The organism is Cytobacillus oceanisediminis, from assembly GCF_004366035.1.
Classification (GTDB): domain Bacteria; phylum Bacillota; class Bacilli; order Bacillales; family Cytobacillaceae; genus Cytobacillus; species Cytobacillus oceanisediminis_C.
Genome location: NZ_SOEE01000019.1, coordinates 1 through 43943, shown reverse-complemented (window position 1 = coordinate 43943; position 43943 = coordinate 1). Strand labels below are relative to the sequence as shown.

The window sequence follows — 43943 nt, the reverse complement described above, 5'->3', positions numbered from 1 at the left end:
TAAGATCCCTGAAAGATGATCAGGTTGATAGGTCAGAGGTGGAAGCGTGGCGACATGTGGAGCTGACTGATACTAATCGATCGAGGACTTAACCAAAACGAAAAGCGGAGGCGACTGTTCAACTTCGAGAGACGTTGGAGAGCCGGCCATTCAAATCCTGGTTTTGGGATTTGGAGGGACGGATCGAAACGGCCGAGAAGTTAGGAGCCGAAGCTAGACAAGTCATTGGTGAATACTCGGCAAATGCTTCTTCATACATTATCTAGTTTTGAGGGAATGAAAAATATGAAATTTCCTCTTGAAAAATCTTAAAAAGACGGTATAATAAAACTTGTCTTTGAAAAATAGTCTGGTGGCGATAGCGAGAAGGTCACACCCGTTCCCATACCGAACACGGAAGTTAAGCTTCTCAGCGCCAATGGTAGTTAGGGGCTGTCCCCTTGTGAGAGTAGGACGCTGCCGGGCGTTAATAATGGAGGATTAGCTCAGCTGGGAGAGCATCTGCCTTACAAGCAGAGGGTCGGCGGTTCGATCCCGTCATCCTCCACCATTAATTTAAATGTACAAGCTGCCGGTGTAGCTCAATTGGTAGAGCAACTGACTTGTAATCAGTAGGTTGGGGGTTCAAGTCCTCTCGCCGGCACCACTTCAATTCTTTTAGAAAATAAAGCCATTCAAGCTTTAGGAAGTCTCATAAAAGTATGAGCCATTAGCTCAGTCGGTAGAGCATCTGACTTTTAATCAGAGGGTCGAAGGTTCGAGTCCTTCATGGCTCACCATTTTAATTTCATATTGCGGGTGTGGCGGAATTGGCAGACGCACCAGACTTAGGATCTGGCGCCGCAAGGCGTGGGGGTTCGACTCCCTTCACCCGCACCATTCTTTATGCGGAAGTAGTTCAGTGGTAGAACATCACCTTGCCAAGGTGGGGGTCGCGGGTTCGAATCCCGTCTTCCGCTCCATTTATTGCCGGGGTGGCGGAACTGGCAGACGCACAGGACTTAAAATCCTGCGGTAGGTGACTACCGTACCGGTTCGATTCCGGTCCTCGGCACCAGTAGAATTTAATAATGCGCCCGTAGCTCAATTGGATAGAGCGTTTGACTACGGATCAAAAGGTTAGGGGTTCGACTCCTCTCGGGCGCGCCATTATATACGGGGAGTAGCTCAGCTTGGTAGAGCACTTGGTTTGGGACCAAGGGGTCGCAGGTTCGAATCCTGTCTTCCCGACCATTTAATACTGGGGCCTTAGCTCAGCTGGGAGAGCGCCTGCTTTGCACGCAGGAGGTCAGCGGTTCGATCCCGCTAGGCTCCACCATGAATATTTTAACATTTCGGCGGTGTAGCTCAGCTGGCTAGAGCGTACGGTTCATACCCGTGAGGTCGGGGGTTCGATCCCCTCCGCCGCTACCATTTCATTCATCGATGCTGGACCTTTAGCTCAGCTGGTTAGAGCAGACGGCTCATAACCGTCCGGTCGTAGGTTCGAGTCCTACAAGGTCCACCATTTTCATTTATACGGAGGAATACCCAAGTCCGGCTGAAGGGATCGGTCTTGAAAACCGACAGGCGGGTCAAACCGCGCAGGGGTTCGAATCCCCTTTCCTCCTCCATAATATTATTGTCGCGGGGTGGAGCAGTCCGGTAGCTCGTCGGGCTCATAACCCGAAGGTCGCAGGTTCAAATCCTGCCCCCGCAATCTGGTCCGGTAGTTCAGTTGGTTAGAATGCCTGCCTGTCACGCAGGAGGTCGCGGGTTCGAGTCCCGTCCGGACCGCCATTTCTACAAAAAAATTAATAATATGGCTCAGTAGCTCAGTCGGTAGAGCAAAGGACTGAAAATCCTTGTGTCGGCGGTTCGATTCCGTCCTGAGCCACCATTTTAGAACCCTATGCGGGTGTAGTTTAGTGGTAAAACCTCAGCCTTCCAAGCTGATGATGAGGGTTCGATTCCCTTCACCCGCTCCAAAATGGGCCTATAGCTCAGCTGGTTAGAGCGCACGCCTGATAAGCGTGAGGTCGATGGTTCGAGTCCATTTAGGCCCACCATTTTATATTATTGTTCCGCAGTAGCTCAGTGGTAGAGCATTCGGCTGTTAACCGAACGGTCGTAGGTTCGAATCCTACCTGCGGAGCCATATATGGGGAAGTACTCAAGTGGCTGAAGAGGCGCCCCTGCTAAGGGTGTAGGTCGGGTAACCGGCGCGAGGGTTCAAATCCCTCCTTCTCCGCCATATTATTGGCCCCTTGGTCAAGCGGTTAAGACACCGCCCTTTCACGGCGGTAACACGGGTTCGAATCCCGTAGGGGTCATACAAAAAAGCTGTCAACAATTTGTTGGCAGCTTTTTTGTTGTCTTTTCTGTTCCAGCTTACCCTCGGTTAGTTGCTTCTCTGTTTTTTAATCAAACATCTCTTCTTCCTTACTTAATTTATTGCCCGGGTTATTCAAATCAATTTCAGAAGATATCCCCGTATAAGGGCCTCTAAACATATCCCCTATGGCCATAATCTTGCCATCCGGTGCTTCAAATAATGGAATTCTTATTTCATTTTTTGATGCCTCGTTTAATAAAAACTCCTCTTCTTTATTGCTCAAAATATTATTCTCCTTTCATTTTTTGCTTGCATACTTTGTTTTATCTTGTCTAAGTTTACCGGAGATTATGTCGAAGGCTGTTAAATTGGGCAGAATGCTATCAGTTTTTAGCGGGATTTGAATGTTGTTGTCACAAAATTAAAAAAACTTTTACAAGGATTTTTCTCACCTTCCACGAATATAACAGGAAAGTCAAAAGAAACGACACTGGGTGGGGAGAAGGATGGTAGTGGATACTTTGGTTCCAACCGATTATCAGCTGCATTTGTTCCATGAAGGGACATATTATGAGAGTCACCAGTTATTTGGTGCACATGTAGTTTCAAATGGCGGAGAAGTGATTACCCGTTTTTGCGTGTGGGCACCGAACGCCGAAATTATCAGATTAGTCGGTGATTTTAATGATTGGAATGGAGAAGGCTATACCTTACATAGAGTGAATAATGAAGGTGTCTGGTTTATTCAGCTGGATGGAAACATGGAAGGTGCCTTGTATAAGTATGAAATTGAAACAAAGAAAGGGGATGTGATACTAAAGGCTGATCCTTATAGCTTTTTTTCAGAAGTAAGGCCCAATACAGCATCTAAAGTATATTCGCTGGACGGATATCAGTGGAATGACAGCAAATGGATGCAAAAAAAAGAAACGAAGCCTATTTATACTGAGCCTGCAGTCATTTATGAAGTCCATCTGGGTTCGTGGAAGCAAAAAGAGTCTGGAAGTCTGTATACATACAGGGAGCTTGCAGATGAACTCATTCCTTATGTGGTGGAGCATGGGTTTACGCACATAGAATTGCTTCCTCTAATTGAGCATCCGCTCGACGCTTCCTGGGGCTATCAGGGAACAGGTTATTACTCTGTTACAAGCCGTTATGGCAGCCCGCATGATTTTATGTATTTTGTTGATCAGTGCCATCAGCAGGGTGTTGGGGTCATTCTGGACTGGGTACCGGGGCACTTCTGCAAAGATGCCCACGGTCTTTACCAGTTTGATGGTTCGTATTTGTATGAGTATGAAACAGAAGACGACAGAGAGAACAGAGTATGGGGGACTGCTAATTTTGACCTCAGCAAAAATGAAGTGCAAAGCTTTCTTATTTCCAACGCTGTTTTTTGGATGGAAAAATATCATATTGATGGCTTCCGGGTTGATGCGGTGGCTAATATCATCTATTGGCCTAACCGGGATGGAAAGACAGAAAATCCATTCGGCACCCGTTTTCTGCAAAATTTAAATAAAGTTGTTTCTCAATACGACTCCTCCTTTCTTATGATGGCAGAGGATTCAACAGACTGGCCGCAAGTGACTGCACCAGTCCATTATGGGGGGCTGGGTTTTCATTACAAGTGGAATATGGGCTGGATGAATGACGTTCTTACATATATGGAAACAGCACCTGAGAGGCGATCTGATGTTCATGGAAAGATGACGTTTTCGCTTTTGTATGCTTTTACAGAAAACTTCGTACTGCCTTTTTCACATGATGAAGTTGTCCATGGGAAAAAATCACTGCTTGATAAAATGCCGGGAGATTACTGGCAAAAATTTGCGCAATTCAGGCTCCTGCTTGGCTACATGATTGCCCACCCCGGCAAAAAGCTTCTTTTCATGGGGAGCGAACTTGGGCAGTTTTCCGAATGGAAAGACAAAGAACAGCTTGATTGGCATCTGCTTGATTACGAGATGCATAAAAAAGCAAATGATTATGTGAAAGAATTAATAAAGATTTATAAACGTTCAAAGGCTCTTTTTGAGCTTGATCACCTTCAGGATGGCTTTGAATGGATTGATTGTCATAATGCAGACCAATCCATCTTTTCTTTTATCAGAAAAGGCTCAAAAGTGGATGATTTTCATGTGATTGTCTGCAATTTCACACCTGCTTACTACCCTAATTATCGTATTGGGATTCCAAAGGCGGGGTCTTATAGGGAAATACTCAACAGTGATAAGGATAGCTTTGGAGGATCAAATTGCACCAATAAGAGGGTCCTCAAGACTGAGGAAAAAGAGTTTCATGGCAAGCCGTTCAGTTTGGAAATGTCTGTTCCGCCATTTGGCATTTCAATCTTACGCCCTGTAAAACATCGGAAGGAGAGGAAGGAAAATGGGAAAGAAAAAGTGCGTCGCAATGTTATTAGCAGGAGGGAAAGGGAGCAGGCTTAGTTCTCTGACAAAAAGTCTTGCGAAACCCGCAGTTCCGTTTGGAGGGAAATACCGGATTATTGATTTTACATTGAGCAATTGCACTAATTCCGGTATTGATACAGTAGGTGTTCTTACCCAATATCAGCCGCTGGTTCTGAATTCGTATATTGGCATAGGAAGCGCATGGGATCTTGATAGAAAGAACGGCGGTGTGACAGTGCTGCCCCCTTACAGCGAATCATCGGAAGTCAAGTGGTATACAGGAACAGCGAGTGCCATTTATCAGAACCTCAATTATCTAAAGCAATATGATCCAGAATATGTCCTGATTTTATCCGGTGATCATATTTATAAGATGAATTATGAGCTGATGCTGAATTATCATATTGAAAAAGGCGCCGATGCCACTATTTCTGTAATTGAAGTGCCTTGGCCGGAGGCAAGCAGGTTCGGAATCATGAACACGGATAAGGAGATGCGGGTCGCAGAATTTGAGGAAAAACCAGCATATCCCAAAAATAATTTGGCCTCTATGGGAATATATATTTTTAATTGGCCTGTTTTAAAGGAATATCTGGAAATGGATGACCGCAATCCGGAATCAAGTCATGATTTTGGCAAGGATATCATTCCATTAATGCTTGACGAAAATAAAAAGCTGTTCGCATACCCGTTCAATGGCTACTGGAAGGATGTCGGTACAGTCAAGAGCCTGTGGGAGGCAAATATGGATTTATTGGATGATGAATGCGAGCTGAATCTATTTGATCATGATTGGAGGATCTATTCAGTGAATCCGAATCATCCTCCACAGTATATTTCAACTCAAGCAGAGGTTGCGGAGTCTTTAATAAATGAAGGCTGCACAATTGAAGGGGAAGTTGAAAAGTCAGTGCTATTTCAAGGGGTTCTGGTTGGGAAGAATACTGTGATCCGTGAATCGGTCATCATGCCTGATGCTGTAATTGGTGAAAATGTCTATATTGAAAAGGCGATTGTGCCAAGCGGAATGAACATACCTGATGGCGTTGTGATTAGTGCTTCCGAAGAAGATGATGAAATTATTCTGATAACACAGGAAATGATACAGGGAATTTGTTCTTAATTCACAGCCTGGATGCCAAAACGGCGCCTGGCCAATAAAACGGGAGGTAATGTCATGAAGAAGAGAATGCTTGGTGTGATAGACGCAACAACCTACCATGAAGATTTAGAGGAATTGACAGTACACAGGTCGCTCGCAGCTGTTCCGTTTGCAGGCCGCTATAGGCTAATCGATTTTGTTCTCTCCAATATGGTCAACTCGGATATTGAAAGTGTTGCCATATTTCCGAAGTATCAATATCGCTCTTTAATGGATCATCTTGGTTCGGGGAAAAACTGGGACCTAAATAGAAAAAGGGATGGGCTATTCTTTTTCCCATCTCCTTTGCTGGATAGTCCAAGTAAAGGTATTGGATCTTTCAATCACTTTGCTGCTAATTTGGATTATTTTTATCGCAGTAAACAGGAGTATGCATTGATCTCAAACTGTTTTACCGTTTTTAATATGGATTTCAGGCCTGTTCTAGATAGACATATTATGACCGGTTGTGATATTACAGTTGTTCGGCAGGATGGGCGCTCCCTTGAAATGTACCTTGTAAAAACTTCGCTGCTCGTTAGCTTAATAGAGAATAGAAACGAAACTGGATACACATGCATGAGTGATGTCGTTACAGACATCCATCATTCCTATACGATATGCAATTATGAATATGACGGTTTGGCCGTCATGATTGATTCCATTGAAAATTACTTTGCTGCCAGCATGGGGCTATTGGAACCAGAAGCATGGAATAATATTTTTCTGCGCAGCCAGCCGATTTATACAAAAGTAAAAGATGAACCGCCAACCCGTTATATGAAAGGTGCAAGCGCAAAGAATTCGATGATTGCGAATGGATGTATGATTGAAGGGACAGTTGAGAACAGCATTATCTCCCGCGGGGTGAAAATTGGCAAAGGTTCAGTCGTGAAAAACTGCATGATTATGCAAAAAACCCAAATTGGAGAAAACTGTGTTTTAGACTCCGTTATTTTAGATAAAGATGTTAAGGTAGAATCCGGTGCCAGAATTGAGGGAAGACATGAAATGCCTCTGGTTATTCGCAAAGGTACCGTACAAGGAGCGCTGATGAACTCGTGAAAGTATTGTTTGCTGTTTCTGAATGTGTTCCATTCGTTAAATCCGGAGGTCTTGCCGACGTAGCCGGTTCTCTTCCAAAAGAACTTGCAAAGCAGGGGACTGACGTACGGGTTATTCTTCCTAAGTATGGTTCCATATCAGATGATTTAAAAAAGAAAATGTCTAAAAAGTGCGAGTTTACAGTTCAAGTAGGCTGGAGAAACCAGTTTTGCGGAATTGAAGAACTTGAGCATCAGGGAATCGTATTCTATTTTGTTGATAATGAATACTACTACAACCGTGAAAAATTATACGGGTATTATGATGATGGAGAGAGGTTTGCCTATTTTAACCGGGCCGTGCTGGATGCTCTTCAGTATATTGATTTCTACCCGGATGTCATTCACAGCCATGATTGGCATACTGGGATAATTCCTTTTCTGCTTAGGGTTGAGTATCGTTCGAAAAAGGGGTATGAGTTCATTCGGACAGTCTTCACCATTCATAATCTTCAGTTTCAGGGAATCATGCCGGGGAGTGCTTTAGGGGATCTATTAGGGCTTGACTATAGCCACTTTCATCCAGATAAGCTTGAATTCTTCGGAAATATCAATTTTATGAAGGGCGGACTTGTTGCTGCTGATAAAATTACAACAGTCAGCCCTACTTATAAAGATGAAATTCAAACGAAATATTACGGAGAGAAACTGCATGATTTGCTGAAGCGCAGAGCTTATGATTTGGAAGGAATCTTAAATGGGATTGATGATGAGTTTTATAATCCTGAGAAGGATCCATTTATAAAAGAGAACTATGCCGTTGAAAAGCTTCAGATTAAAAAAGAGAATAAGATGCCCCTTCAGAAAAAATTCAGCCTGCCGGTAAAGGAAGAGGTTCCTCTTATAGCCATGGTTACAAGGCTGACAAAACAAAAGGGCCTGGATCTAGTTAAATGTGTGCTCCATGAGCTTATGCAGGATGATATACAAGTTCTTGTTTTGGGAACTGGGGATCCTGAGTTTGAGCAATTTTTCAGGGAGATGGAAGCGGGGTACCCAGATAAGTGCAAAGCATTTATTGGGTTTGATGAGGGGCTTGCACATGAATTCTATGCAGGATCCGATTTATTCTTAATGCCTTCACAATTTGAGCCCTGCGGTTTAGGGCAGATGATCGCAATGAGGTATGGATCCATTCCCATCGTCAGGGAAACAGGCGGATTAAATGATACTGTTCATTCTTATAATGAATACACAGGAGAAGGCAACGGCTTTTCCTTCAGCCATTTTAATGCCCATGATATGCTGTACACTATTAGAAGAGCAATAAGCTTTTACGGTGACAGCAAAGTATGGGAGCAAATTATGAAAAATGCAATGGGAATGGATTATAGCTGGGCGCAATCTGCTTTCAAATACAATCAGCTATATGCAGGCCTTGTTTCAAGGAGTGAAAGCCATGTTTTCTGATCGTGATGAGTTCAAAGAGGAATTCCTGAAGAAACTGGAGATGTCCTGCGGTAAAAGCTTTGGTGAAAGCACAGAAAGAGATCATTACTTCACGCTCGGAAATATGATCAGGGAACATGTGAGCACAGAGTGGATTAATACAAATGAGCGGTACCGCATCGACCGTGAAAAGCAGGTGTATTACTTATCCATCGAGTTTTTATTAGGGCGCCTGCTTCATCATAATCTGATAAACCTGGGAATTGAGCAGGTTGTCAAGGAAGGTCTGGCAGATCTGGGAATTGACTTGAACCGCCTTGAAGAAATCGAGGCAGATGCAGGGCTTGGAAACGGCGGGCTGGGACGTCTGGCAGCTTGCTTTATGGATTCACTGGCATCCTTGAATCTTCCCGGCCATGGCTGCGGAATTCGTTATAAGCATGGACTATTTGAGCAGAAAATTGTGGATGGCTATCAGGTGGAGCTTCCGGAGCAGTGGCTGCGGAACGGTCATGTCTGGGAAGTAAGAAAAGCAGACCTGGCAATTGAAGTTCCTTTTTGGGGCAAAGTCGAAACGGCAGAGGACGACGGCAGGCTTGTTTTCCGCCATGTGAATGCTGAGACGATTTCGGCTGTTCCTTACGATATGCCTGTCGCTGGATATAAAACAGATACCATTAACACTCTTAGGCTTTGGAATGCTGAACCCTCTCCTTATCCTGTAAATCATGATATTTTAAAATATAAACGGGAAACCGAATCTGTTTCGGAGTTCCTATATCCTGATGATACCCATGATGAAGGGAAGATTCTAAGGCTGAAGCAGCAATACTTTCTGGTTTCGGCCAGTATCCGTTCCATTGTGCGTTCCTATCGAAAGCAGCATAATAGTTTAAGAGACTTCGATGAGTTTGTGAGCATTCATATTAATGATACACATCCGGTCCTTGCGATTCCTGAACTTATGAGAATCCTGCTGGATGAAGAAGGAATGGGCTGGGAGGAAGCCTGGGACATTACCGTCCGGACGATTGCCTATACGAATCATACAACTCTTTCGGAGGCGTTGGAGAAATGGCCTGTCCGCATTTTCCAGCCTTTGCTTCCGCGGATTTATATGATAGTTAATGAAATCAATGAGCGCTTTTGCCGCGAACTTTGGGACAGATATCCGGGTGACTGGAAGCGGATTGAGGATATGGCGATCATCGCACATGACCAGGTTAAGATGGCCCACCTTGCCCTTGTCGGCAGCTCCAGTGTAAATGGTGTTGCCGCACTTCATACAGAAATCTTAAAGAATCGGGAAATGAATCAGTTTTATGGAATCTTTCCTGAGAAGTTTAATAATAAAACTAATGGGATCACACATAGAAGATGGCTCCTGAAAGCCAATCCGCTTTTGTCCGATCTTATTAATGAGGGCATTGGGGCTAGCTGGATTCGGGAACCGGAAAAGCTTCACGAACTGGCAGTTTATAAGAATGATAGAGTTTTCCTTGATCAGCTGCATCAGGTTAAACAATTGAACAAGGAAAGATTGGCGAAGCGCATTCAGGAGCAGCAGGGCATTGTGGTTGATACGTCTTCCATTTTTGACATTCAGGTTAAGCGTCTGCATGCTTATAAACGCCAGCTGTTAAATATTCTTCATGTTATGCATTTATATAATAGGCTGAAGGAAGACTCCAATTTCCGCATGCACCCGCGGACATTTATTTTTGGGGCAAAAGCTTCGCCAGGCTATTACTATGCAAAGAAAATCATTAAATTAATTAATACCGTCGCTGCAAAGATAAACAATGACCCGCAGACAAGAGATATTCTTAAGGTTATCTTCCTGGAAAATTACCGGGTTTCACTGGCGGAGGAAATTTTTCCGGCTGCGGATATCAGTGAGCAAATTTCAACGGCAAGCAAGGAAGCTTCCGGTACAGGCAATATGAAATTCATGATGAATGGCGCTTTGACAGTGGGCACGCTGGATGGAGCCAATATTGAGATAAAAGAAAAAGCAGGAGATGACAATATTTTTATCTTTGGCCTAACGGCAGATGAGGTTCTCAGCTATTACCAAAATGGCGGATATAATTCCAGAGAGTATTATCATCATGATAAGCGAATCCGCCAGGTTGCCGACCAGCTCGTGAATGGATATTTCCCGGATGCCGATGATGAATTCGAGCCCATTTTTGACTCACTCCTGATGGAAAATGACCAATACTTTGTGTTGAGAGATTTTGCTTCCTATGTCAATATCCAGAAAGAAGCTGGGAAAGCATATGAGGATCGGGAACATTGGCTGAAAATGAGCTTAATGAACATTGCCGGTTCAGGATATTTTTCTAGCGACCGAACAATCAGCGAATATGCAAGGGAAATCTGGAAAATTAAGCCCGCTGGCGTTGAGATGATTAATAAGTAAAAAGGAGAACAGCCCTTCAATGAGAAGAGGCTGTTTTTTGTTAATTAGTGCAAATAACGCCCAAAATGAAGGTGCTTAAGAGAAAATGGGAGTTAATCAGGAGGAATACAGCCCAAAATGAAAGTGCACGAGAGAAAATAGGAGTAAACAATGGGAATAACGCCCAAAATGAAGGTGCTCAAGAGAAAATGGGAGTTAATCAGGGGGAATACCGCCCAAAATGAAAGTGCACAAGAGAAAATTGGGGTAAACAATGGGAATAGCGCCCAAAATGAAGGTGCTCAAGAAAATCAGGAGTTAGTCAGCGGGAATAACGTCTAAAATAAAGGTACTTAAGAGAAACTGGGAGTTAATCACGAGACTAACTCCCAAACAGCAGATGTCAAGAGAAAACAGTAGTTATTCACAAAAAGGCGGTTTCTAAGAGAGTTTATCAATTATTCCGTTTCATTGAGGCAGGAGATCTACCCTTTACTGCGCCTAACCGGCATCGTGCAGCAGCGGAAGGCACCTCCGGATTTAATGATTTCAGTAATGTCTACCTCAATGACTTCATAGCCCCTGGACCTGAGCTCTTTATTGACATTCTTATTAATCGGAAGACTGAAGATTTTTTTATTGCCGATAGAGAGGACGTTGGTTCCGAGCGTGAATTGCTCCTCTTCCGATACTTTTATTAAATCATAGCGTGATTCCAGCATTTTGATTTTTTCCCCGTGGATCTCTCCTGGAAAGATAAGAGCTTCCTCCGGTGAAATAATATTGAATACACAATCAAGATGCAGATATGTATCAGTGAAAGGAATGGATACGACATCATAATCGGTCATAAGGCTGCGAAGATGCTCGATCGCTTCTTCGTGGGTACGGCTGCTAACTCCAGCATATATGGTTTGGCCATCGATCAGGACGTCTCCTCCCTCTATGCGGTCTCCCGTAAGATTGTAAAAAGGGACCTGGTTTACTTCCAGCCATTGTTTCAGAACATTTTCTTCTCCTTGCCGAATATCTGCCGCCATTTCAGCAACATATACCTTTTCTCCAAGTGTAAATCCGATATCACGGGTAAAAACCTGCTCAGGATATTTTTCAAGCGAGGGCAGCAAAACCACATTGATTCCCTGATCCTTTAATGCACTGACAAAATGTCTGTGCTGTTTCATGGCTGCGTCTATATTAATTCCTTCTTTTTCATAATGCTTTTGTGTTTCATTAATGGTATCTACAATCGTCATGTACTTCGGTTCACATAACACTACTTGTTCAAGTTTGTCATATTCTGAAAAGCATGCAGCTTTTATTTGTCCAGACATTGTGATCCTCCCAGCGATATATTCTTAAGATAATATTGCCTATGAGAAGCGGTTTTACTCCGTAAAGTGCAAATATTAACAAAAATTCCCACTACAAAAAAGGTTTAAAAACCCTGATAATGAAATCATTAGATATAAAGGGGGTAGCTGTTAAATGTACCAAATCGAGAAAGGATCAATGGAAGAAGTTTTGCTGCATCTTCAAAATATTGGACTGCAACTAAATGTATTCGAGAAAACAAATGATTCTATTCCGGTGAAAAATTATAAAGAACTGCTGGAATTCAGCATCTCCATTGCCCGCCGCACAAACGATGTTTCTGATACGATTGATGAGATTATCCAGGATATCGAATCCAAACTATAAATATATACAAGGGTATCTTATTTTGCCATTTGACATAAAAAAGCGATGCAGCTGCATCGCTTTTACTTTAATCCTTATCTTCATCCACATAGCCGTCAGTCTCATGATAAGGCACATCACCATAAGGTGCTTCGATATCATTCTCATCCAGCATCGCTTCATACTCTTCCTGTTTCTTGGAAGGATAGACTTTTCTCTCCTTGCCTTCAAGGTCATTTCCGATAAACGTCTCATAATCTTCTGTAAACCCTTCGTCATCATGCCCTTCATTATAAAGGGAGTTATAATCTTCATAGTCGCCTCTTAGGTCAGAGGGTGTCTCAGAAGTGCCAAAACGGGCAACTTCCTGGAAGCTGTCTTCGTTATCCACGACTTCTCTGAATTGATGATGCTGAAAGGTATTCCCATGCGCAGGCTCAAGTACATCTTCTTCGACAGGACGGTCTCCGGGCACGTTTTGCTCTGGACTATGTTCCTTGCAGTAAAGGGTTGCTGGAATCACTTCAAGCCGCTCATATTGAATTTCGGAACCGCACTCTTTGCATTTGCCGTATGAACCATCTTCAATTGCCTGCAGAGCTGCATTTACTTTATTCAGTTCAGAGTCATGATGTTCTTCTAAAGCAAAATCCTTTTCACGCTCATAAAGTTCAGAACCCATATCGGCTGGGTGGTTGTCATAAAGAGATAGCTCTCCTACTGTGTCTCTGGCACTTGCACCTTCCAGGCTTCCTTCTTTATTGACCTGAAGCTGGGATTCCAGTGATTTTTTTTCATCATTCAATTCTTTTTTCAAACGGCTGATTTGTTCATTGGTCAACATATTATGTCACATCCTTGGATTTGATAAATTTTATAAAAAGGCCTCTGATTAAGTCTTGCCCAAAATTAAGCCGAGCTCTGCCGTTCTTGCTCTGCCGAGTTTTAAAAATCTTAGTCCATATGGGTTTAGTATGGACGTAGTTGGCAAAATCATAACGGAAGAAAAAATTTTAGGGTCAAGCATCTTCCTTAAATAAAAAATACCCGTTAAGAATGGGATGAAACCAAGAGGGTGATTTCTGCTGTTTTTTTCCAAACAAAAAACCCCTGCTATAAAAGCAGAGGTTCCTTTTAATTATAAAAGATATCCGATAAACAAGCCTACTGATAAAAGAAAGCCAAAGATTGTATTTGTCTGGGCAGTGGCTTTCATTGCAGGCATCATTTGCATAGGCAGTGTTTTTCCAATGAACCCTTTCGTTGCTTTAATGGCCTTAGGTGCACTTAGAACAACGATAGCAAGCCATGGTGTTATGATGTTCATGGCGATTAATATGAAAACCCATGCATACGAAACGATGAACATTGCGGCAAGGAGCTTGATTGCTCCTTTTTTTCCTAAAAGAATTGCCAATGTTTTGCGGCCGAATTCCTTGTCGCCCTCCAGGTCTCTGATATTATTGGCCAGCAGAATGGCGCCAACAAGAATCAAAATTGGGAAGGAAACTAAAACACTTGTTGCTGTTACGGTTCCTGCCTGAATATAAAAAGAAATTAGGATAATTAGCATTCCCATGAAAAAACCTGCAAATAATTCACCAAAAGGTGTGTACGCTATCGGAAGAGGACCGCCTGTATATAAATATCCAACTGCCATGGAGGCCAGTCCAATTGCTGCAATCCACCAGCTTGTGTTCATGCAGATATAGAATCCAAGCAATATCGAAATTCCATAAAGGCCAAAAGCCAGGTTCAGAACCGTTTTTGGCTTGATTCCTTCCCGGACAATAGCTCCCCCAATTCCGACAGAGTCTTCCGTATCAAGCCCTCTTTTAAAGTCATAGTATTCGTTAAACATATTAGTGGCAGCCTGAATCAGCAGGCTTGCTGCCAGCATAGCAAAAAACAGGCCAAAATTTATTTCAGTAAGTTCCATTGCAAGAGCTGTTCCAAGCAGAACCGGCACAAAGGCAGCGGTAAGAGTATGTGGCCTGGTCAGCTGCCACCAGACCCTCCAGTTCTTTGAGTTGGAAGCAGGCGGAAAATTTGTCTGTGCTTGTGGTTGCATGATAACTCTCCCCTTATTTATCTATTCTGTAATGATATCATTAATTGCATCATTCAAACTTGTTTATTTTAACCGATTACCAGGGTATTGTCAAAGTACGGCTATATACCAAACAACTTAAGTTTAGGTAAATAATCCAAGAGTGTCAACGGATTATTGCCGTAAACAGAACCGGTATTTTCCATGGATAAAGGAAACTTAAAGCAGCACTTCCCGAAGTTAACTGTGCTAAATGCTCAATTGAGTTCAATTCATATTATAGATGCCTAAAGTAAGCTATAATATAATAAGGATGCAAAATGGAATGACGTGATTGACATCATTGACATTCCCTGAATCACAGGTGTATCTTAGAATAAGTTTAAAGTAGGATAACGGCAATATAAGCTGTTATTGGAGGGATTTTTTTGGTTACGATACAAGATACGGAACTAAAAGAAGGGATCCAAGAGGCAATTGAGAGGGCCAAAGCCTTATCAAAGCCTGTTTTAGTGAGCGAAGTTCAAAAAATAAATCATATAGACCCCCTTTCTTTTTATGCGGCAGGAAAGAGCCGTTTTTTTGGTGAACGCTTTTTCTGGAAGGATCCTTCTGGAGAAACTTATATAATCGGGCTTGGGATTTGCAAGCAAATCCAGTCAGATCAAAGTACCGGCAGATTTAATCGCGTTGAAAATGAATGGAAGCGTTTTATTAATAACAGCATTATTTTTAACCCTTATGATAAAAATGCTACAGGGCCCGTGATGTTTGGCGGCTTTTCTTTCGATCCGCTAAAGAAGAAAACAAAACTTTGGTCGAAGTATTCTGATTCCCTTTTTCATGTGCCGACTTATATGTACAGTGAAATGAATGGACAGGCCTTTTTAACAACAAATGTTGTCTGCACTCAGCATGACGGTGATACTCTTTTTGAAAAGATAGTGGCCGAACGGGGCATGATAATGGCTTCAATCAGCGATTTTCATCCTGAGAATTCAAACACTCTTCAGGAAGAAGCAGATATAAATCCGGAAAAATGGATGGAGACAGTAGATGCGGTTGTAGATGTACTTAAATCAGGATCATTAAAAAAGGTCGTGCTGGCCCGGGAGTCCAGGCTTATCTATGAAAAGCCGATTGAGATTGAAAGAGTACTCTGGAACCTGATGGAAATGCAGAGGGAAAGCTTTATTTTTGCTTTTGAATCGAACGGTGACTGCTTTATTGGAGCCTCTCCTGAACGGCTTATAAAGAAATATGGAGAAAATGTTTTTACAACTTGTCTGGCAGGTTCCATACCAAGAGGCAAAACAGCAGAAGATGATCATATCCTGGGCGATACTTTATTGCATGATCAGAAAAATTTAACCGAACATCAATATGTGGTTGATATGATTAAGGAGGCAATGGAGGAATCCTGCTTAGAAGTTGAATTGCCGGATGAGCCGCAGCTGATGAAGATGAGAGATATTCAGCACCTGTATACTCCTGTGAGAGGAAAAACCAAGGGAGATGCTTCCCTTCTAGCTTTAGTTGACCGTCTGCATCCGACTCCTGCTCTTGGAGGTCTTCCTAAAAGAGAAGCTGTGGAAAAAATAAGAGAAGCAGAAGAACTGGACCGGGGCTTTTATGCTGCTCCATTAGGATGGATGGACTTCAGAGGAAATGGCGAATATGCTGTTGCAATCAGATCTGGTCTTATTCAGGGAAATGAAGCATCCTTATTCGCAGGCTGCGGAGTGGTGCAGGATTCAAATGCCGAAAGCGAGTATCAGGAAACAAAAATTAAATTCCGGCCAATGCTTACGGCTCTTGGGGGTTATGAAAAGTGAATCATCAGGAAGCTTTAACTTCATATATAGCCGCATTTGTGGCTGAATTAGTAAAAAGCGGGGTGGAGGATGTCGTGGTCAGTCCCGGCTCCCGTTCTACCCCAATGGCTATGGTAATGGCAGAGCATCCGGAGCTTCGTGTACATATCCATGTGGACGAGCGCTCGGCTGCCTTTTTTGCGTTGGGGATTGCTAAGGCATCCCAAAGACCAGCTGCTTTGCTGTGTACATCTGGAACGGCTGCAGCCAATTACTATCCTGCCATTGTGGAAGCCCGGTATTCCAGAGTGCCCCTAATCGTGCTTACTGCGGACCGGCCTCATGAACTTAGGGATGTTGGTGCTCCACAGGCGATCGATCAGATCCATTTGTATGGAAAAAATGTAAAATGGTTTGTTGAGATGGCTCCTCCTGAGAATACAGCAGAAATGCTTCGTTATGCCCGCACAGTTTGCGCAAGAGCAGCTTCTGCTGCCCAGAGCTCACCAGCAGGTCCGGTTCATCTTAACTTTCCTTTCCGTGAGCCTTTAGTACCGCAGCTTGACCGCAATGATTTATTTGAGCTGAGTGAGCGCACCGAAGGTTATGTGAATATCCATAGTGGCCAGATTGGTTTGCCTAATGAAGAGTACAAGGAAATGGCACAGATATTAAACTCTGCACAAAAAGGGATTATTGTCTGCGGTCCTTTGGAGAAAGCTGACTTCCCTGCAGCCGTGATTAAGCTGGCGGAAAAGCTGAACTATCCAATCATTGCAGATCCATTATCCCAGCTAAGAAGCGGGCTTCACGAAGGAAGCTTCATTATTGATGCATATGATAGCTTTTTGAAAAATGAGGATGCAAAAAAGGCGCTCAAGCCGGATGTCATTATACGCTTTGGTGCTATGCCTGTATCGAAGCCGTTGACCATTTTTATGAAAGAAAACAGCACTGCCCGACAAATTATTGTTGATGGAGGCGGCGGATGGCGGGACCCTTCACTGCTTTCGACCGAAATGATTCATTCTGATGAGCTTCTATTCTGCGAGTCTGTCACGTCATATTTAAACACTCCAGAGAATGATGAGTACATTGCTTTATGGAGAAAAATCAATGATCTTACCCGATCAAGGCTTGCGGATATTAATGAAGTGGGTGAATTGAGCGAAGGGAAATTATTTTTCCAGCTTGCGGAATGGCTGCCGGAAGGCTCTACCCTATTTGTAGGAAATAGTATGCCTATACGGGATCTGGATACATTCTTCCATTATAATCAAAAGAGCATTAGAATAATGGCCAACAGGGGAGCAAATGGCATTGATGGCACCGTATCAACTGCTCTTGGTGCTGGTATGGCCTCACAGCCGCTGTATCTAGTGCTTGGTGATTTAACCTTTTTCCATGACTTAAATGGCTTAATTGCCTCTAAGCAGTATGGGATAGATATCAATATATTGCTGATTAATAATAATGGAGGCGGAATCTTCTCATTCCTGCCGCAGGCAAATCACCCCAGAAATTTTGAACAACTGTTTGGAACACCTCTTGATCTGGATTTCAGCCATGCCATTAAAATGTTTGGCGGTCATTATGATTTAATCTCAGATTGGGAACATTTTATTTCCGCCTTCCAACAGAGTATGGACAGATCAGGAATAAAGGTAATGGAAATTACGACAAATCGGGACAGGAATTTAACCGAGCATCGAGAATTGTGGGAATCTGTTTCCCGGGAAATAAGTCGATTGCTGGAAGGGTGAATGCCGATGAAATATGTCATTAATGGAGTTCGATATCATGTCGATACATGGGGAACGGGATTTCCGCTTCTGCTTCTCCATGGCTTCACAGGAAATAGTGAAGGATGGAAAGAATTCGCTCCCTTCTGGAAGAATCATTCGAAGACAATAGCTTTGGACATCATCGGCCATGGTAAGTCTGCATCACCACCTGATATTGGCCATTATCAAATAGAAGAGTCGGCCGCAGTGATTAACAGTCTACTAGAAAAGATGGGAATCGGGAAGATCGATGTTCTTGGATATTCTATGGGAGGGCGCCTTGCGCTAACTTTTGCGGTTAATTATCCTGAAAAGGTCCGCAAGCTGATTTTGGAAAGTGCATCTCCAGGTCTTAGAACGGAATCGGAAAGGTATGAAAGAAGGATTCAGGATGAAACATTGTCTAAAAGAATCCGGAAGGAAGGCATTAAAAATTTTGTTGACTATTGGGAGAACATTCCTTTATTTCAAAGCCAAAATAGTCTTCCAGCAAAAATTCGAACCAGAATAAGAAGCCAGCGTTTGGCCAATTCCATTGATGGTCTGGCAAACAGCCTGAATGGCATGGGCACTGGCGTGCAGCCATCCTGGTGGGATGAGCTTGCACATCTCGAAATGCCAGTCCTTCTAGTTACCGGAAACCTGGATCAAAAATTCTGCAGAATTGCGGAAGAAATGTCAAAAATTTTGCCAAATGTCCAGTGGAAGACCGCTGAAGATGCTGGACATGCAATTCATGTGGAGAAACCTGAATTATTTGGTACAATAGTAAGTGGGTTTTTGTCGCAGACAGGGGAGAATAATACAAATGGCAGCAAAGATTGAGGAATGATGTCATTTGCTGCTGCAAATCTGTGCGGCAATTAACGCTTTCTAATACATATTAAGGAGGATTCATGTATGTCAGCTGTTGAATGGGTTGCAGGAAAACAGTACGAAGAAATCATTTATGAAACATACAATGGAATTGCGAAAATTACGATTAACAGACCGCAAGTCCACAATGCCTTTACTCCAAGAACGGTAATGGAATTAATTGATGCATTTGCGTTCGCGCGCGATGATGAAAATGTAGGTGTTATTGTCCTGACGGGTGCCGGAGACAAGGCATTTTGTTCAGGCGGGGACCAATCTGTCAGAGGACATGGCGGATATGTAGGCGACGACCAGATCCCTCGTTTAAATGTACTGGATCTGCAGCGCCTGATCCGTGTCATTCCTAAGCCGGTTATTGCAATGGTAAAAGGCTATGCGATTGGTGGAGGACATGTCCTTCATATCGTATGTGACTTAACGATTGCAGCAGATAACGCTGTATTCGGACAAACTGGACCTAAAGTAGGAAGCTTCGATGCAGGTTATGGTTCAGGATATCTTGCAAGAATCGTAGGTCATAAGAAAGCACGCGAAATTTGGTATCTGTGCCGCCAGTACGGGGCTCAGGAAGCTTTGGATATGGGGCTTGTCAATACAGTAGTACCGCTTGAGAAAGTGGAAGAAGAAACAATTAAGTGGTGTGAAGAAATTCTTGAGAAGAGCCCGACGGCTATCCGCTTCTTGAAGGCTGCCTTCAATGCCGATACAGATGGACTTGCAGGAATCCAGCAATTCGCCGGGGATGCAACGCTTCTATACTATACAACGGAAGAAGCAAAAGAAGGCCGTGACGCATTTAAAGAAAAGCGCAAGCCTGACTTCGGCCAATTCCCGCGTTTCCCTTGATTGAATATTAATTTTTTCAGCTTGATGGCTTGCCATCAGGCTGTTTTTATATGAAAAATCGCATGAAATGAGGAGTATATAATGGAAGCGCAAATAGTTCCTAATTTTCTTCAAAAGCGGGCTTTTTTAACCCCGGATCGCCCTGCCCTTTCCTTTTTGGGGAAAACCTATACATTTACTGAAGTATATGAGCGTGCATACACGATAGCAGGGCAGCTGCAGGCAGCTGGATGCGTGAGAGGACAGTTTGCAGGTGTCCTTCTCCGAAATCATGAAGACACTGTTTTTATTCTTTTGGCCCTGCAGCTGCTCGATGTAAAAGCCGTCATATTAAATAACAGGCTGACTGCTGAGGAATTGATTTGGCAAATGAATGATTCGAAGTCCGCTTTCTTTTTAACCGAGAATACTTTTAATGAGGTAACCCAAAAAGTTGTAAATTCTTTAGGGGGAATTTCGGCTATCTATAAAGAAGATCTATTCAGGAGAGATCCTGATGGGCCGTCAGTAGTAGATGAAATAAGTCTTGATGAGGTTTGTACGGTCATGTATACATCCGGTACAACCGGCAACCCGAAAGGTGTTCTGCAAACATACGGAAATCATTGGTGGAGTGCAGTGGGCTCTGCATTGAACTTAGGTTTGAATGAAAACGACAGCTGGCTGTGTGCTGTCCCGATTTTTCATATTAGCGGCTATTCCATTTTAATGCGAAGCATTATCTACGGCATGAAAATGGTTCTTTTTGAATTTTTCCATGAAGAAAAAGCCATTGAAGCCATTTCCATCGAAAAAGTGACCATTATGTCTGTTGTAAGTACGATGCTCACCAGGATCGCAGATGAACTTAAAGATGAAAAGCTGCCTGTGAATTTCAGATGTATGTTATTAGGGGGAGGGCCTGCAGCGAAATCTCTTCTTGAAGATTGCAGAGAGAAGGGAATTCCTGTATACCAGACTTACGGAATGACAGAAACTTCGTCCCAGATTGTTACACTGGCTCCGGAATACAGTCTCAGCAAATTGGGTTCGGCCGGCAAGCCTTTATTTCCTTCCCAGCTGAAAGTTGCTGTTCCAAATGGAAAGCATGCTGACCCCGGAGAAGCGGGCGAAATTTTTGTGAAAGGTCCAAATGTAACAAAAGGGTATTTAAACCGAAAAGAGGAAACAGCGGAAAAACTAAAGGGTGGCTGGCTTTCAACTGGAGATATTGGATATGTGGATAAAGAAGGATTCTTATATGTGCTTGATCGGCGGTCAGATTTAATCATTTCAGGCGGTGAAAATATCTATCCGGCTGAAGTCGAGGGTGCGCTTGTTTCACACTCCCAAATATCGGATGCAGGGGTTATCGGCATGAAGGACGATGTTTGGGGTGAGGTGCCTGTCGCCTTTATTGCTGGAGACGAGAATCTGGATGAAAAAGAAGTGATGAAGTATTGCTCTGAGAAGCTGGCAAAGTATAAAGTACCTAAAAAACTTATCATCATTAATGAAATCCCCAGGAACGCTTCAAAAAAGATACTAAGAAGAAAACTTCGGGAGCTGCTTGAGGAAAGCGGGAATTAGCATGAATATTAAGACAATTACTTTATATAAAATCGCGATGCCTTTGAAAACACCTTTTTCCACGCATTTAGGGACAGTGAAGGATAGAGAAGGTATTATTATTGAGGTAATCGATCAGGAAGGACGGAAAGGCTACGGGGAAGGAGTCGCTTTTTCATCACCCTGGTATACGGAGGAAACGGTTGAAACGAGCTATCATATGCTAAAAGAATTCCTTATCCCAAAAATGCGTAATGCGGATATAAAGCATCCTTCAGAAGCAGGACAGGTTTTTGACGCTTTCAGAAGGAATCAAATGGCGAAAGCATCACTTGAAACGGCATTATGGGACTTGGCAGCCAAAAAAGAGGATATTTCTCTATCAAAATATATAGGCGGCCAGCGGGAATTGATTCCATCCGGCGTGGTTGTTGGCGCTAAAACAAAGGAAGAAGCAAGAAGGCAAATCGAATACTATCTGGAGAGCGGCTATCAAAGGGTCAAAATAAAGATCAGTCCCTCTAACGATTATGAATTGATTTCAGAAATCCGCCGCTTTTTCCCCGACCTTCCAATCATGGCAGATGCTAATTCAGCTTACTCATTGGACGATATTGAACATTTAAAAAGGCTAGATGATTTCGGGCTGCTGATGATTGAACAGCCGCTGGAATATGATGATATTGTTGATCATGCAAAGCTTCAGAAGGAGCTGAAAACGCCAATTTGCCTGGATGAGAGTATTGTCACCTTTAATGATGCCAGGAGAGCTGTCGAGCTGGGAAGCTGTAAAATCATCAACATTAAGATTGGCCGTGTTGGGGGTCTGGGAACAGCAAAGAAGATTCATGATTATTGCCTGGATAAAGGAATCCAAGTCTGGTGTGGAGGCATGCTGGAGTTCGGAATCTCCCGTGCACACAATATTGCTCTTGCCTCTATGGAGGGCTTTTCCATTCCCGGTGATATTTCAGCGTCGGGCAGGTATTGGGAAGAAGACATCATTCTGCCCGAAGTCACTGTGGAAAATGGGATGATAAAAGTTCCTGATAAACCGGGAATCGGTTATGAAATTAATGAAAAAAGGCTGAATGAAGTTTCCACCTCAAAAGAAAGCATTGCTTTATAAGTAAAAACCGCAGTTCTGCATTTGGCAGAATTGCGGTTTTCGTTATATTGCAAAAAAATAAGACGCATTATCAGCGCCCTTTATAATAAATTATTGTGTTATTTCGTCTTTAATCAATGAATCCTCTTTAATGGCAAAGGAGCTTAATCCAGCAGCAGCGGCAAAAGCAGCTCCAAGCAAAATAATGGTTGATAACATATGTATCACTCCTATAAGTTGTTGTTACTCTATACATTCCCGGTAGAAATCTTAATAAACTTGTTTTTATAAAAAACACAAAAGCGATGCATAAAATGCACCGCTTTTGCAGCATTTCGCCTAACTCAATTAAGTGCAAGACCAGCAATCCGATAACCCCCGGAAGGTGCTGTCACCTATTAAAGGTCATGAGGCTCGAACGTTTTGCAGTCTGTTTCTTTGCTGTTGTCTGCAGTTTCGCCAGTATGGCTGACTACATATATTTGATCTGCACTGCATCGGTTCCCATTTTTCCAGAAAGTGCAGTTGTTAACTTCACATAAAACGTCTTTTGCCATTTTCAAACACCCCTTACCAGAAAATTGTGACCACGTTGAAATTGAAAAATTTGCGGAGAATGTCACTTCTTTATTTTCTGCAGTGCTTTTTTGTTCAGTCATGGCATTTGCAGGAATATCATGCCGGGTCTTTGGTTTGTTTTTGCCGCAGATATCGTTTGTCGTTCATGAAAAGGCTCCAAAAGTATATGAACCCGGGGAAAAGGATAAGGAATCCTGCAATATAGGTGGCAAATATGGCACGGAATGAGCTCGGATCTGTAAACGCAGAAGCAATAGTCACTTCAGGGTATACGATATAAGGAAGATGAGCTTTTCCATATACATAGCTGGCTGTTAGGTATTGGAGAGTTATGGCAATAACAGCCAATCTGGGAATACCCCTAACTCCTTTTTTGTTTATGGATGGAAGGAACAGTGCAAGTCCTCCTATCACAAACAAGCCAAGAGACAGCAAAAGCAAAGGCAAATCATCTATCATATTTTCATAAATCCAAAATGCTTCCCTTTTTAAAGTAAACATAATAAGGAATGCCATTATAATTGAAACTGGTCCAAGCATGATTGCATCCCTGCGGTACACTGTGTAAGCTTCCATTTCTTCCGAGGCTTTTGAGTAGTCGGCGAGAAGAAGGGAAGATAAAAACAATGTGCTGCTGATTGAAAAACCAATAAAAGCATATTCATTCGGGCTAGTAAAAAGATGGGCAAGGTCCAGAGATTGCCTGCCATCACTAAATTCAACAAAATCTCCATGGGTGATGGGCAAAACGCTAATCAGCAATCCGGGGATAAGGATTCCGGATAGGCCTGAAATATAGGTGAGCGGCTTCCTGTATTCTTCGGCAATATTGGAAAACACCAGAAATGCACTGCGTATTGCCAGCAAGAGCAAAATGATGCTGCCCGGAATAAGAAGTACAGTTCCCAGTGTATAGGCAGCAGTCGGAAAGAGGCTGTAAACAGCGACTACAATGGCGACAATGAATGTATTCGTCACTTCCCAGGTAGGAGACAAATAACGATTAGCCACATTCGTCGCCTTAATTTTAGGGCGATTGAAGTAAATCATGGACCAGAAGCCGGCGCCAAAATCCATTGTTGCCATTACTGCATATATGAAGACGAATCCCCATAACACAGTTATGGCCAGTAATTCTTCAGCCATTGGATTCACTCCTTCAAGTATTTGATCCGTAAAGTGGAACGTTTTTCTGTTCAGCTCTATTAATATCTTCGATTACAGTGTTCTTTTTAAAGTAATAAAGCATAACAAAAACAACAGCCACTCCAAGCACTACATACACCAGGGCAAAAAGAATAAATAAAATTCCCAGGTTTTCAGCTGTTGTAACAGAATCAGCGGTAGACAGCACCCGGTAAATGGTCCAAGGCTGGCGTCCAGTACAGGCAAACACCCAGCCGAATTCTATTCCAAGAACTGCTAGCGGCCCTGAAGCAACAAATGCCCACATGAGGAACCGCGGAAAATGCTCTTTTTTCAGAAACTTATTCCATACGAAAGCAGTCAAGGATAAAAATATCAGCAATGAACCAATTCCGACCATCGCATTAAAAAGAGTGTGAACAAAAAGCGGAGGCCATTCTTCTTCCGGAAAATCATTCAGTCCCACTACAACGGTGTCAAAGCTGTTACCCGCCAAAAAGCTTAGTGCCCATGGAATTTTGATTCCCCACTTAACCCTCTGTGTTTCACGGTCTGTAAATCCGCCGATTGCAAGGGGGGCATAGGATTGTGTTTCAAACAGCCCCTCTGCTGCTGCAAGTTTTTCTGGCTGATACTCATGCAGATATTGAGCCGATTCATGGCCGTTTAAAGCTGTTAAAAATGAAAAAATTCCGCCGGCAATCAGGCTCAGCATAAGGGCTTTCTTATGAAAGTTATATACTCGTGTTCCAAATGGAGTTCTCAGCATTTTGAAAGCAGCAACTGACGCTACAACAAATGCGCCTGTTGTATAAGCTGATAGTGCCACATGGCCAGCTGTAACAATAAAACTTGGGTTAAAAAATGCAGCCCATGGATCCACATCGACAATTTCCCCATCGACAATCCTGAAGCCCTGTGGTGTTCCTTCAAATGCATGAACATTTGTTATCAGAACAGCAGAAGCGAAAGCGCCAAAAGCAACCAGTACAAGGCTTGATATACGCATCCATGGAGGAATTCTTTCGGCAGCATACACATAAATTGACATAAATAAAGCTTCAATAAAGAAAGCGTATATTTCAATCTGGAATGGCAAAGCCATCACCTTGCCGATAACCTCCATAAAACCAGGCCAGAGAAGGGAAAGCTGTGTTCCTGCTATGGTTCCTGTCGGAATTCCTACTCCAAGAAGCACTGCAAATGCCTTGGTCCACCTCTTGGCCATAATGACGTAATCATGATCCTTGGTTTTTTGGTAAAGAAGTTCCGCTGTCAGCATCATCAGCGGCAAGCCAACTCCAATCGTTGCAAAAATAATATGAAAGCCCATTGTCGTCCCAAATAAAGACCTCGCAATCAATAAATCACTCATTGCATTTTCATCCCTTCAATCTCTTCAATGGAAATAGTTTTTTTCAAAAACCGGACAACTATGTAAACTTTTCCTGAATTAGATATATTAAGGGAACGAAAAAAACCTCCCAATGAGGGAGGTTAGTGAGAACTTATTCAATTAGCGCTTTTTTCAATGAAGCCAGATTATCTTCCATAAGTGTAAAATATGTTTGATTTTCTGTTATATTTTCTTCTGTAAGGACCGATAAATTATGAAGCATTAACGGTTCTGCGCCGATTTCTTTTTGCAGAATTTCAGTCAGTCTTGAGCTGACATTCTGTTCAAAAAAGACGTATTTCAAGTCATGTTCTTTAGCTTCCGCAATGATTTTCTGCAGTTCTTTCTGAGTAGGCTCGCTGGAAGAATTTAAACCCGATACACTGATTTGATCTAAACCATATCGTTCTTCCCAATATCCATATGCTGCATGTGAAACAATGAATTCCTTATGCTCAGCATTTTGAACTGTCTGCTCAAAGTCATTATGGAGTTGGTCCAGCTCCTGGGCAAGCTCCAGATAATTCTGTTCAAACTGCTCCTTCTGCTCAGGCATCTGTTCAACTAAAGCATCTTTAATTGATTCAGCCAATTCTTTGGAGTATAAAGGATCCAGCCAAACATGGGGGTCGATATCTCCATGATTATGATCATGACCTTCTTCAGATTCTCCTTCATGTTCATGGCCATCTTCAGATTCAGCTCCGTGTTCATCAGCAGCATGTTCTTCTTCATGCTCAGCTTCATCAGCATGTTCTTCTTCTTCATGCGCAGGATCATGATTTTCATCTGAGTGAACAAACTCTATATTTTCTCCTGCTGCCACCATTTTAACTTTCTCATTTTTCAATGTTTCTTTTGCTTTTTCCACAAAGCCTTCAAGACCGAGTCCTATAAAAATAAAAAGATCAGAATCAGCCAGCTTCATCATATCTTTTTGTGATGGTTCAAAAGTATGTTCATCCGATCCGGGAGGATAGATGGTTTCCACTTCTATTGCTTCTCCTCCGATTCGTTCAGTAAAGTATTGAAGCGGATAAACTGTTGTATAAACTGTAGTTTTATTGCTGCTGTTATCCTCTGGCTTTTCATCTGTGCAGCCTGATAGAATAAGGATTAAGCCTAGCATAACTACTAAAAACTTCTTCTTCATTGTTTCTCCTCCTTTTTTAAAGCGTAGTTATTACGATTTAAAGCGCGGACTGTATTTTAAAAAATATTTATCTAGGGCAGTTAAGTGCCGAGTCAGCGTCCAAAATGATGAATAATACGTAATCATTACGATTTCCCTTAGTAATCTTACAAAATTTCCAGCCAAAAAGCAAGGATAAAAATTTGTTTGAAGCTTCTGCTTTATGTATCATAAATATAGAGGCCTGTTAAAGGTCATCATTAGTATTGACATCTTTTTGTCAAGTATTGCAGCATTTATGCCTGCTCAAAGTAAAGGAATACATAAAAGTCAGGGAGTGGAACAATTGAAACTTTTAGAAGAAATCTTAAACCATAACCAGCAGTTTGTTGAAGAAAAAAAGTATGAAGAGTTTGAAACAACGAAATTCCCTAATAAGAAAATGGTTATCTTGACTTGCATGGACACTCGTTTAGTGGAGCTTCTGCCAAAAGCGCTCAATGTAAGAAATGGTGATGTGAAAATTATCAAAAATGCGGGAGCTTTAGTAACACATCCGTTTGGAAGTATTATGAGGAGCATTTTAGTAGCTGTTTACCAGCTGCAGGCAAAAGAAGTGTTTGTTATTGGCCATCATGACTGCGGGATGAGCGGAATGAAGGCTGATGCAGTTGTCAGCAGCATGAAGGAGAGAGGCATTACGGAGGATGCATTGGACACGGTGACATACTCAGGAATCGCTGCAGAAGACTGGCTAAGAGGCTTTGAAAATGTAGAGGATAGTGTGTCCCATAGCGTCCATATGGTGAAAAAGCATCCATTGATGCCGGCAGATGTGCCTGTGCATGGGCTTGTTATTCATCCTGGCACAGGCAAGCTTGACCTGGTAGTGGACGGATACGAGGGTTAATTCTTTTTCTTTTTAGGCCATTCCTCAGGAACAAGGTCAACACCGCCCGGATGAAAGGGATGACATTTAAGGATCCGTTTTATAGTCAGCCATCCGCCCTTTAATGCGCCGAATCGCTTAACAGACTCCAGCCCATAATGGGAACATGTCGGATAAAACCGGCATGTTGGAGGCTTCAGCGGGGAAATCGCTATTTGATAGAAACGAAATATCGAAATCAATAATTTTTTAAACATGGCATTACCTTTCCTGGTTAAAACATATTTTCTTTTAAAATAACATATAATCGTGAAAACGTCATAATTTTCATATTAATTTGATGAATTTAGTCGGATATTGCGTTATAATAAAAGGAAAACTTTAGGGGAGTGTTTTAAATGCCTTCAGTAGAAAGTTTCGAATTGGACCACAATGCTGTTAAAGCTCCATACGTGAGGCACTGCGGTGTCCATAAAGTGGGAAGTGACGGATTAGTCAACAAGTTTGATATCCGTTTCTGTCAGCCAAATAAGCAGGCGATGAAGCCGGATGTCATTCACACACTTGAGCATCTGCTCGCTTTTAATATCCGTACACATGCTGAGAGATATGATCATTTTGATATTATTGATATTTCCCCGATGGGTTGCCAGACAGGCTATTATTTAGTGGTTAGCGGCGAGCCGTCAGTTGAAGAAATAATCGATCTGCTTGAAGCTACAATGCAAGATGCGGTTGAAATAACCGAGATTCCTGCTGCAAATGAGAAGCAATGCGGACAGGCAAAGCTTCATGACCTTGAAGGCGCAAAACGTCTTATGAGATTCTGGCTGAATCAATCGAAGGGTGAATTGAAACAGGTTTTTGCATAATGAAAACGGGCTGATTATTCAGCCCGTTTTTATAATAAGATAAGTATTTTGTACGTCGATAACTGCATTTCTTATAATATCGGCGATAAAAGTCTTGAAATGGATTCTTTTAATTTGATTTTTAAGGCTCTATTTCTGTAATCTTCTGCAGTCAGGTTAGTTGATAGCTGGGCATCTTCCTGAAAGCTCTCAGTCAGTTCTTTCGAAACGTCCTCATCATATATAAAGGCATTTACCTCAAAATTTAGCCTGAAGCTTCTAACATCTATATTCGCGGTTCCAACCGATGAAACTTTCTCGTCAACAATCAAGGTTTTTGCATGGATGAAGCCATTTTCATATATATAGATGTTCGCATTAGCTTTTAACATTTCCCCTATATAGGAGTAGGTTGCCCAATAAACAAACATATGGTCAGGTTTGTTCGGTACCATAATGTTCACTTCCACCCCTGATAATGCAGCTATTTTCAACGCATCCAGAAGACTTGCGTCCGGAATGAAATAGGGAGTTTGGATATAAATAGATTTACGGGCCGATGAAATCATTTTTATATACCCATTTTTAATCTGTTCCCATTCCGAATCAGGACCGCTGGTAACAATTTGCATCCCTACACTATCGCGAGACTCGGCCAGCGGAAAATACTCAGGAGCATAGTAAATATCATGGCGATGCGAAGCCTGGTTCCAGTCGAGGATAAAGCGGGTCTGCAGGGAATGGACAGCACTCCCTCTAATTCTTAAATGAGTATCACGCCAATACCCAAACTTTGGATTTAGCCCGAGATATTCATCTCCGACATTAAACCCGCCAACATATCCAATTCGGCCGTCAATAATGGCAATCTTGCGATGGTTCCGGTAATTAATTCTCAAGTTGATAAAGTGCAGCCGGGAAGGGAAAAAGGCTTCAATTTCCCCTCCTGCCGCAATCAGCTCTTTAAACACCCTTTTATGCAGGCTTCTTGAGCCCAGTTCATCATAGAGAAGCCTTACTTTTACGCCTTCCCTTGCCTTTTCCGTCAAAAGATTGATTAAGCTTTTCCCCAGATTATCTCTCTTGAAGATATAATATTGGAGATGGATGTGATCGGCTGCATTTTTGATATCCTCCACAAGCGAATTGAACTTCTCTTTCCCATCTGTGAAAATCCTGACCTCGTTGTCCTGGGTCAATACCGAATCATTATTGACAAGATGCATATATATAAGATCCTTGGAGTTTTTAATTATGTTATTTCGAAAATGGAAATCCTTTTCCTTGATTCCTCTGATTTGATTGTTCAGCAGTTCATCAATTCCAATTTTTTTGCGGTCTTCCCATTGGAACATCTTTCTTCTGGTTAAATTCTGCCCAAAGAAGAGGTACATGAAAAAACCAAGAAGAGGAATAAAGAATAAAACCATGAGCCATGCCCATGTGGCACCTGCATCTCTTCGCTCCAGAAAGATAACAAATACAGCCAGGATAATATTTAATACTAGAAATACTGTAAGCATCATGGAGTTTATATCCATCTCAATGTCCTCTCCACATATATATTATTTCCGTCCATTTAAAAGGAAAACCTCCGGCTATACGGAGGCTGTATATATAATAGCGTATGCTTATGAACGGTTTTGGTTATCCTCTTGTTCTTCTTTAGCCTCTTTTTGTCCCTGCTCACTGTCAGGAAGCGGATCAGCTGGGTCTACCGTATGCTTGAATTGGTAAGCTTTTGAAGTGGTAATGACGCTTAAAAGCAGTACCACGATCACAATGATAATCGATATGACTAATACCGTATACATGTTTCTCCCCCTTTTCTCTCAATATTTTACCATGAAAGCAGCTCTTTCATGAAAGATTTCGCTATGGCCAAGGTACAGGTTTGATTTTTGCTATTGTGGGTAATCTATTGTTGGGAGGATGATTTATATGAGTAAAGAATTAGTAAAAGCTGTTAACCAGCAAGTAGCAAACTGGACAGTTCTATATGTAAAGCTTCACAATTACCACTGGTATATTAAAGGGAAAAACTTTTTTACCCTTCATGCAAAATTTGAAGAACTTTATAATGAAGCCAACGTACATGTTGATGAACTGGCTGAGAGAATCCTGGCTCTTGAGGCCAAGCCTGTTGCGACTATGAAGGAAGTTCTAGAGACCAGTTCTCTCGAAGAAGCGACAGGAAAAGAAAATGAAGAACAGATGGTCCAATCTGTCGTTGATGACTTTGAAAAAATGGTGGACGAGCTTCAGGAAGCAATTGAGCTTGCAGACGAAGCCAAAGATGAAGGAACAGGCGACATGCTGATTGCAGTAAAGCAAAGCTTAAAGAAACATATTTGGATGCTAAAAGCATACCTTGGCTAATAAACAAAGACTGGCTGGAAAGCTGGTCTTTTTGTATGCAAAAAGAAATGGAGGGAGCACCTTCGTGACAAACCTAAACCGGGTGCTTCCTTTGTGCTTACCCCCTGCTTGTAGGCGATGGAGGTGGGCAATAAAACAAAAAGCGGCTTATCGCCGCCTTAAATAATATGGATAGATAATAATTCGGATATGTATAGTTTAGTGTATATTGCGGTGATGAATGATCGGGCTTCTGCGCTGGCCGTAATTCTCACTGGCAAATTTCCCTTTCAAGCTCTCAATCAGATAAAGCCCCATTAAATCATATAATTCCTGATTATCAAGATCCTTGATGATATTCAGCAGGTCTTCTCTGTCCATTTCTTCTAAGAAGGCAAAAGCGAGCATATCGATATCCTCTTCATCACCTGTCAGCTTATTCCTGTATAGTTCATATAGCTCATCAATCAGTTTCATGATAACACCTCCTTAAAAATTCTCCTGTTTTATTTAGTATACTTAATTTAATACCCCTGATGCAGGAAAATATTCACCGCAGATAAATTGAGAAGCTGTTTCTCAATTATTTAACTTAGTATATGTAAGCTTATGAAGAATGATCGTAATTTCGTATAATTTTATCATAAAAGTGGGATACGATAACTATAGAAATGAAAAAGTAATGATATTTATGATAAAGCAGCCGGTGTTGAAGCTGCGTCCGCAGGAATGAACAAAAAAGGGGCTGACATGATTGGAAGGGAATAAAAAGACGTATTATGTAACGCTTGGTTCTGGGGAGATTTCACAAAGTGCCACTGGCTCAACATGGAATTTTAAAATAGATGCAACAGATGATGAAATCATTGCCTTAAGAGAATATTTTGATCAGAACTATTCAACTGAGTGGCAGAATTTTTACAGAGCCCATGTTCCTTATGTTCAATACCATTATGACCGTGAAAATGATGCGTATGATGATACAATGAAGAAAATATATGGAATGATTTATGAACTTGGAGATGATGAAGCAAGAAAGCATATTGAAAGCATGGGGATCCTCACCGAAGAGGAACATAAATAAGAAAACGGAAGCGCCTTGCTCCCGACACCTCGGTGGGGCAATCTGGAAATCTCTTGAAGTGCCAAGTAATATATACTGTAGTATAAAAAAGCTGAGGCGGATGCCTCAGCTTTTCTAATTCTACATTTCCATTTCTACAGCTGTATCAAGAACTTCCTGCGGAACAGCAATAGCCTCAACCTTATTGTAGTTTGCGTATTGGCCGTTCATGTTCTGCTTCATGGAGATGGTCTGGCCTTCAGCCGTGATTTCCATTTCCATAATCATATTCAGCACACTTGGATAAAAAGTTTCTTTATCAATTACGATTTCGTATTCCACGCCGTTAATTTTCATGTTATCAAGCATTTCTCCATTGGCGGCCAGTTCAGGCGGGAGTGTTTCTGCTGCTGTTTCCTTCACAAAGTCATTGAATTTTTCTCCATCGGCTTTCAATTTTAGGATATAGCTTTTTGCGTTCTGTTCAAACGTAAAGTCGTCCACGAACTCCTGCAATTTCTTTAGTTCTTCACCAGGATTCGTCTGCTGACTGGACATTTGAAGCAAATCGTCCGACATTTCTTTAGGGAACTTCATCCACTGCTTACCGGCGGCGTCATAAAGGAACATGCCTTCTTCAGTAAAATAGCTTTCGATATCATATGACTCTTCTGTGCCGTCCATCGACATTGTCATCTTTTGGTAGAAGGCCATTGGATCTGTTGTAACATCCATGTCAATGACAGAATCGATATTCATATTTTCCCCTTCAGTGCCTGAACTCATTTCCTGGCTCATATCCATATTTACGGAGAAGCTTTTAAGCTCTTCTGAAGCCTCGGTTGATTTCGTTAAAACTTCCTCCAGTGTCAATTCTGAAGCTTCTTCTGCTTTGGTTTCTTCCTTGTCTGTGCCGCCATCAGATTCATTTACAGGTTTGGCTGTCTCACTGCATGCAGCCAGCATTAGAATCATTAAGAAACCAGTAAGGATTGCAAGGGACTTTTTCAAGGTATACACTCCTCTATTTGGGTTAGTCAGCTAATTTTACGGGGGAAAAAGGAAAAAGTTTCAAAAATATGTAATTCGATACTTTTGGCCCATTAGTTTTTAAATAAATAATTAACCTTTATAATGATATCAACAGAATTTTATTATCGAGTGAGGGAAAAGTATGGAAACCTTTTTGGATGCGAACGGCGGGGAAGTGAAATTTTCTTTTAATAAAAGAGCTTTTGGAACAGAGCCAAGACATGTTCTGGTCATTTGCCGCTATGGCGATCAATGGCTGCTGACGAATCATAAAAAGCGGGGGTGGGAATTTCCGGGCGGTAAGAGAGAACAGGGTGAGTCTCTTGATGAGGCAGCCAGAAGAGAGGTTTATGAGGAAACAGGAGCAGACCTAGAGAATTTACATTTTATTGGTGAATATGAAGTAAACTTGGGAACGGAGAGTTTTGTCAAAGCTATTTTTTTCGCAGAGGTGAAAAGCCTTAACAAAACGGATCAATATTTTGAAACAGACGGTCCCATCCTGACAGGGGGAAACCTGCTGGAAGACAGGTGGAACAGTCAATACAGTTTTATCATGAAGGATAAAGTGGTTGAAAGATGCCTCGAAAAAATCATGAAGGAAAAGTAAAAAACGGCAATGCACTGTGCCGTTTTTTTAAGATCCATTTTTAATCAGTTTTCGCTCGAGAAGTTCGACCAGCTGATACATCACTGTTGCAAAAACAGCAATTACCAGCAATGACAGCATGACAAGGGTGAAGTTGAATACTTGGAAGCCGTAAATAATCATGTATCCGAGACCTTTTGAGGATACGAGGAATTCGCCGACAATGACTCCGACCCATGATAGCCCGACATTCACCTTTAAAGTGGAGATGATGGTTGGGAATGACGCAGGCAAAATGGCTTCTCTGAAGATTTGAAAACGATTTGCCCCAAAGGTCTGAAGCACTTTAATATAATTGGGGTCTACTTCTTTGAAAGATGTATACACGACAATGGTTGTGATGATGATGGAAATAATCGCCCCCATGGCTACGATTGATGTAAAACTGGGGCCCAATGCGACGATTAATATCGGGCCAAGAGCAACCTTTGGCATTGAATTCAGAACAACCAAATAGGGATCCGCAATTTTTGATAGCATCGGTGACCACCAGAGAATGGCTGCAAGCAGTGTGCCTAAAAAAGTGCCCAAAATGAATCCAAATACGGTTTCTGACAAAGTATAGCCTAAATCCACCATCAAGGTACCATCCTGGATTTTGGTTAAAAATAACCCCCATACTTTAGAAGGCGAACTGAAAATCAGCGGGTCAATCCATTGCTTTTGGCTTGCAAGCTCCCACCCTGAAAAAAACACGATAAAGATGACAGCCTGATAGAAGCGGACCCATTTTTTTTCACGGTTCAACGACTGGATATATTTCTGGTGGAGGAATTTAACGTTCTCCTGCGGGCTCAAGGGATTCCAGCTCCTTCCATATAGTTTGAAAAATTGCTGGATATGCTTCATGATTCCTTGCGTTAAAAGGGGTTTCATCTCTTAATTCTTTTGGTATTACAAACGTTTTATGAAGCTGTCCGGGCCTTGCGGAAAAGAGAAAAACACGATCACTCATGCTGATTGCCTCACCAATATCATGGGTAACCAGTATGGCTGTTTTACCGAATAATTTAAGCGTATTAGAGACCAAATCCTCAAGCTTCAGCTTGGTCTGATAATCTAATGCGGAAAAGGGTTCATCAAGCATGAGCAGCTTTGGTTCAGTTGCAAGCGTTCTTACAAGGGCAACACGCTGGCGCATTCCGCCTGAAAGCTGCTTTGGAAATTGTGACTCTACACCTTTTAATCCCATCTCTTTAAGGAGCTGCAGTGCATAAGCTTTTTTGTCGGGAGTAAGGCTGTTCCCGATTTTCAGCCCCAGCAGGATATTTTCTTCAATCGTTTTCCAAGGAAAAAGATAATCCTGCTGCAGCATATAGCCCATCTCATTTTCTGCCGTTTCAACCTGCTTTCCTTCAAGTGTTACAGTGCCTTCTGTGGGTTCAAACAGGCCTGCAATGATGGAAAGCAAAGTTGTCTTGCCGCATCCGCTTGGGCCGAGAAAGGAAACAAATTCTCCTTCCTCCACTTCAAGCGAAATATCGGAGAGGGCCGTGACAGCAGAGGTTTTGGTAAAATAAGTGTGGTGGACAGCATCTACCTTTAGAAAATTCATGTCGGCCTCCTCTTTCGTTTATTTATTTATTTATTTATTTATTCCATTACACCTTCAGCGATTTCTGTGTTGACAAGTGTGTCATGCTCTATGCGCTTAGGGAGCTCTCCTGCTTCGTCCATGATGTTTTGCAGGTTTTCCCATTCTTCAGTGTCCAGAATAGGATCTGTGGCAAATGACCCCTGACTCTTGTAGCGGTCCACTACCATTTCAATGACGCCGAGCTCAGTATTGTCAAAATAGCCGTGAATGGCTTCAGCCGTCTCTTTCGCACTGTGTGTCTCAACCCATTGCTGAGCTTTATAGATTGCTCTTGTAAATTTCTCAACTGTCTCTTTATTTTCATCAATATAGCTTTGTTTCGTCATGAATGTGGTATATGGTACATGTCCGGATTCGGTTCCAAAAGAAGCAACAATATATCCTTTGCCTTCTTTTTCAAAGACACTTGCAGTAGGTTCAAACAGCTGAACAAACTCGCCTGTTCCTGAAGCGAAGGCCGGAGCGATATTGGCATAATCAATATTTTGAATCAAATCCATATCTGCGTGAGGATCAATTCCGTGTTTTTTCAAAACAAATTCGCCAACCATCTGCGGCATGCCGCCTTTACGCTGGCCAAGGAATGTTTGGCCTTTCAGCATATCCCAGGAAAAATTGTCGATTTTATTGCGGGAAACTAAAAATGTTCCGTCTGTCTGGGTTAGCTGTGCAAAGTTGATTACCGGGTCATTGGAGCCCTGTGCAGATACGTAAATCGATGTTTCAGAGCCAACAAGCGCCACATCAGCGCTGTCTGAAAGCAAGGCTGTCATCGTTTTATCCCCGCCTGCTGTAGTCGTGAGCTCTACTTTAAGCCCTTCTTCTTCAAAGAAACCTTTTTCAAGGGCTACATATTGCGGAGCATAGAAGATGGAACGTGTCACTTCGGCAATACGCACGTTTTGCATTTCATCCTTGCCGCAAGCGGCCAAAGGAACAATAAGTATCGCTGTAAGCAAAAGAAGTATGCTTACTTTCATCCATTTTTTCATAAGCCATAAGACCTCCCTTATGCTAAAAAAGTCAGATTTAAAAACCTAGGATATCGTATGAAAATCGAAAAAATGTGTGAATGCCCATGGAAACATTTTTAGGCGGAGGTCATGAAGCTCATACTATTAGTCGTATTCAGATTTACTTCAGGAGGGGGATGAGGACATGGAATTCCAAAATGGACAAATTATAAATAAACAGAGATTTCCTTCGCCAAATCCGGCAATCGAATTATCTGTTGTCACGTATCATGCAAATGGATTACATATAAAAGGCCTGCTGGCAGAGCCAAAGGGGGAGGAGCTGTATGATGGATTCCTATACCTGAGAGGTGGGATAAAAAATGTCGGAAAAGTAAGGCCTTCCCGGATTGTCCAGTTTGCCTGTGAAGGCTTTATTGTATTCGCGCCTTTTTACAGAGGCAATCAAGGGGGAGATGGAAATGAAGATTTTGCAGGGGAGGACAGACAGGACGCGTTTGCCGGTTTCACTCTTCTTCAGGAGCATGACCGGGTAAAAAGGGTCCATATATTTGGCTTTTCCCGCGGTGGTGTAATGGCATTGCTTACTGCAATCGAGTTTCCGGAAGCTGCGTCCATTGTAACATGGGGAGGGGTCAGTGATATGTTTCTCACTTATGTGGAGCGCAAGGATCTTCGGAGAATGATGAAACGTGTAATAGGCGGAACCCCGACAAAGTTTCCGGAACGGTATAAATATCGCACCCCGCTTTTTCGATTGGAGAAGCTGCAGGCGCCTGTCTTAATCATCCATGGAGAACAGGATCATAATGTTTCGGTGGAGCATTCCTATCGCCTGGAAAAAAGGCTCAAGTCTCTAAATAAAGAAGTAGGCAGCTGGTATTTCCCTGAATATACCCACTACTTTCCGCCAGCCGTGAACCGGAAGACGGTAGAGGATTTAAGTGCGTGGATGAAAAGCAAGGGGTAGATAAAATTAAGGACTTTCAGAGCGGAAAAAGGTGGGGTAAAATAGAGGTAAGGATATTAAGAATGAAGGAGAGATACCGATGGGTATGCCTTTAGAGCTGAACACAATGATCGTGACAAAGGGAAGGGAAAAAAGACTTGATGAAAATTTCTTTTCACTTGTCAAAGACGGATACAGATTATATCCGCTGGATATCCCGGTCGAGGTAAAAAGAACAATAGACGGTGACCTGAATGGTATGGGTGTCATCAGAAAAGTGGAATGGGAAAACAGCCAGACACTCATTACTTACCAGCTTGTTTCCCTAAACTCAACAAACTAAAAGAGCGCCTGGACGTAGTCCGGCGTTTTTTTGTTCAAAGCTTTTCTGCAGAGTACAAGTGTGAAGTGCTTTAAAATGAGGGAAAGAGAAAGAAGCCCGAAAGGAACTAATAGGTGTGAATAGTGCCGGTGGGTGAGGGCAAGGCATCGCAAAGGGAACTAATCGATCAACGACTATAAGTCTAGAAACTTATTCGTTCGAGCGGACTGAATTACACAATAAAATATCAAAAAGGAATTACCGCTTTACGGCAATTCCTTTTCTGTATTATGCGATTGGTCCGCCTTTTTCTTCAATTTCAGAAGAAACGCTAGTGAATTTCTTAAAGTTTTCGCGGAATTTTGCAGCGAGTTCTTTTGCTTTTGCTTCATAAGCAGCCTGATCTGCCCATGTTTTATTTGGCTGAAGAACTTCGTCAGGCACACCCGTAACGTGCTGCGGAATTTCCAATCCAAAAATTTCGTCTTTGACTGTTTCAACGTTGTTTAGTTCGCCTTCAAGTGCCGCTTCCACCATAGCACGAGTGTAAGCAAGTTTCATGCGTTCACCTGCACCGTACTCTCCGCCAGTCCACCCTGTGTTTACAAGGAAGACTTTTGCATTATGCTCATCGATCTTCTCGCCAAGCATTTCAGCATAACGGTTTGCAGGAAGCGGAAGGAAAGGTGATCCAAAGCAAGTTGAGAACGTTGCCTGCGGTGAAGTAATGCCGCGCTCAGTTCCTGCAAGCTTGGAAGTATAGCCGCTTAAGAAATGGTACATTGCCTGCTCTTTTGACAGTTTAGAGATTGGAGGCAATACGCCAAATGCGTCAGCTGTTAAAAATACGATTGTATTAGGATGTCCGGCAATGCTTGGATCAACGATATTATCGATGGCCTGAAGCTGGTATGCCGCACGTGTATTTTCAGTTAAAGTGCTGTCATCGTAATCAGCAACCCGAGTTTCGCTGTTTACCACCACATTTTCCAATACAGCCCCAAAGCGGATAGCATCAAAAATTTGCGGTTCTTTCTCGCGGGATAAGTTAATGCATTTCGCATAGCAGCCGCCTTCGATATTGAAAACACCATTTGCCGACCAGCCATGCTCGTCATCCCCAATCAGCTTGCGGTTAGGGTCTGCAGATAAGGTTGTTTTCCCTGTTCCGGATAAGCCGAAGAATAAAGCGACATCTCCTTCACGACCAACGTTTGCGGAACAGTGCATCGGAAGAATCCCGTTTTCTGGAAGCATATAGTTCATCACAGAGAAAATGGATTTTTTCATTTCGCCTGCATATTCAGTACCGCCGATTAAAACAGTGCGGCGCTCGAATGAAATGATGATGAATGTTTCGGACTTTGTGCCGTCAACTGCAGGGTCAGCTTTGAAATTAGGAGCAGAAATGACTGTGAACTCTGCTTGATGATCCAATAGCTCGTCTTCTGCCGGACGAATGAATAATTGATGTGCGAAAAGATTGTGCCATGCATATTCATTAATTACCTGTATTGGCATGCGGTGCTTTTTATCGGCACCTGCGAAGCCTTTGAAAACAAATACTTCTTCTTTTTCTTTTAAGTAGTTGATTACTTTATTATAAAGATTAGAGAATGCTTCTTCAGAGATAGGCTGGTTTACGCTGCCCCAGTCCATTTTATCTTTATTTGATGCTTCTTCAACAATGTATTTATCTTTAGGAGAACGTCCTGTATACTTTCCTGTAGTAGCGCGTACGGCACCAGTAGAGGTAAGGGACCCTTCATTGCGGTTTAAAACTTTTTCGACAAGCTGAGGAACGGATAATTGCACTTGAATGTTGCTGCCATTTAATAATTCGCTCAATTCGTTTGATATGCTTACAGAGTTCATCTGATGAATACCTTCCTTTTTCCCGATTTTTTTATGAAAGTGATTACATCTCGAAATTAGTATAACACATTAAAACGATTAGTCTATACTATTACGAAACTTTTTTATTCATGTTATAAAAATGTCATAATTGGACATGTAATCCCATTTTAATCAACTTATAACTGATATATGTTAATATAGAAGAAAGTGTTAATTTTAACATGGGACTGATCTAAAATGAAGACAATTGCCCTCTATGATGAAACTTGTTCTTTATGCAAGGAAACAAAGAAGATATTTAATAAACTTGATTGGCTGAATAAAGTGGAATGGATTTCTCTGCAGGAGTATGAAAAAATCCCGGATTCCCTCTCGTTTTCCAAGATTGACTTGCGCAGAGAGCTTCATATTATTACTCCGGCGGGTGGCTTGAAAAAGGGTTATTCTGCAGTAAGGAGACTGCTGTTCCTCTTTCCTGCCTCCTTTTTAATTAGCCTCCTTTTATATCTCCCAATGACGCCAATACTGGGCGATCCGGTATATAAATGGATTGCTAAAAACAGGCATAAATTTCTAAAGAAAAAATGTGACGATGGAAGCTGTTCGCTGTAAGCATGGATTATAATTTTCAATGCTGAAATTTTACTGTGAAAAATAATGAAAACTTGTTGACATGATTCGCTAAAATACGGTATGATTCAACCTTGAACGGATACTCTCTTATCCCGAGCTGGTGGAGGGACAGGCCCTATGAAACCCAGCAACCTGCTAAAAGGCAATAATCAGCAAAGGTGCTAACCTGACGCAAGGACGTAATTCCTTGAACGATAAGAGTGAAAGGCGCGAATCGATTTGCTTTCAACCTTTTCACTATTGAGAAGGTTTTTTATTTTGCACAGGCAATGGGATGAACGGCTTTTGGAATGTACTATTTATGTGAGTTTTTAGCAGCTTGCAGAGATGCATAAGAAAAAACGGATGCCTGGCTTTCTGGCCAGCAATGCCTATTTTTCTAATAAAAACTCCATGTTTATTTCATACTACTAAGGGAATGAGTTCCGTATCAAACAGAGATCTATGAAATGATAGGGTAAAGTTATTTTCCGCTTCCCCATTTCTTAATTCTCGCTCAATTTTCTATTTATAAGGAGGAAGCCAGATGTCAACAAAGCGTCGTTTGTTTACTTCTGAATCAGTTACTGAAGGTCATCCGGATAAAATCTGTGACCAAATTTCTGATGCAATCTTAGATGCGATTTTAGCTAAAGATGCGAATGCCCGTGTTGCTGCAGAGACTTCTGTAACAACTGGACTTGTATTAGTTGCAGGTGAAATCACAACATCTACATACGTAGATATTCCAAAAATCGTTCGTGAAACGGTAAAAGAAATCGGTTATACCCGTGCTAAATATGGTTTCGATTCCGAAACATGTGCAGTTTTAACTTCCATTGATGAGCAGTCAGCAGATATTGCAATGGGTGTTGACCAGGCCCTTGAAGCACGGGAAGGACAAATGAGCGATCAGGAGATTGAAGCAATCGGTGCAGGGGACCAGGGCTTAATGTTCGGTTTTGCCTGCAACGAAACGAAAGAGCTAATGCCTCTTCCGATTTCTTTAGCACATAAACTTTCCCGCCGCCTGACTGAAGTTCGTAAAGAAGAAATCCTTCCTTACCTTCGTCCGGACGGAAAAACTCAGGTAACGGTTGAGTATGATGAAAATGACAAGCCAATCCGCATTGACACAATCGTTATTTCTACTCAGCATCACCCTGAGATCAGCCTGGAGCAAATCCAGCGCAATCTTAAGGAACATGTTATTAACCCGGTTGTTCCAAAGGAATTAATTGATGAGAATACGAAATACTTCATTAACCCAACAGGACGTTTTGTAATCGGCGGACCTCAAGGGGATGCAGGCCTGACCGGCCGCAAAATCATTGTTGATACTTATGGTGGATATGCCCGACATGGCGGAGGCGCGTTCTCCGGTAAGGATCCTACAAAGGTTGACCGCTCCGCTGCTTATGCTGCTCGTTATGTAGCGAAGAACCTTGTAGCAGCAGGTTTAGCAGAAAAAGTTGAAGTTCAGCTTGCTTATGCAATTGGTGTAGCACAGCCTGTGTCGATTTCAGTTGATACATTCGGAACAGGCAAAGTGGAAGAAGATGTACTAGTTGATCTAGTAAGAAAACATTTTGATCTTCGCCCTGCAGGAATTATTAACATGCTTGGCCTTCGCCGCCCAATTTACAAGCAGACAGCTGCTTACGGACATTTCGGACGTACAGATGTTGATCTTCCTTGGGAGCGTACGGACAAAGCCGAAATCCTTCGTTCTGAAGCTTAATAAATAAAAAGCGGGAGTTGCATTAATCAATGTAACTCCCGCTTTCTTTTTTGCGTCATTATACATAAAGGGTGTTTATTCACTTTTCGGTCTTTATGCTCTTTAGTCGTTTATAATTTTATGTTATCGTATAAACTTCGGATAATGGCTTAATTTTCCGCACATATTTTTTTTATTATCCACGTGCTAATTATAAATGATTAGTGGTAGTATTATAGGGTATGTTTTCTAAGACAAAGGAGCCGTTAAGGCTGTATCTAAATATTGAGAAAAGAATGGAGTAGGTGACGTACATAATGTGTGGCTTTATTGGTTGTGTACATGAAAAAGCACAAAATTACCGTGACGCAGATAAAGAACAATTTCAAAATATGAATGATATCATTACCCATCGGGGTCCGGATGATTCAGGATACTATTTTGATGATCATATTCAATTCGGCTTTCGCCGGTTGAGCATTATCGATATTGAAAGCGGACACCAGCCGCTGACTTACGAGAATGAGCGTTATTGGATTATCTTTAATGGTGAAATCTATAACTATGTGGAACTTCGTGAAGAACTTCTCAAAGCTGGCTTAAGCTTTGAAACAAGCTCCGATACAGAAGTGATAATTGCCCTTTACAGCCATATGAAAGAAAAGGCTGTTGAAAAATTACGCGGCATGTTTGCATTTGTCATTTGGGATAAACAGGAGCAGTCACTATATGGAGCCAGAGATCCATTTGGGATTAAGCCTTTCTTTTATTACGATAAGGGAGACCGCACGTTCTTTGGATCAGAGAAAAAGAGCATTCTTTTGGCGCTTCAGAATGATGTATTAAACTATGACTCCCTCCAGCATTATCTGACCTATCAGTTTGTGCCTGAGCCAAACACGATGTCAGAGGGAATCCATAAGCTGGAGCCTGGTCATTATTTTACTAAAAAAATTGGTGCTCCGATGGATATTAAGCGATATTGGAAAGCTGCTTTCCATCCAGTGCAGAAGTCAGAAGCTGATTTCACGAAAGAAATAAGAGATGTTTTGTTCGACTCAGTCAAGATGCATATGCGTGCCGATGTTCCGGTAGGTTCATTCCTTTCAGGCGGAATTGATTCTTCCATCATTGCTTCCATTGCGAAAGAATTCCATCCTGCAATTAAAACATTCTCTGTCGGATTTGAACGCAATGGCTTCAGCGAGGTGGATGTAGCGAAAGAAACAGCTGAAAAGCTGGGTGTCGAAAACATCAGCTACATCATAACTCCTGAGGAATACATGAATGAGATTCCGAGAATCATGTGGCATATGGACGATCCGCTTGCTGACCCGGCTTGTGTGCCCCTTTATTTTGTGGCAAGAGAAGCAAGAAAACATGTAACGGTTGTACTTTCAGGTGAGGGAGCCGATGAGCTATTTGGCGGCTATAATATTTACCGCGAACCACAATCCCTGGAAGTCTTCAATAAAATTCCTGCTATAGGCAAAAAGCTTCTTCGCATGATTGCTAACATGATGCCAGAGGGAATGAAGGGGAAAAGCTTTATCGAACGCGGTGTAACGCCAATGGAAGAGCGCTACATTGGAAATGCAAAAATGTTTACAGAGCAAGAGAAGCGCAGCCTGCTTCATGTATATAAAGACAGCTTAAATTATACGGATATCACTAAACCGCTATATGAAGAAAGCCGCGGCTATGATCCGGTTGACCGCATGCAGTATATCGATATTCATACGTGGATGCGCGGAGACATTCTATTGAAAGCGGACAAAATGACGATGGCTCATTCTCTCGAGCTTCGTGTTCCGTTCCTTGATAAAGAAGTGTTTGAAGTGGCTTCCAAAATACCGACCAGCCTGAAAACGGCAAATGGAACTACGAAGTATATTCTTCGCAAAGCTGCTGAAGGAGTCGTTCCAGACCATGTGCTGAATCGCAAGAAGCTTGGATTCCCTGTGCCAATCCGCCACTGGCTGAAAGACGAGATGAATGAATGGGCGAAAAATATCATTCGTGAAAGCAGCACAGATCATCTAATTAATAAAGATTACGTATTGCAGCTGCTTGAAGACCATTGTCAGGATAAAGCGGACAACAGCCGCAAAATCTGGACAGTTCTGATGTTCATGGTTTGGCATCAGGTATATGTGGAGAAAAAGTATTCTTTTGAAAAAGAGTATTTGTTAAATAAAGACTTGCAGCCACTTAAAGGCTAAAATAAAAACGTCCATCTGGTGAAAATTGAACTATACCCCGATTTACGGACAGTTTAAAAAGCGCCTATGCGGCTAGTAAATGGCCCCGGTATTGCTCCGGGGTCATTTTATTTAAGCCCCA

41 protein-coding genes, 20 tRNA genes, 2 rRNA genes and 1 riboswitch are annotated in these 43943 nt (G+C 42.2%); of the genes, 45 read left to right on the top strand and 18 right to left on the bottom strand.

Annotated features, from left to right (window positions below; translation table 11 throughout):
• From DFO72_RS27110 to DFO72_RS27005, 22 genes are all read left to right on the top strand, one after another.
• A 23S ribosomal RNA gene (locus DFO72_RS27110) occupies positions 1-96 on the top strand; the annotation flags it as partial.
• 252 nt (positions 97-348) lie between these two features.
• Positions 349-465: ribosomal RNA gene (gene rrf, locus DFO72_RS27105) — 5S ribosomal RNA — on the top strand.
• Between the two features lie 9 nt (positions 466-474).
• Positions 475-550 (top strand) — tRNA-Val (locus DFO72_RS27100).
• Positions 551-570: 20 nt separating this feature from the next.
• A tRNA-Thr gene (locus tag DFO72_RS27095) sits at positions 571-646 on the top strand.
• A 57-nt stretch (positions 647-703) separates the two neighbouring features.
• A tRNA-Lys gene (locus tag DFO72_RS27090) sits at positions 704-779 on the top strand.
• Positions 780-794: 15 nt separating this feature from the next.
• Positions 795-879: transfer RNA gene (locus DFO72_RS27085), tRNA-Leu, on the top strand.
• Positions 880-887: 8 nt separating this feature from the next.
• Positions 888-962: transfer RNA gene (locus DFO72_RS27080), tRNA-Gly, on the top strand.
• A gap of 6 nt (positions 963-968) precedes the next feature.
• Positions 969-1057, top strand: a tRNA-Leu gene (locus tag DFO72_RS27075).
• Between the two features lie 15 nt (positions 1058-1072).
• A tRNA-Arg gene (locus tag DFO72_RS27070) sits at positions 1073-1149 on the top strand.
• A gap of 7 nt (positions 1150-1156) precedes the next feature.
• Positions 1157-1233: transfer RNA gene (locus tag DFO72_RS27065), tRNA-Pro, on the top strand.
• Positions 1234-1242: 9 nt separating this feature from the next.
• A tRNA-Ala gene (locus DFO72_RS27060) sits at positions 1243-1318 on the top strand.
• 18 nt (positions 1319-1336) lie between these two features.
• Positions 1337-1413: transfer RNA gene (locus DFO72_RS27055), tRNA-Met, on the top strand.
• 17 nt (positions 1414-1430) lie between these two features.
• Positions 1431-1507, top strand: a tRNA-Ile gene (locus DFO72_RS27050).
• Between the two features lie 13 nt (positions 1508-1520).
• Positions 1521-1613, top strand: a tRNA-Ser gene (locus tag DFO72_RS27045).
• A 12-nt stretch (positions 1614-1625) separates the two neighbouring features.
• Positions 1626-1699 (top strand) — tRNA-Met (locus DFO72_RS27040).
• Between the two features lie 3 nt (positions 1700-1702).
• Positions 1703-1779, top strand: a tRNA-Asp gene (locus tag DFO72_RS27035).
• Between the two features lie 24 nt (positions 1780-1803).
• A tRNA-Phe gene (locus tag DFO72_RS27030) sits at positions 1804-1879 on the top strand.
• 14 nt (positions 1880-1893) lie between these two features.
• A tRNA-Gly gene (locus DFO72_RS27025) sits at positions 1894-1967 on the top strand.
• Between the two features lie 4 nt (positions 1968-1971).
• Positions 1972-2048, top strand: a tRNA-Ile gene (locus DFO72_RS27020).
• 14 nt (positions 2049-2062) lie between these two features.
• Positions 2063-2137, top strand: a tRNA-Asn gene (locus DFO72_RS27015).
• 5 nt (positions 2138-2142) lie between these two features.
• Positions 2143-2233: transfer RNA gene (locus tag DFO72_RS27010), tRNA-Ser, on the top strand.
• Positions 2234-2240: 7 nt separating this feature from the next.
• Positions 2241-2312, top strand: a tRNA-Glu gene (locus DFO72_RS27005).
• 87 nt (positions 2313-2399) lie between these two features.
• On the opposite strand, the gene DFO72_RS27000 is transcribed toward DFO72_RS27005, so the two are convergent.
• Positions 2400-2597 carry a hypothetical protein gene (locus DFO72_RS27000; protein ID WP_113885583.1) on the bottom strand — a complete coding sequence of 66 codons (198 nt, stop codon included), beginning with the start codon at positions 2595-2597 and terminating at the stop codon, positions 2400-2402.
• A gap of 223 nt (positions 2598-2820) precedes the next feature.
• Between DFO72_RS27000 and glgB the strand changes: the two genes are divergently transcribed.
• The 6 genes from glgB (at position 2821) to DFO72_RS29735 (ending at position 11110) form a co-directional block, all read left to right on the top strand.
• On the top strand, positions 2821-4767 hold the full coding sequence (gene glgB / locus DFO72_RS26995) for a 1,4-alpha-glucan branching protein GlgB (protein ID WP_113885582.1): 1947 nt from the start codon (positions 2821-2823) through the stop codon (positions 4765-4767).
• A complete protein-coding gene (locus DFO72_RS26990) occupies positions 4709-5854 on the top strand; it encodes a glucose-1-phosphate adenylyltransferase (RefSeq protein WP_113885581.1) in 1146 nt (381 codons plus the stop codon). Before glgB ends, DFO72_RS26990 begins: the two co-directional genes overlap by 59 nt.
• Positions 5855-5908: 54 nt before the next feature.
• Positions 5909-6937 carry a sugar phosphate nucleotidyltransferase gene (locus DFO72_RS26985; protein WP_113885580.1) on the top strand — a complete coding sequence of 343 codons (1029 nt, stop codon included), beginning with the start codon at positions 5909-5911 and terminating at the stop codon, positions 6935-6937.
• Positions 6934-8385, top strand: coding sequence for a glycogen synthase GlgA (gene glgA, locus DFO72_RS26980; RefSeq protein WP_113885579.1), 1452 nt, complete (start codon positions 6934-6936; stop codon positions 8383-8385). Before DFO72_RS26985 ends, glgA begins: the two co-directional genes overlap by 4 nt.
• The gene (locus DFO72_RS26975) at positions 8375-10789 is read left to right on the top strand and encodes a glycogen/starch/alpha-glucan phosphorylase (RefSeq protein ID WP_113885578.1); all 2415 of its coding nucleotides are present in this window, start codon (positions 8375-8377) and stop codon (positions 10787-10789) included. The genes glgA and DFO72_RS26975 overlap by 11 nt, the downstream gene beginning before the upstream one ends.
• Positions 10790-10939: 150 nt before the next feature.
• Entirely contained in the window at positions 10940-11110 is a 171-nt protein-coding gene (locus DFO72_RS29735) for a hypothetical protein (protein ID WP_166672562.1), read from the top strand.
• Positions 11111-11253: 143 nt separating this feature from the next.
• Here DFO72_RS29735 and DFO72_RS26970 read toward each other — a convergent pair whose 3' ends face one another.
• Positions 11254-12102, bottom strand: coding sequence for a dimethylarginine dimethylaminohydrolase family protein (locus DFO72_RS26970; protein ID WP_113885577.1), 849 nt, complete (start codon positions 12100-12102; stop codon positions 11254-11256).
• A 154-nt stretch (positions 12103-12256) separates the two neighbouring features.
• Between DFO72_RS26970 and DFO72_RS26965 the strand changes: the two genes are divergently transcribed.
• A complete protein-coding gene (locus tag DFO72_RS26965) occupies positions 12257-12469 on the top strand; it encodes a hypothetical protein (RefSeq protein ID WP_113885576.1) in 213 nt (70 codons plus the stop codon).
• A gap of 67 nt (positions 12470-12536) precedes the next feature.
• Here DFO72_RS26965 and DFO72_RS26960 read toward each other — a convergent pair whose 3' ends face one another.
• From DFO72_RS26960 to DFO72_RS26950, 3 genes are read right to left on the bottom strand one after another with little or no spacing between them, the layout of a single operon-like run.
• Positions 12537-13292 (bottom strand): TraR/DksA C4-type zinc finger protein, encoded by a 756-nt coding sequence (locus tag DFO72_RS26960; protein ID WP_113885575.1) that lies wholly within the window; start codon positions 13290-13292, stop codon positions 12537-12539.
• A gap of 48 nt (positions 13293-13340) precedes the next feature.
• The gene (locus DFO72_RS26955; RefSeq protein WP_113885574.1) at positions 13341-13547 is read right to left on the bottom strand and encodes a hypothetical protein; all 207 of its coding nucleotides are present in this window, start codon (positions 13545-13547) and stop codon (positions 13341-13343) included.
• 39 nt (positions 13548-13586) lie between these two features.
• A complete protein-coding gene (locus tag DFO72_RS26950; protein ID WP_113885573.1) occupies positions 13587-14519 on the bottom strand; it encodes a 1,4-dihydroxy-2-naphthoate polyprenyltransferase in 933 nt (310 codons plus the stop codon).
• Positions 14520-14926: 407 nt separating this feature from the next.
• Between DFO72_RS26950 and DFO72_RS26945 the strand changes: the two genes are divergently transcribed.
• The 6 genes from DFO72_RS26945 to menC all read left to right on the top strand — a co-directional run bounded on the left by DFO72_RS26945 (position 14927) and on the right by menC (position 22495).
• Positions 14927-16333 (top strand): isochorismate synthase, encoded by a 1407-nt coding sequence (locus tag DFO72_RS26945; RefSeq protein ID WP_113885572.1) that lies wholly within the window; start codon positions 14927-14929, stop codon positions 16331-16333.
• Positions 16330-18075 (top strand): 2-succinyl-5-enolpyruvyl-6-hydroxy-3-cyclohexene-1-carboxylic-acid synthase, encoded by a 1746-nt coding sequence (gene menD / locus DFO72_RS26940; RefSeq protein WP_113885571.1) that lies wholly within the window; start codon positions 16330-16332, stop codon positions 18073-18075. The genes DFO72_RS26945 and menD overlap by 4 nt, the downstream gene beginning before the upstream one ends.
• 6 nt (positions 18076-18081) lie before the next feature.
• Entirely contained in the window at positions 18082-18921 is an 840-nt protein-coding gene (menH, locus tag DFO72_RS26935; protein WP_113885585.1) for a 2-succinyl-6-hydroxy-2,4-cyclohexadiene-1-carboxylate synthase, read from the top strand.
• 75 nt (positions 18922-18996) lie between these two features.
• Positions 18997-19818, top strand: coding sequence for a 1,4-dihydroxy-2-naphthoyl-CoA synthase (gene menB, locus DFO72_RS26930; RefSeq protein WP_113885570.1), 822 nt, complete (start codon positions 18997-18999; stop codon positions 19816-19818).
• An 81-nt stretch (positions 19819-19899) separates the two neighbouring features.
• Positions 19900-21387, top strand: a complete 1488-nt coding sequence (locus DFO72_RS26925; protein ID WP_113885569.1) for an o-succinylbenzoate--CoA ligase — start codon at positions 19900-19902, stop codon at positions 21385-21387.
• 1 nt (position 21388) lies between these two features.
• A complete protein-coding gene (menC, locus tag DFO72_RS26920) occupies positions 21389-22495 on the top strand; it encodes an o-succinylbenzoate synthase (protein ID WP_113885568.1) in 1107 nt (368 codons plus the stop codon).
• Positions 22496-22872: 377 nt separating this feature from the next.
• On the opposite strand, the gene DFO72_RS26915 is transcribed toward menC, so the two are convergent.
• From DFO72_RS26915 to DFO72_RS26900, 4 genes are all read right to left on the bottom strand, one after another.
• Complete coding sequence (locus DFO72_RS26915; protein WP_113885567.1) at positions 22873-23031, bottom strand: DUF1540 domain-containing protein; 159 nt, start codon at positions 23029-23031, stop codon at positions 22873-22875.
• 118 nt (positions 23032-23149) lie between these two features.
• On the bottom strand, positions 23150-24199 hold the full coding sequence (locus tag DFO72_RS26910) for a cytochrome d ubiquinol oxidase subunit II (protein WP_113885566.1): 1050 nt from the start codon (positions 24197-24199) through the stop codon (positions 23150-23152).
• A 13-nt stretch (positions 24200-24212) separates the two neighbouring features.
• On the bottom strand, positions 24213-25574 hold the full coding sequence (locus DFO72_RS26905; protein WP_113885565.1) for a cytochrome ubiquinol oxidase subunit I: 1362 nt from the start codon (positions 25572-25574) through the stop codon (positions 24213-24215).
• A 133-nt stretch (positions 25575-25707) separates the two neighbouring features.
• The gene (locus tag DFO72_RS26900; protein ID WP_113885564.1) at positions 25708-26748 is read right to left on the bottom strand and encodes a metal ABC transporter solute-binding protein, Zn/Mn family; all 1041 of its coding nucleotides are present in this window, start codon (positions 26746-26748) and stop codon (positions 25708-25710) included.
• Between the two features lie 325 nt (positions 26749-27073).
• Between DFO72_RS26900 and DFO72_RS26895 the strand changes: the two genes are divergently transcribed.
• On the top strand, positions 27074-27637 hold the full coding sequence (locus DFO72_RS26895; protein ID WP_113885584.1) for a beta-class carbonic anhydrase: 564 nt from the start codon (positions 27074-27076) through the stop codon (positions 27635-27637).
• Here DFO72_RS26895 and yidD read toward each other — a convergent pair.
• The gene (gene yidD / locus DFO72_RS26890) at positions 27634-27873 is read right to left on the bottom strand and encodes a membrane protein insertion efficiency factor YidD (protein ID WP_113885563.1); all 240 of its coding nucleotides are present in this window, start codon (positions 27871-27873) and stop codon (positions 27634-27636) included. The two genes, DFO72_RS26895 and yidD, sit on opposite strands and share 4 nt — an antisense overlap.
• A gap of 141 nt (positions 27874-28014) precedes the next feature.
• Here yidD and DFO72_RS26885 point away from each other — a divergent pair, with 141 nt between their 5' ends.
• The gene (locus tag DFO72_RS26885; protein ID WP_113885562.1) at positions 28015-28488 is read left to right on the top strand and encodes an S-ribosylhomocysteine lyase; all 474 of its coding nucleotides are present in this window, start codon (positions 28015-28017) and stop codon (positions 28486-28488) included.
• 71 nt (positions 28489-28559) lie between these two features.
• On the opposite strand, the gene cls is transcribed toward DFO72_RS26885, so the two are convergent.
• Both cls and ytzI read right to left on the bottom strand, forming a co-directional pair.
• Positions 28560-30008 (bottom strand): cardiolipin synthase, encoded by a 1449-nt coding sequence (cls, locus tag DFO72_RS26880; protein ID WP_113885561.1) that lies wholly within the window; start codon positions 30006-30008, stop codon positions 28560-28562.
• Between the two features lie 90 nt (positions 30009-30098).
• Entirely contained in the window at positions 30099-30281 is a 183-nt protein-coding gene (ytzI, locus tag DFO72_RS26875; RefSeq protein WP_113885560.1) for a YtzI protein, read from the bottom strand.
• Between the two features lie 127 nt (positions 30282-30408).
• On the opposite strand from ytzI, the gene DFO72_RS26870 reads away from it, so the two are divergent.
• Positions 30409-30846, top strand: a complete 438-nt coding sequence (locus DFO72_RS26870) for a Dps family protein (RefSeq protein WP_113885559.1) — start codon at positions 30409-30411, stop codon at positions 30844-30846.
• Positions 30847-31044: 198 nt separating this feature from the next.
• On the opposite strand, the gene DFO72_RS26865 is transcribed toward DFO72_RS26870, so the two are convergent.
• On the bottom strand, positions 31045-31302 hold the full coding sequence (locus DFO72_RS26865; RefSeq protein ID WP_035330414.1) for a DUF6154 family protein: 258 nt from the start codon (positions 31300-31302) through the stop codon (positions 31045-31047).
• A 277-nt stretch (positions 31303-31579) separates the two neighbouring features.
• On the opposite strand from DFO72_RS26865, the gene DFO72_RS26860 reads away from it, so the two are divergent.
• On the top strand, positions 31580-31909 hold the full coding sequence (locus tag DFO72_RS26860) for a hydrolase (protein WP_113885558.1): 330 nt from the start codon (positions 31580-31582) through the stop codon (positions 31907-31909).
• Between the two features lie 120 nt (positions 31910-32029).
• On the opposite strand, the gene DFO72_RS26855 is transcribed toward DFO72_RS26860, so the two are convergent.
• Complete coding sequence (locus DFO72_RS26855; RefSeq protein ID WP_113885557.1) at positions 32030-32908, bottom strand: DUF6612 family protein; 879 nt, start codon at positions 32906-32908, stop codon at positions 32030-32032.
• A gap of 154 nt (positions 32909-33062) precedes the next feature.
• Between DFO72_RS26855 and ytkD the strand changes: the two genes are divergently transcribed.
• On the top strand, positions 33063-33530 hold the full coding sequence (gene ytkD, locus DFO72_RS26850; protein ID WP_113885556.1) for an RNA deprotection pyrophosphohydrolase: 468 nt from the start codon (positions 33063-33065) through the stop codon (positions 33528-33530).
• 27 nt (positions 33531-33557) lie between these two features.
• On the opposite strand, the gene DFO72_RS26845 is transcribed toward ytkD, so the two are convergent.
• Genes DFO72_RS26845 through DFO72_RS26835 form a run of 3 tightly spaced genes read right to left on the bottom strand, consistent with a single transcriptional unit; the run spans position 33558 to position 36158 of the window.
• Positions 33558-34367: an ABC transporter permease gene (locus DFO72_RS26845; protein WP_009333392.1), complete on the bottom strand. Its 810-nt coding sequence runs from the start codon at positions 34365-34367 to the stop codon at positions 33558-33560.
• Entirely contained in the window at positions 34345-35124 is a 780-nt protein-coding gene (locus tag DFO72_RS26840) for an ABC transporter ATP-binding protein (protein WP_113885555.1), read from the bottom strand. The genes DFO72_RS26845 and DFO72_RS26840 overlap by 23 nt, the downstream gene beginning before the upstream one ends.
• A gap of 38 nt (positions 35125-35162) precedes the next feature.
• Positions 35163-36158 (bottom strand): ABC transporter substrate-binding protein, encoded by a 996-nt coding sequence (locus DFO72_RS26835; protein WP_113885554.1) that lies wholly within the window; start codon positions 36156-36158, stop codon positions 35163-35165.
• A 166-nt stretch (positions 36159-36324) separates the two neighbouring features.
• On the opposite strand from DFO72_RS26835, the gene DFO72_RS26830 reads away from it, so the two are divergent.
• Together DFO72_RS26830 and DFO72_RS26825 are read left to right on the top strand one after the other, a co-directional pair.
• Entirely contained in the window at positions 36325-37110 is a 786-nt protein-coding gene (locus DFO72_RS26830; protein ID WP_113885553.1) for an alpha/beta hydrolase family protein, read from the top strand.
• Between the two features lie 79 nt (positions 37111-37189).
• The gene (locus DFO72_RS26825) at positions 37190-37432 is read left to right on the top strand and encodes a DUF2584 domain-containing protein (RefSeq protein WP_019383007.1); all 243 of its coding nucleotides are present in this window, start codon (positions 37190-37192) and stop codon (positions 37430-37432) included.
• Positions 37433-37699: 267 nt separating this feature from the next.
• Here DFO72_RS26825 and pckA read toward each other — a convergent pair whose 3' ends face one another.
• Positions 37700-39286: a phosphoenolpyruvate carboxykinase (ATP) gene (gene pckA / locus DFO72_RS26820; protein ID WP_113885552.1), complete on the bottom strand. Its 1587-nt coding sequence runs from the start codon at positions 39284-39286 to the stop codon at positions 37700-37702.
• A gap of 219 nt (positions 39287-39505) precedes the next feature.
• On the opposite strand from pckA, the gene DFO72_RS26815 reads away from it, so the two are divergent.
• The 3 genes from DFO72_RS26815 to asnB all read left to right on the top strand — a co-directional run bounded on the left by DFO72_RS26815 (position 39506) and on the right by asnB (position 43822).
• Positions 39506-39880, top strand: a complete 375-nt coding sequence (locus tag DFO72_RS26815) for a thiol-disulfide oxidoreductase DCC family protein (RefSeq protein ID WP_113885551.1) — start codon at positions 39506-39508, stop codon at positions 39878-39880.
• A 105-nt stretch (positions 39881-39985) separates the two neighbouring features.
• Positions 39986-40102, top strand: a riboswitch (SAM riboswitch).
• Positions 40103-40427: 325 nt separating this feature from the next.
• Positions 40428-41621: a methionine adenosyltransferase gene (gene metK / locus DFO72_RS26810; protein WP_113885550.1), complete on the top strand. Its 1194-nt coding sequence runs from the start codon at positions 40428-40430 to the stop codon at positions 41619-41621.
• Positions 41622-41917: 296 nt separating this feature from the next.
• The gene (gene asnB, locus DFO72_RS26805; protein WP_113885549.1) at positions 41918-43822 is read left to right on the top strand and encodes an asparagine synthase (glutamine-hydrolyzing); all 1905 of its coding nucleotides are present in this window, start codon (positions 41918-41920) and stop codon (positions 43820-43822) included.
• The last annotated feature ends 121 nt before the right edge of the window (positions 43823-43943 follow it).

What these genes read in the sequence shown, in the direction of transcription:
- glgB (WP_113885582.1), top strand. Translation starts at nt 2,821, where the DNA reads ATGGTAGTGGATACTTTGGTTCCAACCGATTATCAGCTGCATTTGTTC.
- DFO72_RS26990 (WP_113885581.1), top strand. Translation starts at nt 4,709, where the DNA reads ATGGGAAAGAAAAAGTGCGTCGCAATGTTATTAGCAGGAGGGAAAGGG.
- DFO72_RS26985 (WP_113885580.1), top strand. Translation starts at nt 5,909, where the DNA reads ATGAAGAAGAGAATGCTTGGTGTGATAGACGCAACAACCTACCATGAA.
- DFO72_RS26975 (WP_113885578.1), top strand. Translation starts at nt 8,375, where the DNA reads ATGTTTTCTGATCGTGATGAGTTCAAAGAGGAATTCCTGAAGAAACTG.
- DFO72_RS29735 (WP_166672562.1), top strand. Translation starts at nt 10,940, where the DNA reads ATGGGAATAACGCCCAAAATGAAGGTGCTCAAGAGAAAATGGGAGTTA.
- DFO72_RS26970 (WP_113885577.1), bottom strand. Translation starts at nt 12,102, where the DNA reads ATGTCTGGACAAATAAAAGCTGCATGCTTTTCAGAATATGACAAACTT.
- DFO72_RS26965 (WP_113885576.1), top strand. Translation starts at nt 12,257, where the DNA reads ATGTACCAAATCGAGAAAGGATCAATGGAAGAAGTTTTGCTGCATCTT.
- DFO72_RS26960 (WP_113885575.1), bottom strand. Translation starts at nt 13,292, where the DNA reads ATGTTGACCAATGAACAAATCAGCCGTTTGAAAAAAGAATTGAATGAT.
- DFO72_RS26950 (WP_113885573.1), bottom strand. Translation starts at nt 14,519, where the DNA reads ATGCAACCACAAGCACAGACAAATTTTCCGCCTGCTTCCAACTCAAAG.
- menH (WP_113885585.1), top strand. Translation starts at nt 18,082, where the DNA reads ATGAAATATGTCATTAATGGAGTTCGATATCATGTCGATACATGGGGA.
- menB (WP_113885570.1), top strand. Translation starts at nt 18,997, where the DNA reads ATGTCAGCTGTTGAATGGGTTGCAGGAAAACAGTACGAAGAAATCATT.
- DFO72_RS26925 (WP_113885569.1), top strand. Translation starts at nt 19,900, where the DNA reads ATGGAAGCGCAAATAGTTCCTAATTTTCTTCAAAAGCGGGCTTTTTTA.
- menC (WP_113885568.1), top strand. Translation starts at nt 21,389, where the DNA reads ATGAATATTAAGACAATTACTTTATATAAAATCGCGATGCCTTTGAAA.
- DFO72_RS26915 (WP_113885567.1), bottom strand. Translation starts at nt 23,031, where the DNA reads ATGGCAAAAGACGTTTTATGTGAAGTTAACAACTGCACTTTCTGGAAA.
- DFO72_RS26910 (WP_113885566.1), bottom strand. Translation starts at nt 24,199, where the DNA reads ATGGCTGAAGAATTACTGGCCATAACTGTGTTATGGGGATTCGTCTTC.
- DFO72_RS26905 (WP_113885565.1), bottom strand. Translation starts at nt 25,574, where the DNA reads ATGAGTGATTTATTGATTGCGAGGTCTTTATTTGGGACGACAATGGGC.
- DFO72_RS26900 (WP_113885564.1), bottom strand. Translation starts at nt 26,748, where the DNA reads ATGAAGAAGAAGTTTTTAGTAGTTATGCTAGGCTTAATCCTTATTCTA.
- yidD (WP_113885563.1), bottom strand. Translation starts at nt 27,873, where the DNA reads ATGTTTAAAAAATTATTGATTTCGATATTTCGTTTCTATCAAATAGCG.
- DFO72_RS26885 (WP_113885562.1), top strand. Translation starts at nt 28,015, where the DNA reads ATGCCTTCAGTAGAAAGTTTCGAATTGGACCACAATGCTGTTAAAGCT.
- cls (WP_113885561.1), bottom strand. Translation starts at nt 30,008, where the DNA reads ATGGATATAAACTCCATGATGCTTACAGTATTTCTAGTATTAAATATT.
- ytzI (WP_113885560.1), bottom strand. Translation starts at nt 30,281, where the DNA reads ATGTATACGGTATTAGTCATATCGATTATCATTGTGATCGTGGTACTG.
- DFO72_RS26870 (WP_113885559.1), top strand. Translation starts at nt 30,409, where the DNA reads ATGAGTAAAGAATTAGTAAAAGCTGTTAACCAGCAAGTAGCAAACTGG.
- DFO72_RS26865 (WP_035330414.1), bottom strand. Translation starts at nt 31,302, where the DNA reads ATGAAACTGATTGATGAGCTATATGAACTATACAGGAATAAGCTGACA.
- ytkD (WP_113885556.1), top strand. Translation starts at nt 33,063, where the DNA reads ATGGAAACCTTTTTGGATGCGAACGGCGGGGAAGTGAAATTTTCTTTT.
- DFO72_RS26840 (WP_113885555.1), bottom strand. Translation starts at nt 35,124, where the DNA reads ATGAATTTTCTAAAGGTAGATGCTGTCCACCACACTTATTTTACCAAA.
- DFO72_RS26835 (WP_113885554.1), bottom strand. Translation starts at nt 36,158, where the DNA reads ATGAAAAAATGGATGAAAGTAAGCATACTTCTTTTGCTTACAGCGATA.
- DFO72_RS26830 (WP_113885553.1), top strand. Translation starts at nt 36,325, where the DNA reads ATGGAATTCCAAAATGGACAAATTATAAATAAACAGAGATTTCCTTCG.
- DFO72_RS26825 (WP_019383007.1), top strand. Translation starts at nt 37,190, where the DNA reads ATGGGTATGCCTTTAGAGCTGAACACAATGATCGTGACAAAGGGAAGG.
- pckA (WP_113885552.1), bottom strand. Translation starts at nt 39,286, where the DNA reads ATGAACTCTGTAAGCATATCAAACGAATTGAGCGAATTATTAAATGGC.
- DFO72_RS26815 (WP_113885551.1), top strand. Translation starts at nt 39,506, where the DNA reads ATGAAGACAATTGCCCTCTATGATGAAACTTGTTCTTTATGCAAGGAA.
- metK (WP_113885550.1), top strand. Translation starts at nt 40,428, where the DNA reads ATGTCAACAAAGCGTCGTTTGTTTACTTCTGAATCAGTTACTGAAGGT.
- asnB (WP_113885549.1), top strand. Translation starts at nt 41,918, where the DNA reads ATGTGTGGCTTTATTGGTTGTGTACATGAAAAAGCACAAAATTACCGT.